Origin of the sequence: Trabulsiella guamensis ATCC 49490, from assembly GCF_000734965.1 — a bacterium.
GTDB lineage: Bacteria > Pseudomonadota > Gammaproteobacteria > Enterobacterales > Enterobacteriaceae > Trabulsiella > Trabulsiella guamensis.
The window spans coordinates 1-57,671 of record NZ_JMTB01000059.1 but is presented as its reverse complement, the minus strand read 5'-3'; the positions used below and the strand labels follow the sequence as shown (position 1 = coordinate 57,671).

Here is a 57,671-nt window from a genome sequence, read left to right as displayed (position 1 = left end):
GCGTCGGTGCCAGCGAGGCCGGAACGCGCGGCTGCGAATGCAATACGCCATCGACCCGCAGACGAATGCGCAGGTGGTCATCGTCCGGTTCAAAGTGAATATCAGAGGCCCGCTGCACCAGTGCCTGTTCCAGCGTTTGATTGATCAGTTCAACGGCATTCCCGGCTTCATCGGTGACCGCCGGAAGCCAGGTTTGCGTGGTCATCTGCAAATGTTTATCCATCTGCTCCTGACTCCAGCATTCAATATCGACCCGTTTTTGCGTGGCAAAGCGCAGGGCGTCGACCAGTTCCGGCGAAGGGTTTTCTACCACGGCGATGCTGAGTATTTGCTCGCTACTGCTCAGCAGCACCGCATCGTGGCGTTTGCACAGTGCGTCAAGTTGTTCCTGTTTCATGGCAACTCCTTTTACTGTGCGTCAAAACGAAAAACATCTTCACAAGCCTGCTGCAGTGCGCCGTCGTTCTGTACCTCGCAGACGCGTTGCCAGCCAGTAATACCGTTGGCGTTATCCCATTGCGGGGTCATCACCACAGTGAGGCCATTAAGACTCTCCTGCCCGTTGAGCGTAACGACGCCCTGGGCAACGCTCATGGCGGAGACATAGCGGCTGGTCGCGGGCGAGGGAATACCGTTTGTACTGCCGTTGCAGGTGGAAATACCGCCGTGATCAAGCGCGCAAAGCTCGATGGCGGTACGGTAGGGAAGAAACACCTGCAGCATGTCAGTTAATGCCGCTTTACGCAGGTAGTTCTGGTAAGCCGGGATACCAATAGCGCTGAGAATGGCAATAATGCCGATCACCACCATCAGTTCAATTAACGTGAATCCGTGTTGTTTGTTCATATGCGGCTCCTGTTTTTGTCGCCGTCACTCTGTCAGCAACAGGCCATCAGTGCGACGGGCAAAAGACAAATCAGGACAGCGGATTCCGCCGTTTTTACATGTGTGCAGGATTGTTGCGGAAAAATTCGAGGGGGATCGAGAAATGGCGCGCGCGTCCCCTCCCGGCTGGTGAGAGGACGCGATGACAGGGCTTATTTAAACCGCATGGAGAGATCGAGTGCGCGGACGTGTTTAGTCAGTGCGCCGACGGAGATGTAATCCACGCCAGTTTCAGCAAATTCACGCAGCGTTTCGAAGGTGACATTGCCGGAGACCTCCAGGCGCGCCTGGCCGTTGGTCATCTTCACGGCGTCACGCATCTGTGCCGTAGTGAAGTTGTCCAGCATGATGATATCCGCGCCTGCTTTCAGTGCATCGCTCAGTTCATCCAGCGTTTCGACTTCCACTTCGACTGGCACATCCGGATGCAGCCAGAACGCTTTCTCGATAGCCTGACGAACAGAGCCAGAGGCGATGATGTGGTTTTCTTTGATCAGGAAGGCATCAGACAGCCCCAGCCGGTGGTTGGCGCCGCCACCGCACAGCACAGCATATTTCAGCGCGGTTCGCAGGCCTGGCAGCGTTTTTCGCGTGTCGAGCAACTGGGTATGGGTGCCTTCAAGCAGGGTGACATAGCGGCGTACCTCGCTGGCAACACCGGAGAGCGTTTGTACGAAATTGAGCGATGTGCGTTCGCCAGTCAGCAGGACGCGTGCCGGACCCTGCAATTCAAACAGCGGCTGGTTGACGGTGATATGATCGCCATCGGCCACGTGCCACGTGATGGAAACCGCATCGCCCGCAAGCTGGAGAAAGACCTCTTCCACCCAGCGCTTGCCACAGAAAATACCCTCTTCACGGGTGATGACTACCGCATGCGCAGGTGTGTTTTCCGGCAATAATTGCGCGGTAATATCGTTACTGGCATCAACCTCCCCCCCTAAATCTTCACGCAGGGCCAGGGCGACAGCGGCGGGAATATCACGATTGATGCGTTCGAGCAGCGCGTCACGTCGTTGCTCGGGGTTATAGCGGCGAGGCGGCATGATAAAACTCCAAAATGGTAACGAATCATAAGATTGAAACATGCTACTCTGAACCGGGTATCAGTACCATATAGACTTCATCCTTCACATCAACAGGACGCATCCTGAATGATGTTGTGTATGAACGAGGAGATTTTTGCATGCAGTTAGAAGAGGGATGGCTGGTGGGTGCGCGACGTGTGCCTTCGCCACACCAGGATTGCCGTCCTGACGATGAAGCCCCGTCGTTGCTGGTGGTGCATAATATCAGCCTGCCGCCTGGCGAGTTTGGCGGTCCGTGGATTGACGCTCTCTTCACCGGAACGATAGATCCTTCCGCTCATCCTTATTTTGCCGAAATCGCTCACTTGCGGGTATCTGCGCACTGCCTGATCCGCCGTGATGGTGAAATTGTGCAGTACGTTCCTTTTGACAAACGCGCCTGGCATGCGGGGGTGTCGAGCTATAAAGGCCGTGAGCGCTGTAATGATTTCTCGATTGGTATCGAACTTGAAGGGACGGATACGCTGGCGTTTACCCCGGCGCAATACCAACAACTGGCGGCAGTCACGCAATTATTAACCCGCGTTTACCCGGCACTTGCCGATAATATGACAGGCCATAGTGATATTGCGCCAGGACGCAAAACCGATCCCGGCCCGGCGTTTGACTGGGCGCGGTTTCGTGCACTGGTCACCCCTTCGTCAGATAAGGAGATGACATGACGCTGTTTACTACGTTGCTGGTGCTGATCGCCGAGCGGTTGTTCAAGCTGGGCGAGCACTGGCAGCTCGATCACCGACTGGAGGTCCTGTTCCGCCGGGTGAAGCATTACTCCCTCTTTCATACGCTGCTGATGACGGTTGTCGCGATGGCGGTGGTATATCTGTTGCAGCGCGCATTGTACGGTCTGTTGTTTAATGTGCCGCTGTTGATCATGTGGATTTTGCTCGGGCTGCTGTGCATTGGCGCGGGGAAAACGCGGATGCATTACCACGCCTATCTGAAAGCTGCGGCGCGCAAAGACAGTCATGCCTGCGATTCGATGGCGAGTGAACTGACGATGATCCATGGCGTGCCGCCGGGTTGCGACGAGCGCGAATATCTTCGTGAACTGCAAAACGCGCTGCTGTGGATTAACTTTCGTTTTTACCTCGCGCCGCTGTTCTGGTTTGTGGTCGGGGGGCCGCTCGGCCCGGTGACACTCACCGGTTACGCCGTCTTGCGCGCCTGGCAAACCTGGCTGGCGCGTTATCAGACGCCGCATCACCGCTTACAGTCGGGAATCGACGGTATTCTGCATGTGCTTGACTGGGTGCCGGTACGACTGGTAGGCGTAGTCTATGCCTTGCTGGGGCACGGTGAGAAAGCGCTGCCCGCATGGTTCGCCTCGCTGGGCGATCGCCACAGCTCGCAGTATCAGGTGCTGACGCAACTGGCGCAGTTCTCACTGGCCCGCGAACCGCACATGGATACCGTTGAGACGCCAAAGGCGGCGGTATCCATGGCGAAAAAGACCTCGCTTGTCGTGGTGGTGATCACCGCACTTCTGACCATCTACGGCACGCTGATTTAAGCGTCCGTATCCGCAGGCGGGATGCCAAAGTCTGGCATCCCGTTTTCCTGCCAGCGAATCAGTTTCAATCGTGTATGACGATTAGGATCGTACAGCGGATCGCCTTCAATCTCCGTATAGTTACGGGCGTGATAGACCAGCACATTCTCTCCCGCCGCCGTCTCTGTAAAGCTGTTGTGCCCTGGTCCGTACTGGCGATGTTCATAACTTGTCATGAACACCGGTTGCGGGGACTTATGCCAGTTGTCGGCCTGCAATGGATCAGCGTTAAGATCGATCCACAGCAGCCCCATACAGTAGTTTTCGTCCGTCGCGCTGGCGGAGTAGCTCACGAACAGCCGGTCGCCATGCACGATCACCGCCGGGCCTTCGTTGACCAGAAAACCCCGGCATTCCCAGTCGAACTCCGGTCTGCTGAGCATCACTGGTTCGCCGCGAAGCGTCCATGGGTTCTCCAGTTCAGCCAGATAAAGGTTGGAGTTACCGGCAATATCGGGTGCTTTCTGCGCCCACAGATACCACTGTTTTCCCTGATGGCGGAAGGTAGTGGCATCCAGCGCGAAAGTATCAAACGGTGTTTTGATCTGACCTTTTTCTTCCCACTGCCCGGTTAGCGGATCGGCGTCGTGACAGATGAGCGCAAACATCCGGTGCTGGAACATGCCGAGCGAATCCAGTGCTTCGGTCTGGGCGGCGGCAAAATAGATTACCCACACGCCATCAATGTTGTGCAACTCCGGCGCCCAGATGAGTTTGCTCATCGGTCCGGTGAATGGTTTGCGCCAGACGACAATAGCCTCTGCGGTACGGAGACCCTCAAGCGTTGCCGCCTGGCGGATCTCCAGACGATCATATTCCGGCACCGAGGCAATAAAGTAATACTGCCCTTCATGACGGAGGATAAACGGGTCGGCGCGTTGCTCGATAAAGGGATTTGGCCATGCTTTCATTATGCTTTCCTTACCTGTTCGATCTGTTCCTGATACTCATTCAGTTCGCGAAAGTTTTGACGGCGTTTTTCCAGGTCGGCCTGGATTTGCTGCATGAAATCACGATCAACTTTCAACAGACGAACCACACCCGCGGTGATGAGATAGCCGACACCCGGAATCACCGTAAACAGCATGACGATCCCGTTGAGGGCAGTGGCGCTTTGCGCTTTTGCCCCGGCGTCATAGCCGTACCAGGAGAGCAGAAAACCGACCATTGCCCCGGCGATGGCCAGACCTACTTTGAGAAAAAAGAGGTTGCCCGAGAAACTGATGCCGGTAATACGCTTGCCGGTTTTCCATTCGCCGTAGTCATCAACGTCAGCCATCAGCGACCAGTGCAGCGGCGAGGGGATTTGATGCAGGATATTCAGCAGGAAGTAGAGTACCAGGATCATCATCGTGGCATGTGGATCAAAGAAGTAAAACGCGCAGGAGAAGATCGCGAGTGCGATGTTTGTCCAGAAAAAGACTTTCAGCTTGCACCAGCGGTCAGTCAGTATCTTCGCCAGCATACTGCCAACCATCATCCCGACCACGCCGAGGCTGATAAACAGGGTGGCGAAATGAGTGCTTTGTTGCATCACCCAGGTGACGTAGTACATGGTTGCCGCCATGCGGATGAACCCCGGGCAGACGTTACACAGCGTCAGCAGCAGGATGCGTACCCACTGATCGTTTTTCCAGACATCTTTGAGATCCTGTTTGAGCTCGTCGTTGGTTTGCACCGCCGGGCGAATACGCTCACGCACGGTGGAGAAGCAGAACAGGAACATGCACATACCGATGAACGCCAGTACGGTCATCGCCAGTTGATAACCTTTGGCTTTATTACCGCCACCGAACCAGTCGACCATCGGTAATAGTGTCAATGACAGCAGCAACGTGGCGATCCCCACCATCACAAAGCGATACGACTGGCAGGCGACGCGCTCCTGAGGGTCATTGGTAATCACGCTGCCCAGCGAACAGTAGGGGATGTTAATCGCCGTATAGGTGATGGAGAGCAGGAAATAGGTCACGAATGCATAGATAACTTTGCTGCTGTAGCTCCAGTCTGGCGTGGTAAACATCAGCACACTGAACAGGGCGTAGGGGAAGGCAATCCATAGAAGCCATGGACGAAATCGCCCCCATTTGCTGCGCGTACGGTCGGCCAGTGCGCCCATAATCGGGTCAGTAACGGCATCAATAACACGAACCGATAACAACAGCACGCCGACCAGCGCTGGTGCCAGACCGAAGATATCGGTATAAAAATAGTTAACAAACAACATAATGGCACCAAAGATGATATTGCATCCTGCATCGCCCATGCCATAGCCGATTTTCTCTTTCACAGACAATTTGTTGTTGCCCATCGACATCACTCCATAATGAGATATGGAGAGAATTATTCGCACGCAAAGTAATATTTGCGTAGCAGGATAGGGGCGGTGATATGGACGAACGAGCTGTTAACGGGAAAGTGTGAGGAAGTTAACAACGCCTCTACGCCTGAAAACAGGCGCAGAGGCGTTAAGCATTAATGTGCTTTAACGGTTTTTTCGTTTTTCTGTTTGCACAGATAACCGATGCCGAGCACCACCAGCCAGACCGGGATCAGCCATACGGAGATCGCCATGCCCGGGGTGATCAGCATGATCACCAGCACGGCGGCCATGAACAGCAGGCAAAGCCAGTTACCCAGCGGGTAGAGCAGGGCAGGGAAGCGCGGGGTGACCCCTTGCTGCTGCTTCGCACGGCGGAACTTAATGTGCGCGAGGCTAATCATCGCCCAGTTGATGACCAGCGCGGAAACCACCAGTGCCATCAGCAGGCCGAATGCCGATTCTGGCGCCAGATAGTTAATCAGCACGCAGAGTGCAGTGAACACGGCGGAAACCAGAATGGTCGTCACCGGCACGCCGCGACGGTCAAGTTTCAACAGCGCTTTCGGCGCGTTACCCTGCTGCGCCAGACCAAACAGCATACGGCTGTTGCAGTACACGCAGCTGTTATAGACCGACAGCGCCGCCGTCAACACCACGATGTTCAGGGCGTTCGCCACGAAAGTATCGCCCAGCTCATGGAAAATCAGCACAAACGGGCTGGTGTCAGGGGTGACGCGCGTCCAGGGTAACAGCGACAGCAGAACCGCCAGCGAGCCCACATAGAAGATCAAGATACGGTAGATAACCTGGTTGGTGGCTTTCGGGATGCTCTTCTCCGGATCGTCAGCTTCCGCCGCGGTGATCCCGACCAGCTCCAGCCCGCCGAAGGAGAACATGATTATCGCCATCATCATGACCAGACCGGTCATGCCGTTAGGTAAGAAGCCCCCTTGCTCCCACAGGTTACGTACGGTCGCCTGCTGGCCGCCGTTGCCGCTGAACAGCAGCCAGCCGCCAAACAGGATCATAGCCACCACGGCGACCACTTTGATAATGGCGAACCAGAATTCCATTTCACCAAAGACTTTCACGTTGGTCAGGTTAATGGCGTTGATGATGACGAAGAACGCCGCCGCAGAAACCCACGTCGGGATTTCCGGCCACCAGAACTGGATATATTTCCCGACGGCGGTGAGTTCCGCCATCGCCACCAGCACGTACAGTACCCAGTAGTTCCAGCCTGAGGCAAAGCCAGCGAAGCTCCCCCAGTATTTATAGGCAAAGTGGCTGAAGGACCCGGCAACCGGCTCTTCCACCACCATTTCCCCCAACTGACGCATGATCAGGAAGGCGATGAAACCGGCTATCGCATATCCCAGAATGATGCCAGGACCGGCAGATTGAATTACAGATGCGCTACCAAGAAACAGGCCTGTACCGATAGCGCCGCCCAGCGCAATGAGCTGAATATGGCGGTTTTTGAGTCCGCGCCTTAGCTGATCGCCGTGCTGTTGACCTTCCATCATGAAAACCTCGTGTGTGGTTGTATTTTTTATACGCTTGTATTGCGTGTGTAATTATGAAATTCCATTTCCTGTACTTATTTTTTTACGTATTAACAACGGGAAAGTTCCTCTCACCTCTTTCGCAAGAGGAAGAATAGTGGTAAGCGCGGCGTAATGCACCTGCTTTATGAAGGGGTAGTGACGGATTGCATAAAAAGAAAGCATGTGTACAGCGTAGCAGGAGTTTATCGCTGCGCACGTCTCTCGTGTAATATTCAAATATTATGCATTTTTATTCATTTAGATTGCGGGTGAATCGGTTCGTAATGCAATAAATTGCGTTTCATGAAGGTTAAATCTGCCTCTTTGTGAGTAAACGCAGCATTTGTGCAAAGTTACATGTTTGAAACGTTATTTCTGTACTGTTGTTAAAATGTGCGTGGTTTCCTGATTTCAATCAAAACCTGTATGGACATTAGGTGAATACTTTGTTACTTTAGCGCTACGAACTTGCAATTGGTAAGACCAATTGACTCCGGGCTAATGGCAGAGACAGGGAATAATGGCCTACAGCAAGATCCGCCAACCAAAACTTTCTGATGTGATTGAGCAGCAGCTGGAGTTTTTGATTCTGGAGGGGACACTGCGCCCCGGCGAAAAACTTCCACCTGAACGCGAACTGGCCAAACAGTTCGACGTTTCCCGCCCCTCGCTGCGTGAGGCGATTCAACGTCTCGAAGCCAAGGGCCTTCTGCTTCGTCGCCAGGGCGGCGGTACTTTTGTACAGAGCAGCCTGTGGCAGAGCTTCAGCGACCCGCTGGTAGAGCTCCTGTCCGACCACCCTGAATCTCAGTTTGATCTGCTGGAAACCCGTCACGCGCTTGAGGGCATTGCGGCTTATTACGCGGCTCTGCGTAGCACCGATGAAGACCGTGAGCGCATTCGCGAACTTCATCAGGCCATTGAACGGGCCCAGCAGTCAGGCGATCTTGACGCCGAATCAAATGCCGTCGTCCAGTACCAGATTGCCGTCACCGAGGCGGCACACAACGTAGTTTTGCTTCATCTGCTACGCTGCATGGAACCCATGCTGGCTCAAAACGTTCGTCAGAATTTTGAATTGTTGTATGCCCGTCGGGAAATGCTTCCGTTGGTCAGCAACCATCGCACCCGAATTTTCGAGGCGATTATGGCCAGAGAGCCGGAGCAGGCGCGCGAAGCGTCGCACCGACATCTGGCTTTCATTGAGGAGATCTTGCTGGACCGCAGCCGTGAGCAATCGCGTCGCGAACGCTCACTTCGCCGCCTACAGCAACGAAAGGATTAAGCGCCAGTTTTTTTAGAGCGCGGCAACTAAACGCAGAACCTGTCTTATTGTGTTTTGCATGCAGAATACAGTAGGACAGGTTCCAGACAAATCAACGAATTAGAGATAAGGAATACCCCCCATGTCAGAACGTTTCCAAAATGACGTGGATCCGATCGAAACTCGCGACTGGCTACAGGCGATCGAATCGGTCATCCGTGAAGAAGGTGTTGAGCGTGCTCAGTATCTGATTGACCAGCTCCTTTCAGAAGCGCGCAAAGGCGGCGTGAAAGTGGCTGCTGGTGCAGGGGCTAGCAACTACGTAAACACGATTGCCGTTGAAGATGAACCGGAATACCCGGGGAACCTGGATCTGGAGCGCCGTATTCGTTCAGCTATCCGCTGGAACGCGATTATGACCGTTCTGCGCGCGTCCAAGAAAGATCTGGAACTGGGCGGCCACATGGCGTCTTTCCAGTCTTCCGCAACCATTTATGAAGTGTGCTTCAACCACTTTTTCCGTGCCCGTAACGAAAAAGATGGCGGCGACCTGGTGTACTTCCAGGGCCACATTTCTCCGGGCATCTATGCACGTGCTTTCCTGGAAGGCCGTCTGACTGAAGAGCAGATGAATAACTTCCGTCAGGAAGTTCACGGTAACGGTCTCTCTTCCTATCCGCATCCGAAACTGATGCCGGAATTCTGGCAGTTCCCGACCGTCTCCATGGGCCTGGGCCCGATCGGCGCTATCTATCAGGCAAAATTCCTGAAATATCTGGAACACCGTGGTCTGAAAGATACTTCTGAACAGACCGTTTACGCCTTCCTGGGCGATGGCGAGATGGACGAGCCGGAATCTAAAGGTGCCATCACTATCGCTACCCGTGAAAAACTGGACAACCTGGTGTTCGTTATCAACTGTAACCTCCAGCGTCTGGACGGCCCGGTCACCGGTAACGGCAAGATCGTTAACGAACTGGAAGGTATCTTCAGCGGTGCTGGCTGGAACGTCATCAAGGTGATGTGGGGCAGCCGTTGGGATGAGCTGCTACGCAAAGACACCAGCGGTAAGCTGATTCAGCTGATGAACGAAACCGTTGATGGCGACTACCAGACCTTCAAATCCAAAGATGGCGCCTATGTGCGTGAGCACTTCTTTGGTAAATATCCGGAAACCGCCGCGCTGGTGGCTGACTGGACTGACGATCAGATCTGGGCACTGAACCGTGGTGGTCACGATCCGAAGAAAGTCTATGCGGCACTGAAAAAAGCGCAGGAAACCAAAGGTAAAGCAACCGTGATCCTGGCCCATACCATCAAAGGTTACGGCATGGGTGATACCGCTGAAGGTAAAAACATCGCTCACCAGGTGAAGAAAATGAACATGGACGGTGTGCGTTATATCCGCGACCGTTTCAATGTGCCTGTTACTGATGAACAGGTTGAAAAACTGTCTTACATTACCTTCCCGGAAGACTCTGAAGAGTACAAGTACCTGCACGAACGTCGTCAGGCGCTGAAAGGCTACCTGCCGTCTCGTCAGCCGAACTTTACCGAAAAACTGGAACTGCCTCAGCTTGCTGACTTCTCTCAGCTGCTGGAAGAGCAGAACAAAGAGATCTCTACCACTATCGCTTTCGTTCGTGCCCTGAACGTGATGCTGAAGAACAAGTCGATCAAAGATCGTCTGGTGCCGATCATCGCCGACGAAGCGCGTACCTTCGGTATGGAAGGTCTGTTCCGTCAGATCGGTATCTACAGCCCGAACGGCCAGCAGTACACACCGCAGGACCGTGAGCAGGTTGCTTACTACAAAGAAGACGAAAAAGGTCAGATCCTGCAGGAAGGTATCAACGAGCTGGGCGCGGGCGCATCCTGGCTGGCAGCGGCGACCTCTTACAGCACCAACAATCTGCCGATGATCCCGTTCTACATTTACTACTCCATGTTCGGGTTCCAGCGTATCGGTGACCTGTGCTGGCAGGCGGGCGACCAGCAGGCGCGCGGCTTCCTGATTGGTGGTACGTCGGGTCGTACGACCCTGAACGGTGAAGGTCTGCAGCACGAAGATGGTCACAGCCACATTCAGTCTCTGACTATCCCGAACTGTATCTCTTACGATCCGGCTTACGCGTACGAAGTTGCGGTGATCATGCACGACGGTCTGGAGCGCATGTACGGTGAGAAACAAGAGAACGTTTACTACTACATCACCACGCTGAACGAAAACTACCACATGCCAGCGATGCCGGAAGGTGCTGAGGAAGGTATCCGTAAAGGTATCTACAAACTCGAAACTCTCGAAGGCAGCAAAGGCAAAGTTCAGCTGATGGGCTCAGGCTCTATCCTGCGTCACGTCCGTGAAGCGGCGCAGATCCTGGCGAAAGACTACGGCGTGGGTTCTGACGTGTTCAGCGTCACCTCCTTCACTGAACTGGCGCGTGATGGTCAGGATTGTGAACGCTGGAACATGCTGCACCCGACCGAGGAACCGCGCGTACCGTACGTTGCGCAGATTCTGAGCGATGCACCGGCAGTGGCATCCACTGACTATATGAAACTGTTCGCTGAGCAGATCCGTAACTTCATCCCGGCAAGCGATTACCGCGTACTGGGTACGGACGGTTTTGGTCGCTCTGACAGCCGCGAAAACCTGCGTCATCACTTCGAAGTAGATGCTTCTTATGTGGTGGTTGCGGCCCTGGGCGAACTGGCTAAACGTGGCGAAATCGACAAGAAAGTGGTGGCGGAAGCAATCACCAAATTCAACATCGATGCAGATAAAGTTAACCCGCGTCTGGCGTAAGAGGTAAAAGAATAATGGCTATCGAAATCAATGTACCGGACATCGGGGCTGATGAAGTTGAAATCACCGAGATCCTGGTTAAAGTGGGCGACAAGGTGGAAGCCGAGCAGTCGCTGATCACCGTAGAAGGCGATAAAGCCTCTATGGAAGTCCCGTCTCCGCAGGCTGGCATCGTGAAAGAGATCAAAGTCTCTGTCGGCGATAAAACCGAGACCGGCAAATTGATCATGATTTTCGATTCCGCTGACGGTGCTGCTGAAGCACCTGCTAAGGCAGAAGAGAAGAAAGAAGCGGCTCCGACGGCGGCACCTGCTGCGGCGGCGGCAAAAGACGTTAACGTCCCGGACATCGGCGGCGACGAAGTTGAAGTTACCGAGATCCTGGTGAAAGTGGGCGACACCGTAACCGCGGAACAGTCGCTGATCACCGTCGAAGGCGACAAAGCGTCTATGGAAGTTCCGGCACCGTTCGCGGGTACGGTTAAAGAGATCAAAGTGAGCACTGGCGACAAAGTCTCCACGGGTTCTCTTATCATGATCTTTGAAGTGGCGGGCGCTGCGCCTGCCGCAGCTCCTGCTAAAGCGGAAGCGGCTCCGGCAGCAGCGGCACCTGCTGCGGCTGGTGGTGCGAAAGACGTTAATGTACCGGATATCGGCGGCGACGAAGTTGAAGTCACCGAAGTGATGGTGAAAGTCGGCGATAAAGTCACCGCAGAGCAGTCGCTCATCACCGTCGAAGGCGACAAAGCCTCCATGGAAGTTCCGGCCCCGTTCGCGGGTACCGTGAAAGAGCTCAAAGTGAACGTTGGCGACAAAGTCTCCACGGGCTCTCTGATCATGGTCTTTGAAGTGGAAGGCGCTGCGCCTGCGGCGGCTCCTGCCAAAGCAGAAGCGGCTGCAGCTCCGGCTCCGGCAGCACAGGCAGCAAAACCTGCTGCGGCACCGGCAGCGAAGGCTGAAGGCAAATCTGAGTTTGCTGAGAACGACGCTTACGTCCACGCGACGCCGCTGATCCGCCGCCTGGCGCGCGAATTCGGCGTGAACCTGGCGAAAGTGAAAGGTACCGGTCGTAAAGGCCGCATCCTGCGCGAAGACGTTCAGGCGTATGTGAAAGACGCGGTCAAACGTGCTGAGTCTGCTCCTGCTGCCACTGGCGGTGGTATCCCTGGCATGCTGCCGTGGCCGAAAGTGGACTTCAGCAAATTTGGTGAAATCGAAGAAGTCGAACTGGGCCGCATCCAGAAAATCTCAGGTGCTAACCTGAGCCGTAACTGGGTGATGATCCCGCATGTTACTCACTTCGACAAAACCGATATCACTGATCTGGAAGCATTCCGTAAACAGCAGAATGCCGAAGCTGAGAAGCGTAAGCTGGATGTGAAATTCACTCCTGTGGTCTTCATCATGAAAGCCGTGGCAGCTGCTCTTGAGCAAATGCCGCGCTTCAACAGCTCGCTGTCCGAAGACGGTCAGAAGCTGACGCTGAAGAAATACATCAACATCGGTGTGGCGGTTGATACGCCAAACGGTCTGGTGGTTCCGGTGTTTAAAGACGTGAACAAGAAGAGCGTGACTGAGCTGTCCCGTGAACTGACCACCATCTCCAAAAAAGCGCGTGATGGTAAACTGACCGCCGGTGAAATGCAGGGCGGTTGCTTCACCATCTCCAGCATCGGCGGCCTGGGTACCACCCACTTCGCCCCGATCGTCAACGCGCCGGAAGTGGCTATCCTCGGTGTGTCCAAGTCTGCGATGGAGCCGGTGTGGAATGGGAAAGAGTTTGTGCCGCGTCTGATGATGCCAATCTCTCTGTCCTTCGACCACCGCGTGATTGACGGTGCTGATGGTGCACGCTTCATTACCATCATCAACAACATGCTGAGCGACATTCGCCGCCTGGTGATGTAAGCGAAAAGCCGGCCTGACGGCCGGCTTTTTTCTGGTAATCTCATGGCGTACTGTGGGGTTATTAGTGCCAAAAGATAAATCGTTGCCGTTTTGTTGTATCAAAATTGTTAACAATTTTGTAAAATACGGGCGGACAGAACGACCCGGTGGACGATGGGCGAGAAGACCAGGGATCGCCGGATATCAATTAAGAGGTCATGATGAGTACTGAAATCAAAACTCAGGTCGTGGTACTTGGGGCAGGCCCGGCAGGCTACTCTGCTGCCTTCCGTTGCGCTGATTTAGGTCTGGAAACCGTAATCGTAGAACGCTACAGCACCCTCGGTGGTGTTTGTCTGAACGTCGGCTGTATCCCTTCTAAAGCGCTGCTGCACGTTGCGAAAGTTATCGAAGAAGCCAAAGCGCTGGCTGAACACGGTATCGTCTTCGGTGAGCCGAAAACCGATATCGACAAGATTCGTACCTGGAAAGAAAAAGTTATCACTCAGCTGACTGGCGGTCTGGCTGGCATGGCGAAAGGTCGTAAAGTGAAAGTGGTAACTGGTCTGGGTAAATTTACCGGGGCGAACACCCTGGAAGTGGAAGGCGAGAACGGTAAAACCGTGATCAACTTCGACAATGCGATCATCGCGGCGGGTTCCCGTCCGATTCAACTGCCGTTCATTCCGCATGACGACCCGCGTGTCTGGGATTCCACCGACGCCCTGGAGCTGAAATCCGTACCGAAGCGTATGCTGGTTATGGGTGGTGGTATCATCGGTCTGGAAATGGGTACCGTGTATCATGCGCTGGGTTCAGAGATTGACGTGGTTGAAATGTTCGATCAGGTGATCCCGGCGGCAGACAAAGACATCGTTAAAGTCTTTACCAAACGCATCAGCAAGAAATTCAACCTGATGCTGGAAACCAAAGTGACAGCCGTTGAAGCGAAGAAAGACGGTATTTACGTTTCCATGGAAGGTAAAAAAGCGCCGGCAGAACCGCAGCGTTATGACGCGGTGCTGGTAGCCATCGGCCGTGTGCCGAACGGTAAAAACCTCGACGCAGGTAAAGCCGGTGTTGAAGTTGATGATCGCGGTTTCATCCGCGTTGACAAGCAGCTGCGCACCAACGTACCGCACATCTTTGCTATCGGCGATATCGTCGGTCAGCCGATGCTGGCGCACAAAGGCGTTCACGAAGGTCATGTTGCCGCTGAAGTTATCGCCGGCCAGAAACATTACTTCGATCCGAAAGTGATCCCGTCTATCGCTTACACCGAGCCAGAAGTGGCATGGGTAGGTCTGACCGAGAAAGAAGCGAAAGAGAAAGGCATCAGCTACGAAACCGCCACCTTCCCGTGGGCTGCTTCTGGCCGTGCTATCGCTTCCGATTGCGCAGACGGTATGACCAAACTGATTTTCGACAAAGAGACTCACCGTGTGATCGGTGGCGCCATTGTCGGTACCAACGGCGGCGAGCTGCTGGGTGAAATCGGTCTGGCGATCGAAATGGGTTGCGATGCCGAAGATATCGCGCTGACCATTCACGCACACCCGACCCTGCATGAATCTGTAGGTCTGGCCGCTGAAGTGTTTGAAGGCAGCATTACCGACCTGCCGAACGCGAAAGCGAAGAAGAAATAATTCTTCTGTCCTGATGACAAAAAGCGGCTGATTCAGCCGCTTTTTCTTTTTCCGTCCGGCGGCGAAAGTTTGAAAAACTATTTCTCCGGTAATACCTCAGTACAACCTGAAGCGCTTTTTTAAATAATTGCGATGTAAACTTTTAGTGTGCTAATTAATTTAGAGGTGCACTATGAAAACGTTACTGGCTACAGCAGCATTAACCGCGACGTTGGTTTCTGGCCTGGCATTCGCCGCGGATCCCGTCATTCCATGGGCTGACAACAGCGGCGGCACCGAAAGTACCCACATCGCTGCCATGGGTGAAGATTTGAACGCGCAGCATCAGGCGATAACTAAAACGCACGAAGGCGTCTGGGCGGCAAATTCGGGTAGCATTAGCGCCGACGAAGCCGCGCTCTCCAGCAACAAACCGGCAGTGGTGGGTCACCCCGGATTGATGCCGCATCAGGGATAATGTTCTCAGACACAAAAAACCGCTTCATTGCGGTTTTTTTGTGTCTGAGAAACCTCGTTTGGCCTGCAATATATTCATCGCAACGATTCAGCAAATTATTTAATGTTGCTTTTTTGTAAACGGATTAACACACTGCCAAAATCCTGCTATGCTGCCCGACGCGGTATCCGGCATTTACCCTACAAACTGCTGTCTCACAGGAGCGTGAAGAGAATCGCCTGCCGCACATGACAATGAGAGCGAGGAGAACCGTCGTGCTAAAAGAATACCGTGAGCACGTAGCTGAGCGTGCCGCCGAAGGGATTGTTGCTAAACCCTTAGATGCAACCCAAATGGCCGCGCTGGTGGAACTGCTGAAAACTCCGCCTGCTGGCGAAGAAGAATTCCTGTTAGACCTGTTGACCAACCGTGTCCCGCCTGGCGTTGATGAAGCCGCCTACGTTAAAGCTGGATTCCTTGCCGCTGTCGCTAAAGGCGAAGCGCACTCCCCGCTGGTAACCCCTGAAAAAGCGATTGAACTGCTTGGTACCATGCAGGGCGGGTATAACATTCATCCGCTGATTGACGCGCTGGATAACGAAAAACTGGCACCGATTGCTGCCAAAGCGCTGTCGCAAACCCTGCTGATGTTTGACAACTTCTACGACGTAGAAGAGAAAGCCAAAGCCGGTAACGTTTACGCGAAACAGGTGATGCAATCCTGGGCTGACGCAGAATGGTTCCTGAACCGTCCTCAGCTCGCAGAAAAAATCACCGTCACCGTCTTTAAAGTCACTGGCGAAACGAATACTGATGACCTGTCTCCGGCACCAGATGCCTGGTCACGTCCGGATATCCCGCTACATGCGCTGGCGATGCTGAAAAACGCCCGCGAAGGGATTGAGCCGGATCAGCCGGGCGTCGTCGGCCCCATCAAACAAATCGAAGCACTGCAGAAAAAAGGCTTCCCGCTGGCCTACGTCGGTGACGTGGTCGGTACCGGCTCTTCCCGTAAATCTGCCACTAACTCGGTGCTGTGGTTTATGGGTGATGACATTCCGCATGTGCCGAACAAGCGCGGCGGCGGTCTGGTGCTTGGCGGGAAAATCGCGCCAATCTTCTTCAACACCATGGAAGATGCCGGTGCGCTGCCAATCGAAGTGGATGTCAGCAACCTGAACATGGGCGACGTGATTGACGTTTACCCGTTCAAAGGCGAAGTCCGTAACCACGAAACTGGCGAACTACTGGCGAGCTTTGAACTGAAAACTGACGTGCTGATCGACGAAGTACGTGCCGGTGGCCGTATTCCGCTGATCATCGGTCGGGGACTGACCACCAAAGCGCGTGAAGCGCTGGGTCTGCCACACAGCGACGTATTCCGCAAAGCGAAAGATGTAGCCGAGAGCAGTCGTGGCTTCTCGCTGGCACAGAAAATGGTAGGTCGCGCTTGCGGCGTCGCCGGTGTTCGTCCGGGCGCGTATTGTGAGCCGAAGATGACCTCCGTCGGCTCTCAGGATACCACCGGTCCGATGACCCGTGATGAACTGAAAGACCTGGCGTGCCTGGGCTTCTCGTCTGACCTGGTGATGCAGTCTTTCTGTCACACCGCGGCCTATCCGAAGCCGGTCGACGTGACCACGCACCACACGCTGCCGGACTTTATCATGAACCGTGGTGGCGTCTCGCTGCGTCCTGGCGACGGCGTTATCCACTCATGGCTGAACCGCATGCTGCTCCCGGACACTGTGGGTACGGGCGGTGACTCGCACACCCGTTTCCCGATCGGCATCTCTTTCCCGGCTGGTTCTGGTCTGGTGGCGTTTGCTGCCGCGACGGGCGTGATGCCGCTGGATATGCCGGAATCCGTTCTGGTGCGCTTCAAAGGCAAAATGCAGCCGGGCATCACCCTGCGTGATCTGGTGCATGCGATCCCGCTGTACGCCATCAAACAGGGCCTGCTGACCGTTGAGAAGAAAGGTAAGAAGAACATCTTCTCTGGTCGCATTCTGGAAATTGAAGGTCTGCCGGATCTGAAAGTCGAGCAGGCGTTTGAACTGACGGATGCCTCGGCAGAGCGTTCTGCCGCCGGTTGCACCATCAAGCTCAACAAAGAGCCGATCATTGAGTATCTGAACTCAAACATCGTGCTGCTGAAGTGGATGATCGCGGAAGGCTACGGTGACCGTCGTACGCTGGAGCGTCGCGTCCATGGCATGGAAAAATGGCTGGCGGATCCGCAGTTGCTCGAAGCTGATGCCGATGCGGAATATGCGGCGGTGATCGAGATCGATCTGGCTGATATCAAAGAGCCGATCCTGTGTGCGCCGAATGACCCGGACGATGCGCGTCTGCTGTCTGACGTGCAGGGCGACAAGATCGACGAAGTGTTTATCGGCTCCTGCATGACCAACATCGGTCACTTCCGTGCAGCAGGTAAACTGCTCGATACCCATAAAGGCCAGCTGCCGACCCGTCTGTGGGTGGCACCGCCAACCCGTATGGATGCGGCACAACTGACCGAAGAGGGCTACTACAGTGTGTTCGGTAAGAGCGGTGCGCGTATTGAAATCCCGGGCTGCTCGCTGTGCATGGGTAACCAGGCGCGCGTGGCAGATGGTGCGACGGTGGTTTCCACCTCAACCCGTAACTTCCCGAACCGTTTAGGTACAGGTGCGAACGTTTACCTGGCGTCTGCAGAGCTGGCGGCAGTTGCGGCGCTGATCGGCAAACTGCCGACGCCAGAAGAGTACCAGACCTTCGTGGCGCAGGTAGATAAAACTGCCGTGGATACTTACCGCTATCTGAACTTCGACCAGCTTAATCAGTACACCGAGAAAGCGGACGGCGTGATTTTCCAGACAGCAGTGTAAGTACTCGCTTACCCGATCGAAAACCCTTCTCCCTGGAGAAGGGTTTTTTATTTTCAAACCTTCCCCACGTACCGCTTTTTTTCTTCTGCTCTGCTGCGATAATTACTGCAGAGGTTTTGCAGAGGAACACATTATGGATTACGAATTTCTGCGCGATGTTACCGGAGTAGTAAAAGTGCGCATGTCCATGGGTCACGAAGTGGTCGGGCACTGGTTTAATGAAGAAGTGAAAGAAAACCTCGCCCTGCTGGATGAAGTGGAACAAGCGGCGCACGCGGTGAAAGGCAGCGAACGTTCCTGGCAACGGGTGGGGCATGAGTATACGCTCTGGATGGATGGCGAAGAGGCGATGATCCGTGCCAACCAGCTGGAGTTTACCGGTGACGAAATGGAAGAAGGGATGAATTACTACGATGAAGAGAGTTTGTCGCTGTGCGGCGTGGAAGATTTTCTTCAGGTGGTGAAAGCATACCGGGAATTTCTTCAGCAATCCTGATCGATTTCCATCATCAAAGCAGCCGGACGTTTTCGTCCGGTTTTTTTTTGCTAAAAAATGATTGTTTGATTTTTATTAATCATTTGCAAACTGTGATCTGGCGCGTTTGTGAACTAAATTTGATTAAATATAATCTTTATGATTTTATTTAATCACAACACAACAACAGGCGGGAAGACCATGAACATCAAAAAGGCAATAGAACGCGTACCCGGCGGCATGATGGTCGTGCCATTAGTTATCGGTGCCATTATCAATACTTTTGCCCCGCAGGCACTGGAAATAGGCGGGTTTACCACCGCGCTGTTTAAAAATGGCGCGGCCCCGCTGATTGGCGCATTTCTGCTGTGTATGGGCGCAGGGATCAGCGTGAAGGCCGCGCCTCAGGCATTGTTGCAGGGGGGTACAATCACCCTGACAAAACTGTTGATCGCCATTGCGATCGGTCTTGGCGTTGAGCAACTATTTGGTACGGAAGGGATCTTTGGCTTAAGCGGCCTGGCGATTATTGCGGCAATGAGCAATTCGAATGGCGGGCTGTATGCGGCGCTGGTGGGCGAGTTCGGCAACGAACGTGATGTCGGTGCGATCTCCGTTCTGTCTCTTAATGACGGTCCGTTCTTTACAATGATCGCCCTGGGCGCGGCGGGAATGGCAAATATTCCGATCATGGCGTTGGTGGCGGTGCTGGTCCCGCTGGTGGTGGGGATGATCCTCGGTAACCTCGATCATAACATGCGCGACTTCCTGACCAAAGGTGGTCCGTTGCTGATTCCCTTCTTTGCCTTTGCACTGGGCGCTGGCATTAACCTGGAGATGCTGTTGCAAGGCGGTCTGGCGGGCATCCTGCTTGGCGTGCTGACCACTTTCGTTGGCGGTTTCTTCAATATCCGCGCAGACCGGCTGGTTGGTGGCAGTGGCATTGCCGGCGCCGCCGCGTCCAGTACGGCGGGTAATGCCGTCGCGACGCCACTGGCAATTGCGCAGGCAGACCCTTCACTGGCGCAAGTCGCCGCCGCCGCTGCGCCGCTGGTTGCCGCATCGGTGATCACCACTGCGATCCTGACACCCATTCTCACCTCGTGGGTGGCAAAACGGCAGGCGCGGCAGGTGGCTCAGGAGAATAAAGCATGAAAATGATCGTTATCGCCGATGACTTTACGGGCTCTAACGATACCGGCGTGCAGTTAGCGAAGAAAGGCGCGCGCACGGAGGTGATGCTCACCCCGGCGCAGAAGCCTTCGCGCCGTGCCGATGTGCTGGTCATCAATACCGAAAGTCGGGCAATCTCTGCGGCGAAAGCCGAACAGGCCGTACAACAGGCATTAGCGCCGTGGTGCGAAGGGAGCAGCCTGCCGCTGGTGTATAAAAAAATCGACTCGACCTTTCGCGGCAACGTGGGGGCCGAAGTCAGCGCGGCGATGCGGGCGACTCATCGGCCACTGGCGGTCATTGCCGCGGCGATCCCCGCCGCCGGACGCACCACCCGTGATGGGCTGTGTCTGGTCAACGGAACCCCTTTACTGGAGACAGAATTTGCCAGCGATCCCAAAACGCCGATTGTCTCTTCGCGCATTGCGGAACTGGTCGCGTTGCAGAGTGACATTCCGGTGCGCGAAGTCTCGCTTGAAGATGTCCGTCGTGGCCGCCTGAGCGCGCTGTTGAGCTCTTTCGCTGAAGAAGGTGAATGCATGGTTGTGGTGGACGCGATGGAAGATCGCGATCTGTCGCTGATTGCGCAGGCTATTTGTGAACAAAAACAGCTGCCGCTGCTGGTCGGCGCGGCCGGATTCGCCAATGCCCTGCCGGTCAGAATGTTTATGCAGGAGAAACAAGAGCTGCCAGTATTGGTGGTCGCGGGCTCGATGAGCGAAGCCACGCGACGTCAGGTCGACAAAGCGCTATGCCAGGAGAGGGCGAAGGTCGTTGATATTGATGCCTCACGGCTGGTCTCAGCGCATTTCGAACAAGAGATCGCCTCGATTGTGGAACAGACCTGTACGCTGTTGAGCCAGCGGCATCATACGATTTTACGCACCAGTCGGCGTGCGGAAGATCGGGAGATGATCGACACGTTGTGTCGTTCTGTGGGGATGAGTCGCCAGCAACTCGGCGAACTGTTGAGTCAGCGGCTTGGGGCTATCACGTTACGCATTATTGAGCAGGCGCGCATCGGCGGCCTGTTCCTCACCGGAGGGGATATCGCCACCGCAGTAGCCAGCGCGCTGGGTGCGGAAGGGTATCGCATTCAAAGCGAAGTCGCCCCCTGCATTCCGTGCGGCACCTTTGTGAACAGCGAGATTGACGATCTGCCGGTTATCACCAAAGCAGGAGGATTCGGCTCAGACAGCACTCTTTGTGATGCGCTTTATTTTATTGAGGAGATGTACAGTGGTAACTAAAACAATCGCGATTACGATGGGAGACCCTGCGGGGATTGGTCCGGAAATTATTGTTAAAGCGCTCAGCCAGGATGAACTGACCGGCGCACCGCTGGTGGTAGTGGGATGCCTGCAAACCCTGACGCGGTTGCAGTCCAGAGGGCTGGCTGAGGGCGTAACGTTCCGCGCGATAACCCAGGTCGCGGATGCCCGCTTCGCGCCGGGCCTGATTCATGTGATCGATGAACCGCTGGCACAGCCGGAGGCGCTGGAGCCGGGTAAAGTGCAGGCGCAGGCGGGCGATCTGGCTTTTCGCTGCGTAAAACGCGCGACAGAGCTGGCGATGAAAGGCGACGTCCATGCCATCGCCACGGCCCCGTTGAACAAAGAAGCGCTGCATCTGGCCGGACACAACTTCCCGGGCCATACAGAACTGCTGGCGACGTTAACCGAAAGCCGCGACTACGCGATGGTGCTTTACACCGATAAACTAAAAGTGATTCATGTTTCTACCCACATCGCTCTGCGTAAGTTCCTTGATACCCTGAATGCGCAGCGCGTGGAAACAGTGATTGGCATCGCTGATACCTTCCTGAAACGCGTGGGATTTGCGAATCCGCGAATTGCGGTGGCTGGCGTGAACCCCCATGCCGGTGAAAACGGGCTGTTTGGTGATGAAGAGATGCGAATTGTCGGGCCTGCGATTGAGAAGATGAAGGCGAAGGGGAGCGATGTTTACGGCCCGTGCCCACCGGACACGGTGTTTTTACAGGCGTATGAAGGTCACTATGACATGGTGGTGGCGATGTACCACGACCAGGGACATATCCCGCTGAAGCTGCTCGGTTTTTATGATGGCGTCAACATAACTGCCGGTCTGCCATTTATCCGCACCTCTGCCGATCACGGGACGGCATTTGATATCGCCTGGACGGGAAAAGCAAAATCTGAGAGCATGGCCATATCGATTAAACTGGCAATGCAACTGGCGTAATTTCCTGTTATGAAAGGACAACACCGTCTGGATAAGATTGTGGCGTATTTGAAAAATCATACGCTGGTGACCGTGGAACAACTGGTAGACGCGGTTGACGCCTCCCCGGCGACGATCCGACGCGATCTGATCAAACTGGATGAACAGGGAGTGATCAGCCGCAGCCACGGCGGTGTTGCGTTACGTCGCTTTGAACCTGCTCAACCGACGACTAACGAGAAACAACTGCGATCCCCCGCTGAAAAACGGGCGATCGCGCGTTATGCCGCCTCCATGGTGCATGCTGGTGATGCCGTCGTGCTTGATGCCGGTACCACGATGCTGGAGCTGGCAAAGTGTCTGACTCATCTGCCGTTACGCGTTATTACCGTTGATCTGCACATCGCTCTGTTTTTATCGGAGTTTCGCCAGATAGAGGTGACCATTGTCGGCGGGCGGATTGACGACAGCAGCCAGTCGTGCATCGGTGAATATGGCCGCAAGATGCTGCGCAGTGTCTATCCCGATATCGCCTTTATGAGCTGTAACACCTGGAGTCTTGAGAAAGGGGTGACCACGCCGACGGAAGACAAAGCGGGGCTGAAACAAGAAATTATCGCTAACGCCCAGCGGAAGGTGTTGCTGGCCGACAGCAGCAAATATGGTGCCCATTCTCTGTTTAATGTCGCCGCTCTCAGCCGCTTTACCGACGTCATCACCGATGTTAATTTACCGCAGGCCGTGCAGGCCGAACTGAAAGCACAATCCGTCGCCCTGACGCTGGTTCAACCTTAATAACCGGATAGCAGACGTTGGGATAAACCTGGAGATGAGTGATGGGTAATGAAATACCACTGAAATTTTATGACATCGTGGATGAGTATTCGACGGAGTCCTCAGCGCCTGTTAATGCCACGGAGCGTGACGCTCTGGCACGCTATTTCCAGCTCCTGCTCACCCGTTTAAGCAATAATGAAGAGATTAGCGAAGAGGCGCAGCAAGAGATGGCCAGTGAAGCCGACATTGACGCGCAACGCATCGATGATATCGCTGAATTCCTGAATCGATGGGGAAATGAATAACCCCTGATTTCGCTCAGGAACTCCGCAGAGCTCCTGAGGCTTGTTCTTACACGCTCGGAATATTGCGCCCGTAGTAGATTTCGCGCATTTCTTTCCACAGCAGGTCGGTAATGATCTTGCGCTCGTCAGCGGATAACTCTTCCGGTCTGGTGTGAAACATGTAGTGCTTAAGGTCAAACTCTTTAAGCAACATCTTGGTATGGAAGATGTTTTCCTGGTAAACGTTCACATCCACCATGTCGTACAGCGCTTTCATGTCATCGGACATAAAATTCTGAATCGAATTAATCTCGTGATCGATAAAATGTTTCATACCGTTGATGTCGCGGGTAAAACCACGCACACGGTAATCAATGGTCACGATGTCAGATTCCAGTTGATGGATCAGGTAATTCAGCGCCTTCAGAGGTGAAATCACTCCACAGGTGGACACTTCAATATCCGCACGGAAAGTGCACAGACCACCTTCAGGATGGCTTTCCGGGTAGGTATGCACGCAGATATGGCTTTTATCGAGATGAGCAACCACCGCTTCTGGCAACGGACCCGGGTGCTCTGTCTTGTCGATAAGCGTGGGGTCGACGGGTTCTTCACTCACCAGAATGGTGACGCTCGCACCCTGAGGTTCATAATCCTGGCGCGCAATGTTGAGAATATTGGCACCGATAATTGAGCAGGTCTCTGACAGGATTTCGGTCAGACGGTTGGCGTTATAGAGTTCGTCGATATAGGCGATATAACCATCGCGCTCTTCCGCTGTTTTGGCGTAACAGATATCGTAAATACAAAAACTCAGGCTTTTGGTCAGGTTGTTAAAGCCATGCAGTTTAAGCTTTTTCAATTTTTATCATCTCCTTAGAAGCAGAGCGCGTCTTGCAGGTATTGCGGCAGGGCAAAGGCGGCCGTATGCACGCCGGGATTGTAATAGCGGCATTTCAGACCGGAACTGTGAAAGCGCGCCTGAATGATTTCGGTGGAAAGATGGCGCAGCGCACCGTTGTCCGTCGCCCAGGCAAAGGTCATGATGCCGCCGAAATAGGTCGGGATCGCCGCCTGGTAAAAACTCACGTCACGAAAGTAGTGGCTCAGTTTGCGATGACTGCCGATGACTTCATCCTGTTGCAGAAAACTCACGCCGTTCTGGGCGACAAGAATTCCGCCGGGGTTCAGGCAGCGTTTGCAGCCTTCGTAAAAATCAGACGTAAACAGGCTCTCGCCAGGACCGATGGGGTCGGTACAGTCAGAGATAATCACATCGAACGTCTGGCGGGTCTGGTTGACGAAATTGACGCCATCATCAATCACCAGCCTGAAACGCGGATCGTCATAGCTACCGGCGTTATGGTTCGGCAGATACTGGCGGCAGAACGAGACCACGCCGGCATCAATCTCCACCATAGTGATGGTTTCAATGGTTTTGTGACGGGAAACCTCGCGCAGCATTGCGCCGTCGCCACCGCCGATGATCAACACGTGTTTCGCCTGCCCGTGAGCCAATAGCGGAACGTGGGTCATCATTTCGTGATAGATGAATTCGTCGCGTTCGGTGGTCTGCACCACGCCATCCAGCGCCATCACCCGGCCAAACGCCGCGTTTTCGAAAATGATCAGATCCTGGTGATCCGTCTTCTCGTGATACAAGACGTTATCAACGGCAAAGTATTGACCAAACTGGTCGTGCAGGGTTTCGTGCCACACGTTTTTATCGGTCATCGACAGATACCTCCTTTGTTAACACCCCTTCAAAATGGGCGCAACATGATAGCCAACAATAACCGTGGATGCACGGTCATTATTTCATCAGAGGATTATTTTACGTAGGCGAGCAGGCTTAATGAATCCCGCGCCAGCGCTTTACATTTTTTGGCGGTAGGAATGCTGATGCCGCTCAGATCGCGATAACTGTCTTCACCGAGGGCTTTCATATTGTAGGTATCGTAATTACTCAAATCCCACTGGTTCTGCTGAGCGAAAAAGACCAGCGCACGGCGGATCTGACCATTCGGTAAGTTCTGGTAGCCACAATCATTTTTCAGGAACACAAAAACGGCGGTCAGGTCAGCCATATCTTCCGCTTCGGATTCGCTTAACGCGTAACTGTTGCAGGAAAGGGCAAGCAGACTGCCAAGCGCCAGTGTTCTGAAAAACATCTTCATGAGTTTTACCTTAATTCGTGGAAGTTCAACGTTAGCACACTTCCCGGGGACTCGCCGCTGTTTATTGTTATCTTTCTGCTTGACCTTGCCGCAAGGGAAAAGTGTAAGCTTAATTATTCGCCATAAAAATAAAAGGACGTTAAAAAAATGCATCGCCGGGATTTTATAAAACTCACCGCCGCTGTGGGCGTCGCCAGCACATTACCCGTATGGCGCCGGTTTGCCTTCGCCGCTGAGCGCCCCGTCCTCCCCATTCCCGAACTGCTGACCGCTGACGCTACGAACCGCATCGCCATTAATGTGCAGGCCGGGAAAACGACGTTTGGCCCACACGTAGCAACCACCTGGGGCTACAACGGGAATCTGCTGGGGCCGGCGCTGCAATTGCGCCAGGGGAAAACGGTGACAGTAGATATTCATAATCAGCTCAGCGAAGAGACCACATTACACTGGCATGGGCTGGAAGTGCCGGGCGAGGTGGATGGCGGCCCGCAGGGAATGATTAAACCTGGCGAAACGCGGACGGTTACCTTTACGCCGACGCAGCGTGCGGCAACCTGTTGGTTCCATCCACATCAGCATGGCAAAACCGGACGTCAGGTCGCAATGGGGCTCGCGGGTCTGGTACTGATAGAAGACAACACACAGCGCATGCTGTTGCTGCCGAAACAATGGGGCATTGATGATGTGCCGGTGATCGTGCAGGACAAGAAATTCACCGCCGACGGGCAAATTGATTATCAGCTCGACATCATGAGCGCCGCCGTCGGCTGGTCTGGCGACACATTGCTGGCCAACGGCGCTATCTATCCGCAACATTCCGCGCCCAAAGGCTGGCTGCGTCTGCGACTGCTTAACGGCTGCAATGCGCGGATGCTCAATTTTGCCGCCAGCGATAACCGGCCGCTGTATGTGATCGCCAGTGACGGGGGGTTACTGCCGGAACCAGTGAAAGTGACCGAACTGCCGGTACTGCCGGGGGAGCGTTTTGAAGTGCTGGTGGATATCAGCGACAGCAAAGCGTTTGATCTGGTCACGCTGCCGGTCAAGCAGATGGGCATGGCAACAGCGCCGTTTGATAACGCACACCCGGTAATGCGCATCCAGCCGCTGGTGATCCCGGCGTCAGGCACTCTGCCGGATACGTTAACCACTATGCCTGCGCTGCCCTCGCTGGACGAGCTGACGCAACGTACGCTGCAACTGTCTATGGATCCGATGCTCGATATGATGGGTCACAGGGGATCGATTGATCACGGCAGTAACGGTTTTGATTTCCATAACGCCAATAAGATTAACGGCGTGGCTTTTGAGATGGATAAACCGATGTTTGCTGCGGCGAAAGGGCAGTATGAGCGTTGGGTGATCTCCGGCAAAGGCGACATGATGCTGCACCCGTTCCATATCCACGGCACGCAGTTCCGCATTCTTTCTGAGAATGGTAAAGCGCCTGCGGCACATCGATCAGGCTGGAAGGATATCGTGCATGTCGAAGGGGATGTCAGCGAAGTGCTGGTGAAATTTGACCATGATGCACCGAAGGAATTTGCCTATATGGCGCACTGTCATCTGCTGGAGCATGAAGATACCGGCATGATGCTGGGGTTCACGGTATAAAAAAAGCCCGGTAAGCAGCCACGCTTACCGGGCATCACATTACTTCACGTCATCCGGCAATGCATATGCGACGATATAGTCGCCCATCTTCGTCCCGAACGAACCATGACCGCCTGCTGAGATGACAACATACTGCTTGCCATTCACTTCATAGGTCATCGGCGTAGCCTGACCGCCCGCTGGCAGGCGCGCCTGCCACAGTTTTTCCCCGTTGGTCATATTGTACGCACGGAGATAGTTGTCGGCGGTGGCGGCGATAAACAGCACATTACCGGCGGTGGAAATCGGACCGCCCAGCATCGGCATCCCCATGTTGAACGGGACCGGAACCGGCATCGGGAACGGCATGCTGTCCTGCGGGGTACCAATGCGTTTTTTCCATGCCACCTGGTTGGTTTTCAGATCCAGGGCGGAAATGTAACCCCACGCCGGTTGTTTACACGGCAGACCAAACGGCGACAGGAACGGGTTCAGCGTGACGCCGTACGGTACGCCATACTGCGGCTGAATACCAGATTCAGAACCGGTGCCCTGCGCATCTTTTGGCTGTTCCATTGGATTACCCGGGCCGCGCGGGATCAGTTTCGACACAAACGGCAGCGCCATCGGGTTAGCAATCGCCACCTGGCGGTTTGGATCGACAGAAATTCCGCCCCACTCAAACATGCCGAGGTTACCCGGGAAGACCAGCGTGCCCTGTTCAGACGGTGGCGTGAAGATGCCTTCATAGCGCATCTGGTGGAAAATCACGCGGCACACCAGTTGATCGAACATGGTGGCGCCCCACATGTCCTTATCGGTCAGATCTTTTTTCGGACGGAAGCTCAGCTCAGAGAACGGCTGTGTTTTGGTGACGTAGTCGCCTTTTGCGGCACCCTGCGGAACCGGTTTTTCCGGCGCTGGCACTACCAGCTCACCATTACGACGGTCGAGAACAAAGATATTCCCGGTTTTCGCTGGCGCATAAATCACCGGCACGGTTTTGCCGTTAACAGTGATATCCGCCAGCGTCGGCTGGGACGGCATATCCATATCCCACAGATCGTGGTGTACGGTCTGGTAGCTCCAGGCGAGCTTACCGGTGGTTGCATTCAGCGCCACAATGGAACTGGCGAAACGCTCCTGTTCCGGTGTACGGTTACCGCCCCAGATATCCGGCGTGGTCACACCCATCGGCAGGTAAACGAGGTCCAGCTTCGCATCGTAGGCGGCAGGCGCCCAGGAGTTCGGTGAGTTCAGCGAGAAGTGATGCTCATCAGCCGGAATGGCGTTGGGATCTTTCGCGCCCGGGTCGAAGGCCCACAGCAGGTCGCCAGTGTTAATGTCGAAGCCGCGGATCACGCCCGAGGGTTCACGTGTCGAGAAGTTATCCGTTACCGCACCGGCGATGACGATAGTTTTATCGGTCACGATCGGCGGAGAGGTGGGTTCATACATGCCAGGCGTAGTGATCGGCATGTTGGTCTGCAGGTTGAGGATCCCTTTATTGGCAAAGGATTCGCACAGCTTGCCGGTTTCGGCGTTAATGGCAAACAGGCGGCCATCATTCACCGGCAGAATGATCCGGCGCGGGCAGTTAGCGACCACATCCGCCGGTGCGTTCTCTGGCGTGGCTTCGTGATAAGAAACACCACGGCAGGTCACATGCTGGAATGTGGGATTCGTATTTAACTGAGGATCAAAGTGCCACTTCTCTTTCCCGGTCGCGGCATCCAGCGCAAAAAGACGCTGGTGGGCGGTACAGAGAAACAGCGTGTCGCCGACTTTAATCGGTGTGACTTCGTTGGTGATTTCACCGGGATCGTTTGGCTGTTTCAGATCGCCAGTGCGGAAAACCCAGGCCTCTTTCAGTTGCTTAACGTTGTTGGCGTTAATTTGTTTCAGCGGCGAATAGCGCTGTCCTTCCTGATTACGTCCGTACGCGGGCCAGTCCTGATCGGCAACCTGCGAAATCGGTGCGGCAGGGGTCACATCGGTGCTTAGCGTACCGTTAATTTCCTGCGGATCGTGAAAGCCCGCCCAGGTCAGGATCCCGCCGCTTATCAGCAGGGCGACGACCAGCACCGCCACGGCACCAGCGGAAGGGACAATCAGCCGACGCCAGACAAACGGCAGGATCAGCCAGATGCCGAAGAAAACCAGTATATCGCTGCGTGGCGTCAGCGCCCAGAAGTCAAACCCGACCTCCCATACTCCCCAAATCATGGTCGCGAGTAATAATGCGGCATACAGCCACAGCGCGACGCGCTGACGGCGCCACAGCATTACCGTCACACCGAGCATCACCAGCCCGGCAACCGGGTAGTACCACGAGCCGCCAATTGCGGCTAACCATATCCCCCCGATAAGGAGATACAGACCGCAAAAGGCTGCAAAGAGCGCCGTCAGCCTCACGAGAAGCCGTGATTGTTGATATTTTGTTTCTGCCATAGAAAGACACCTGCTAAATCGTTAATTTTTTAGTAGCAACTAATTATAGGAGTTAACAAGTGTGATCGGAATCACAAAACGAGCTTTGTGATCGCATACACCGTATAAATCGATTTGCTGGTATACTGCGTGGCTTGCTGATCAATGTCGGTGCTTAACGTAGCGGTGTTGAGTGATTTATTATCAAAATCAGATGGTTAGTTTTATGAAACATACTGTTGAAGTGATGATCCCGGAAGCGGAGATCAAAGCGCGTATTGCCAAACTGGGTCGTCAGATCACCGAGCGTTATAAAAATAGCGGCAGCGACATGGTGCTGGTGGGGTTGTTACGCGGTTCATTTATGTTCATGGCTGATCTGTGCCGCGAAGTGCAGGTATCACATGAAGTCGATTTTATGACAGCGTCGAGCTACGGCAGCGGCATGTCGTCTACCCGCGACGTGAAAATCCTGAAAGATCTGGATGAAGACATCCGTGGCAAAGACGTGCTGATCGTCGAAGATATTATCGACTCCGGCAATACTTTGTCGAAAGTGCGTGAGATCCTGAGCCTGCGTGAACCGAAATCGCTGGCAATCTGCACGTTGCTCGACAAACCCTCGCGCCGTGAAGTGGAGGTACCGGTGGAATTTATCGGCTTCTCGATCCCGGATGAGTTTGTGGTTGGTTACGGTATTGACTACGCGCAGCGTTATCGCCATCTGCCCTACGTCGGCAAAGTGGTGCTACTGGACGAATAAAACAAAGGCCCCGAGGGGCCTTTTGTTATTTGTGGTTGTGGTGTTTCTGCTGGAGGTTTGAAATCCCGTGGCGGTAACGCTGCTCAAGGGTTTCACGGTTGGTGGCCGTGACGTCCAGATCGCGCAGCAGACCATCGTGAATGCCGTAGGCCCAGCCGTGAATCGTGACCTTCTGACCGCGTTTCCAGGCGGACTGCATAATGGTGGAGTGACCCAGGTTGTAAACCTGCTCCATCACATTCAGTTCACACAGGGTATCCAGACGGCGCTCTGGCGGCATTTCGCCCAGCAGCGAGCTGTGTTTAAACCAGATATCGCGAATGTGCAGCAGCCAGTTATTGATAAGCCCCAGTTCTGGGTTTTCTACCGCGGCCTGTACACCGCCGCAGCCGTAGTGACCACAAATGATGATATGCTCGACTTCCAGCACATCCACCGCGTACTGGACGACGGAGAGGCAGTTAAGGTCGGTGTGGATAACAAGGTTGGCAACGTTGCGATGAACAAACAGTTCACCAGGCTCAAGCCCTGTCAGGCGTTCAGCGGGAACGCGACTATCGGAACATCCAATCCATAGAAAGCGCGGTTTCTGCGCTTGCGCCAGTTTCTCAAAAAAACCGGGATCCTCTTCCACCAGCATTTTTGACCATAGTGCATTATTGCTGATGAGTGTATCTATATCTTTCATGGAGGTTAACGACCTGTAACCGAGTTAGTGCGTTGCGCTAATATAGGTCAACTCCTGACTTTTTAAAACCATGCATCGAGTGTCACAACTCGATAAGAGATATTTAATGACCATTGCACTGGAACTTAAGCAGCTTAAGAAGACCTATCCGGGCGGCGTCCAGGCGCTGCGGGGAATCGATCTTACCGTCGAAGCCGGCGACTTCTACGCGCTCCTTGGACCGAATGGCGCGGGGAAATCCACTACCATCGGTATCATCAGTTCGTTGGTGAACAAGAGCGCCGGTGAAGTAAGCGTCTTTGGCTACGATCTCGACAAAGACGTTGTCAATGCGAAACGCCAGCTGGGGCTGGTGCCGCAGGAATTTAACTTCAACCCGTTCGAAACCGTTCAGCAGATTGTGGTCAACCAGGCGGGTTACTATGGCGTTGAACGTAAAGAAGCGGTTATCCGTAGCGAAAAATACCTGAAACAGCTTGATCTATGGGAAAAACGCAACGAACGTGCGCGGATGTTATCCGGTGGCATGAAACGTCGTCTGATGATCGCCCGCGCGCTGATGCATGAGCCAAAATTATTGATTCTCGACGAGCCAACTGCCGGGGTTGATATCGAGCTGCGCCGCTCAATGTGGGGCTTTCTGAAAGATCTCAACGATAAAGGCACGACGATCATTTTGACGACGCACTATCTGGAAGAGGCTGAAATGCTGTGCCGCAACATTGGCATCATTCAGCACGGCGCGCTGGTGGAAAACACCTCCATGAAAGCGCTGCTGGCAAAACTGAAATCAGAAACGTTTATTCTCGATCTGGCGCCGAAAAGCCCGCTTCCGGTGCTGGAAGGGTATCAGTACCGGCTGGTGGATACTTCCACGCTGGAAGTGGAAGTGCTGCGTGAGCAGGGCGTTAACAGCGTGTTCAGCCAGCTGAGCGCGCAGGGGATTCAGGTATTAAGTATGCGTAACAAAGCGAACCGTCTGGAAGAGCTGTTTGTCTCGCTGGTGAATGAAAAACAGGGAGAACAGGTATGATGCAGCTTTATTGGGTCGCGCTGAAGAGCATCTGGACGAAAGAAATTCAGCGCTTCATGCGTATCTGGGTGCAGACGCTGGTGCCGCCGGTGATCACCATGACGCTGTATTTCATCATCTTTGGTAATCTGATTGGTTCCCGGATTGGCGAGATGCACGGCTTCACATACATGCAGTTCATTGTGCCGGGGTTGATCATGATGGCGGTGATCACCAACGCTTACGCCAACGTGGCCTCGTCGTTCTTCAGCGCCAAGTTCCAGCGCAACATTGAAGAGCTGCTGGTAGCCCCGGTGCCCACTCACGTTATTATCGCCGGGTATGTCGGTGGCGGTGTGGCGCGCGGTTTGTGTGTGGGGATCCTGGTCACGGCGGTATCGTTGTTCTTCGTGCCGTTCCAGGTGCATTCATGGGTGTTTGTCGCGCTGACGCTGCTGTTAACGGCGATCCTCTTTTCGCTGGCGGGGCTGCTGAATGCGGTGTTTGCCAAAACTTTTGACGACATCAGCCTGATCCCGACTTTTGTGCTGACACCGCTGACCTATCTTGGTGGGGTATTTTACTCGCTGACGCTGCTGCCGCCGTTCTGGCAGGCGCTGTCACACCTGAATCCAATCGTCTATATGATCAGCGGTTTCCGCTTTGGTTTCCTCGGCATTACCGACGTGCCACTGTTTACCACGGTCGGTGTACTGGTGATCTTTATCGTGGCATTCTACCTGCTGTGCTGGTATCTGATTCAGCGCGGTCGCGGGTTGCGCAGTTGATCCTACGCCCGGTGGTGCTGATGCCCGCCGGGCGCCTTGTTAAAGGGGAAAATAATGTTAGGTTGGGTCATTGCCTGCCATGACGATCAGGCAGAGGATATGCGTGAGCGGCTGGAAAAGAAGTTTGGCCCGCTGGTGCAGTGCCAGGCCGTTAGCTACTGGCGGGGACTGAGCGACAATATGCTCAGCCGGATGATGTGCGATGCGCTGCATCATACCGATTCCGGCGACGGTGTCATTTTTCTCACGGATATTCCCGGTGCTGCGCCTTATCGTGTCGCTGCGTTAATGAGCCACAAACACAGCCACTGTGAAGTTATCTCCGGTGTCAGTTATTCATTGCTGGAGCGAATGTATCCGCTGCGCAAAACGCTGAGCAGCGAAGCCTTCCGGGAAGCCATTGTGAGCAGTGGCGGTGCGGAAGTCAGTAGTCTCTGGCATCAGCAGCAAAAAAATCCGCCTTTCGTTTTACTGCATGACCTGTATGACAATTAACCGTTGGTATTGACGGGTCTTTTGTTACAATAACAACAGTTTCTCTGCTCCGGTTGTCATGCATGTTCACTCGCGTTTTCTTCGTCTTGCTGCTGTTCATTACCAGCAGTGCCTCTGCCAGCCTCATTAATCAACAACGGCTGCCCGCCCGATATATGCAAACCACGGAAGACGCCACCATCTGGGCGCAGATCGGCAATAACGTGGTGACGGTCGGTAACGTACGCGCCGGCCAAATTCTCGCGGTGGTGCCGGGTGCCGCCGACTATTACGAATTCAGTTTTGGCTTTGGCACCGGGTTTATCGATAAAGCGCATCTGGAGCCGGTCCAGGGGCACCAGCGTGTGGAAGATACCCTGGGCGACCTGAACAAGCGGCTCAGTAATCAGAACCTGCTCACCTGGCGGGATACGCCAGTTTATAACGCGCCAGATACCGGCAGCGCTCCGTTCGGCGTGCTGGCGGATAATCTGCGCTACCCCATTATCAGCAAACTCAAAGACCGCCTGAATCAGACCTGGTATCAGATCCGCATTGGTAACCGGCTGGCGTGGATCAGCAGCCTGGATGCGCAGGAAGATAACGGGATTCCGGTGCTCACGTACCACCATATATTGCGTGATGAAGAAAACACGCGCTTTCGTCACACCTCGACCACTACTTCGGTGCGTGCGTTCAGCAACCAGATGACCTGGCTGCGTGATCAGGGCTACACCACGCTGACGATGTATCAGCTGGAAGGTTATGTTCGCAACAAGATGAACCTGCCGGCGCGTTCGGTGGTGATCACTTTCGACGATGGACTGAAATCGGTCAGCCGTTATGCTTACCCGGTGCTCAAACCGTACGGTTTTAAAGCCACAGCGTTTATTATCTCGTCGCGCATCAAGCGCCATCCGCAGAAATGGGATCCGAAATCGCTGCAGTTTATGAGCGTTTCAGAGCTACGAAGTATTGAGGATGTTTTTGATGTGCAGTCGCACACTCATTTCCTGCATCGTGTTGATGGCAATCGTCATCCGATTTTGTTGAGCCGCAGCTATCACAATATCCTGTTCGATTATGCCCGTTCACGTCGCTCACTGGCGCAATTTAACCCGCACGTGCTGTACCTTTCGTACCCCTTTGGCGGCTATGACAACAAGGCAATCAAAGCAGCAAACGACGCTGGTTTTCATATGGCGGTGACAACGGTGAAAGGGAAGGTGAAACCGGGGGATAATCCGTTCTTACTGAAGCGATTGTATATTTTAAGAACGGATTCGCTGGAAACTATGGCGCGGCTGATCAGTAATCAGCCGCAAGGGTAGTGGACAGCTATCAGGCGACCTGAACCGGAATCGCTTTCGCGGTGCGCTTCATTTCGTTGCCCGCATCGAAGTAGGCCACTTTCGGCTGCCAGCGGCGGGCTTCTTCGTCGGACATCATGACGAAGCTGGCGATAATCACAATATCGCCCACGTCAGCGCAGTGCGCTGCGGCACCGTTGACTGAGATAATTTTGGAACCGCGCTCAGCCGCGATTGCATAGGTGGAGAAACGTTTGCCGTTGTTTACGTTCCAGATATCAATCGCTTCGTTTTCAAGAATACCTGCCGCATCGAGAAAGTCCTGGTCAATGGCGCAGGAACCTTCATAGTGCAGATCGGCCTGGGTCACTGTCACACGGTGAAGCTTACCTTGCAGCATTTTGCGAATCATTACGTCTACCTTTAATCATCATGCATTACCCTCTCCCGAAAGAGAGGGCAGGGTGAAGGGAATTATTCCCGGTGCCTGTATGCGCGCAGTATTGCCCGATTTTTAGTCGGTGTCTACTGTGCCAGCTCAACCACTTTGTTATCAATAAGACGCGCCTGTCCAAGCCAGGCGGCAACCAGAATCACCGCCCGTTTACTGGTTTCAGTCAGTTCAAGCAGGGTATCTGCATCGCGGATTTGTACCTCGTCGCTACGGAACCCTTTTTCGTTCAGTTCCTGCTCGCCAAGGGCGATCATCTCGTCGAAATCACGCTCACCAGCCTGCAGTTTTTTGGCAATACTGTTCATCACCTGGCTCAGCCCCGGCGCGATTTTACGCTCGGAGGCGGTGAGATAACCGTTGCGGGAACTCAGCGCCAGACCATCTTTGGCACGAACGATCGGTACACCGATAATCTCAATGTCGTAGCCCATATCAGCCACCATTTTGCGGATCAGCGCTAATTGCTGAAAATCTTTCTCGCCAAAGCAGGCCACGTCCGGTTGAACCAGGTTAAAGAGCTTGCTGACAATCGTGGAAACGCCACGGAAATGGCCCGGGCGGCTTGCGCCTTCCAGCATGGTGGAAAGGCCGGGCACATCGACATAGGTTTGTGTGTCAGTACCCTGTGGGTAGATATCGGCAGGGGCCGGGGCGAAAATCAAATCGACTTTACGCTTGTTCAGCTTTTCGCTGTCCTCCTGCAACGTACGCGGGTAGCGCACCAGGTCTTCTGGTCGGTCAAACTGCATCGGGTTAACAAAGATACTGACGACGACCACGTCCGCACGCGCTTTCGCTTCATCCACCAGTTTCATATGACCATCGTGCAGGTTACCCATTGTCGGAACCAGCGCAATACGCTTGCCTTCCAGGCGTAGTCTGCGGATATGCTGACGCAGCAGAGGGAGGGTTTCGATTATCACCACAACAAAACTCCTTAATGGAAACTGTGTTCTTCGCCCGGATACACCCCGGACTCAACGTCAGCAATATACTGCCGTACCGCGGCGCGCATGTCGCCCGCTTCAGAAAGGAAATTTTTGGCAAATTTCGGGATGTGGCCGCCGGTAATGCCAAATGCGTCGTGCATCACCAGAATTTGCCCGTCAGTGACGTTACCTGCACCGATACCGATCACCGGGATCTGTAACGCCTCAGTGATGCGTTTCGCCAGTTCTACCGGTACGCACTCCAGTACCAGCAATTGTGCGCCGGCGGCTTCCAGTGCCAGCGCGTCGTCGAACAACACTTGTGCCGCATCGCCGCGGCCCTGTACTTTATACCCGCCGAAGATATTGACCGACTGCGGCGTCAGACCGAGGTGTCCGCACACCGGTACGGCACGCTCAGTGAGCATTTTTACCGTCTCCACCAGCCAGGCGCCGCCTTCAATTTTGACCATGTTCGCACCGGCGCGCATCACCGTCGCGGCGTTTTCAAACGCCTGTTGCGGTGTGGCGTAGGCCATAAATGGCAGGTCAGTGAGCAGCAGGCAGTGAGGCGCGCCACGGCGCACCGCGCGGGTGTGATACGCCACATCTTCAACCGTCACCGGCAACGTGGAGTCATGCCCCTGGACCGTCATTCCCAGCGAGTCACCGACCAGCATGACGTTAATGCCCTCGTCGGCAAACAGTTTCGCGAAACTGTAGTCATACGCGGTGATGGTCGCGAAGCGTTTCTTGTCCTGCTTGCATTTCTGCAACAGGGAAATGGTGGTTGGTTTCATTGCGTTTCCTGATAGCAAAAGCCGATTCTTGCGGCATTGTAACAGCAACCATCAGGGGGACAAGTTTACCAGTGGGCAGGTTGTGCGCTATTGAGTGATTTCAGCGCAACGGCAAGCGGGGTGCCATCAGGAAAAGTGAGATCAGGGGCGATTTCGAATAGCGGCCATAGCATAAAACCGCGATTTTTCATGTCGTAATGGGGAACGGTGAGGCGCCCGGTCTGAATGATACGATCGCCGAACAGCATTATATCGAGGTCGAGCGTGCGTGGCCCCCAGCGCTCTTCTTTACGCACGCGGCCTTGCTGCAGTTCAATACGTTGGGTGTGATCGAGCAGCGTTTCCGGCGCCAATGCGGTTTCCAGCCCGATGGCAGCGTTCAAATAATCGGGCTGATCCTGTGGGCCGAGTGGCGGCGTGCGGTAGAAAGAGGAGAGGGCGACGATGCGGCTGTCGGGGATCTCTCCGAGTGCAGCGATCGCCGCGTTAACCTGATCCAGCGGCGATGCCAGATTACTGCCAATGGCGATCCAGACGGTGGTCACGCGGGGCTACCCGGGCGCGGCGTGCGCTTGCGAGGCCGGCGATGACGACGGCGAGCGGGTTCATCGCCTAAATCGGTCAACATGTCTTTCTGCTCAGGCGGCGCGGCCACCTGGAATTCGCCCCACCACTGCGTCAGGCGTTGTAGTTCGGCGTTGTGTTCCGCTTCCGCACGCAGCGACAGAAGGTCGTACGCGGCGCGGAATTTCGGATGTTCCATCAGCTTCCAGGCGCGTTTCCCCTGACGACGTGACATGCGCAGCTGCAACTGCCAGATATCACGTACCAGCGTGGTAATGCGCTTCGGAATGGCGATAGAGCGACAGGCTTCGTCCAGCACGTCGTTAGTCGCCAGCGCAAAAGCGTCGTAGTAGGCCAGACCGCTTTCCTGAGCAATTTTCTGTGCCATTTCCAGTAGCGGATACCAGAACATCGCCGCGAACAGGAAAGCCGGATTCACGCGCATCTCGTTATGGATGCGGGTATCGGTATTTTTCAGCACCTGGGCGATGATGCGTTCCATCGGGCTATCACCGTTCTCCGTAAAATAACGGGTGATGGTCGGGAACAGCGGCTGGAACAAACTGTATTCGCGCAGTAAATTCCAGGTTTCGAAACCATAGCCTGCCTGCAGGAGCTTCAGTGACTCTTCAAACAGGCGCGCGGGCGGCACATCGTTAATCAACGTGGCAAGACGTGGGATCGGCTCGGCAGTTTCCGGGCTGATACGCATGCCCAGCTTCGCCGCAAAACGTACGGCGCGCAGCATACGCACCGGATCTTCGCGATATCGGGTTTCCGGGTTGCCAATCAGACGGATCACGCCATCTTTGAGATCCTGCATGCCGCCGACGTAATCACGCACCGTGAAATCCGCCACGCTGTAATACAGGCTGTTGATGGTGAAATCGCGGCGCTGGGCATCTTCTTCAATGGAACCGAAAATGTTGTCCCGCAACAGCATGCCGTTCTGGCCACGTTGTGACGTGGTGCGATCAATAGAACTGCCTTCGTGGTGACCACGGAAAGTGGCGACTTCAATGATTTCAGGACCAAACATCACATGAGCCAGGCGGAAACGGCGGCCTACGAGGCGACAGTTACGGAACAGCTTGCGCACCTGGTCGGGCGTCGCACTGGTCGTGACGTCGAAATCTTTGGGCTTTTTGCCCAGCAGCAAATCACGCACGCCGCCGCCGACCAGATAGGCTTCATAGCCCGCTTTGTTCAGTCGATAAAGAACTTTGAGGGCATTTTCACTGATATCTTTGCGGGAAATAGCATGCTGCTCACGCGGGATAACCGTCATTTTAGGTCTGGCGACGACGATTTCTGCCTCGCTCTCCTCACGGCTTAGCACCTTACGGCAAAAATTAGCGACTCGGGTAAAAATATTGCACCTCGGTTGTGTAGTATCGAAAAATCAGATTCTGGACAAAAAATAGCGGCTAATCATAGCTCAGCCAAAGGCGTTTGAGAATGCTGGATTTCCTGTACTGTCGAAAGCTTCCAGTTAGCCACTGCATTTTTCAGCAGTTCCTCAACGCTCAAATCCTGCCATTCTTTTACTATATCCTGATTAAGAAACTGTAAAGCGTTGATTAACACAGGACGTGGATCACCTTTCGGCAGCGCGGGCGCATGGTTCTGTTTGGACAACTTATTGCCATCGCTATTCAGTGCCAGCGGCAGATGAATATAATCCGGCGCCTGCCAGCCAAAATGGCGGTAAAGCGAGATCTGCCGCACGGTAGGTTCAATCAGATCCGCCCCGCGCACGATTTCCGTGACCCCCTGGAAATGGTCATCCACGACGACTGCCAGGTTATAGGCGAACAACCCATCACGACGGTGAATGATAAAGTCTTCCCGCGCCAGCGCGTCGTCAGCGACGATCTCACCCCGAAGTTTATCGTAAAACTGCAGTACGGGTTGTTGCTGGCGTAGACGCAGGGCGGCGTTGCGTGGGCCGAGACCCAGATCACGACAGTGGCCGTTGTAGATCCCGCCCATGCTGTGGATTTGGGCGCGAGTGCAGGTGCAGTAATAGCTCAACCCTTGCTTTGCGAGCCAGTCCAGCGCAGCGTGGTAGGTATCGTGTCGCTGAGACTGCCACAGCACCTCGCCATCCCAGTACAGACCGTAATGTTCCAGCTGGCGCAGAATAGTATCAGCGGCACCGGGAACTTCACGAGGGGGATCGATATCTTCTATTCGCACCAGCCAGGTGCCCTGTTGCGCGCGAGCCTGTAGATAGCTTCCGAGCGCAGCGATCAGCGAACCGAAATGCAGTTCACCTGAGGGGGAGGGCGCAAAGCGTCCTGTATAATTTGATTCTGACATCTTCAGCGTAGAAAAGAACAAGGCGGGAGAAGACTCCCGCCAGAGATTATCAGCAACGTCGCGAAGGCGACATCAGCCCGCCATCTGTTTTTCGCGAATTTCAGCCAGCGTTTTGCAATCGATGCACAGATCGGCCGTCGGGCGCGCTTCCAGACGACGAATACCGATTTCAACACCGCAGGATTCGCAGTAGCCAAAATCTTCGTCTTCGACTTTTTTCAGCGTTTTTTCGATCTTTTTGATCAGCTTGCGTTCGCGGTCACGGTTACGCAGTTCGAGACTGAACTCTTCTTCCTGCGCGGCGCGATCGACCGGATCCGGGAAGTTGGCAGCTTCATCCTGCATATGTGTAACAGTACGATCGACTTCATCCCTGAGTTGATTACGCCATGCTTCAAGGATGCGCTTGAAGTGCGCCAGCTGGGCTTCGTTCATATACTCTTCGCCCGGTTTCTCTTGATACGGCTCCACCCCAGCGATGGCGAGAATACTCAGGGACGATGTTTTACGGTTTTGCCCTTCTTGCATGTTGCTTCTCCTTAACACGCACTATCGATCCCCATGTTGGGGGAAAAATCAGGCCGCTATAAATAGCAGATGCTTTTCCGGATAGCAATTATCTAAACGTTACACTTGACAACCCTGTGAGGAAAAGCGTATTTGCGCACGCGACCAGCACACTTATTGTTCAGCTGTTTACCACGCTATAACACGACGGGTATCGGCTCACTCAGAGTCATAATATCGGCAGAAAGTTCCGCTTTATAAGCCAGAATTTCCACCCCTTTGCTTTGTGCCTCATTCAATAGTTGCGCGTATTTAGCATCGATGTGGCGCGCGGGTGAAAAACAGGTGATGGCTGAGTGAAGTACCGCAAAAAAAATGACGGCACGATCGCCTTCTGACACCACGCTCATCAGCTCCCGGAGATGCTTTTGACCCCTTTCCGTCACAGCATCCGGGAAAAAACCGTTCTCATTTTCCGCCAACGTAACCGATTTCACTTCAATATAGCAGTTTCGTCTATTGTCTGCTTGTAACATAAAATCAATTCGACTGCGCTCTGCGCCATATTTCACTTCGCTTTTCAATGCAGTATATCCGCAGAGCGCAGGAATAATTTCGGATTGAATCGCTTCTTTGACCAACGCATTGGCCCGTAGTGTATTGACGCAAATAAATGCGCCCTGCTGAGTTTGTGTTAATTCCCAGGTCTGGGCGTATTTACGTTTTATATTATCCGAGGTGGAATACCAGACGGTATCCCCCGGCGTTGCACATCCGGTCATTGCCCCGGTATTTGGGCAGTGGAGCGTGATGACGGTTCCGTCAGCGGTAACCACATCCGCCAGAAAGCGTTTATAGCGTTTTATCAACGTGGCGGATTGTAATTTAGGAATGAACTGCATCTTTGTTTCCTGATTATTCTGTTAACGGCCAACGCTCCAGCGCAGTATAACGTGTTCGTCCCTGCGAAAATGTCGACTCATACAGCACAAATTCGCTCACCGGTACCGGCCAGTGGAACCCTGGCGGCGGGATTTTTACCGCATGGCTGGCGTCACGCAGCAACGTAATGTGCGGGTGAAAGGGCTGTGGACTTTGATAACAGCCGCTACGGGCCGCCTGTGAGCGCAGCAGGCTGGCCAACTGCAACAGGCCCCTCGGCGGCTGACGAGTACCGAGCCAGACCACCCGTGATCGCAGCCACTGTCCGGCGTCGTTCAGATGCAGGATGAACCCAGGCTGGCGAATGCGTCCGGCCATTGTCGTCAGCGCGCGCTGTTTTTCCGCGCTGATGTCGCCGAGGAATGCCAGCGTCAGGTGCAGGTTTGCCGCCGCGATCGGTCGCCCGGCTTCCGGCGGGAACTGCGCTGCGCGCCAGTGAATGATCTGTTGCTGTATATCACCCGGTATTTCAAGGGCAAAAAACAGCCTTTTCGGCTCAGACATGATGGGGACTCGGTAATGATTTATCGCGATGCTACAATGCATGACCCTGAATGTTAACCCTTCGGAGCTTTTGTGTCCTTATTGCCGGTTGCCGCTGTCCTTCCCGAACTTCTTCAGGCGCTGAACCATGCGCCGCAGGTCTTACTCAATGCGCCGACTGGTGCAGGGAAATCCACCTGGCTGCCGCTGCAACTACTGGAACAGGGTGGGATTACGGGCAAAATCCTCCTGCTGGAGCCGCGCCGACTGGCGGCACGCAACGTGGCGCAGCGGCTCGCGGAACAACGGGGTGAACAGCCTGGCGGAACGATTGGCTACCGGATGCGCGCCGAAAACTGCATCGGGCCAACGACGCGGCTGGAAGTGGTCACCGAAGGGATCCTCACGCGCATGATTCAGCATGATCCCGAGCTAAGCGGCGTCGGCCTGGTGATCCTCGACGAATTCCACGAGCGTAGCCTGCAGGCGGATCTGGCGCTGGCATTGCTGCTGGATGTCCAGCAGGGGCTGCGCGAAGACCTCAAATTATTGATTATGTCCGCGACGCTGGATAACGCGCGGCTGCAACAACTGCTGCCTGACGCACCGGTGATCATCTCCGAAGGGCGCGCATACCCGGTTGAACGGCGCTATCAGGCGCTGGCGGCGCATCAGCGTTTTGATGAAGCGGTCGCTATCGCCACCGCTGAATTGCTGCGCGCAGAATCTGGCTCGCTGCTGCTGTTTCTGCCAGGCGTGGGTGAAATCCAGCGCGTTCAGGAGCAACTTGCCTCGCGCGTCGCCGCAGATACACTGCTGTGCCCGCTGTATGGCGCACTGCCGCTGAGCGAGCAGCGAAAAGCGATTCTTCCTGCCCCGGCAGGCATGCGCAAAGTGGTACTGGCGACGAACATTGCTGAAACCAGTCTGACCATCGAAGGGATCCGCCTGGTGGTCGACGGTGCGCAGGAGCGGGTTGCGCGGTTTGATGCCCGAACGGGCTTAACGCGGTTGATCACGCAGCGCGTTAGCCAGGCCTCCATGACCCAGCGCGCCGGACGCGCCGGGCGTCTGGAACCGGGCGTCTGCCTGCATCTGCTCGGCAAGGAACAGGCGGAACGCGCGGCGGCACAAAGTGAACCGGAGATCCTGCAAAGCGATCTTTCCGCCCTGCTGCTGGATCTCCTGCTGTGGGGCTGTGCCGATCCAGCAGAACTTCGCTGGCTCGATCTTCCGCCTGCCAGCAACCTGGCTGCCGCGCGGCGGTTGCTCACTCAGTTGCAGGCACTGGAGGGCGAACGGTTAACGCCGCGCGGGCAACGCATGGCCGCGCTGGGGAATGATCCCCGGCTGGCGGCGATGCTGGTGGCGGCAGACGGGCGTGATGAAGTGGCGACAGCAGCAAAAGCCGTGGCGATGCTGGAAGAGCCGCCGCGCAACAGCGGCAGCGATCTCAGTCATGCGTTTTCACGTCAGCAGCCCAACTGGCAACAGCGCGCCCGGCAGCTCAGCCAGCGGCTGGGGACGACAGGGGGTGATGCTGACATTGACGCGCTGGCACCGCTCCTGGCACGCGCTTTTGCTGACAGAATTGCCCGCCGACGCGGCCAGGAAGGACGATACCAGCTGGCGAACGGGATGGGTGCGATGCTGGACGCCGATGACGCGCTGAGCCGTCATGAGTGGCTGATTGCACCGTTGCTGTTGCAGGGCAGCCAGTCGCCGGATGCGCGTATTCTGCTGGCGCTGCCGCTGGATATCGACCGGCTGATCGCCCGCTGTCCGTGGCTGTTACAGCAGTCGGACACCATCGAGTGGGATGAGGCCCTGGGCACGCTGAAAGCCTGGCGTCGTCAGTGCATCGGCGAGCTGGTGGTCAAAGTCCAGCCGCTGGCGAAGCCGTCTGAAGAAGAACTGCATCAGGCCATGCTGAACGGCATTCGCGATAAAGGCCTGGCCGTCCTGAACTGGACTCCGGAAGCGGAACAGCTTCGGTTGCGGCTGCACTGTGCGGCAAAATGGCTGCCGGAACAGCCGTGGCCGGCGGTCGATGACGTGTCATTGCTGGCGTCGCTGGAAAGCTGGCTGCTGCCGCAGATGCAAGGTGTACATTCGCTGCGGGCGCTGAAAGCCCTCAATCTTCACACAGCCTTACAAAACCTGTTGCCGTGGTCATTACGTCAACAACTGGATAGTGAGCTGCCGGCGCATTACACTGTGCCGACCGGAAGCCGGATTGCCATCCGCTATCATGACGAAAATCCCCCGGCGCTGGCGGTACGAATGCAGGAGATGTTCGGCGAAGCGACAACGCCGACGATTGCCCAGGGGCGCGTCGCGCTGGTGCTGGAACTCCTGTCACCAGCGCAACGACCCTTGCAGATCACCCGCGATCTCAGCGCGTTCTGGCAGGGGGCGTATCGTGATGTGCAAAAAGAGATGAAAGGGCGCTATCCAAAGCACGTATGGCCAGACGATCCTGCGAATGCAGTGCCCACCCGGCGAACGAAGAAATATTCACAGACATAAAATTGAGAGATTTCTTCTTTCACCTGCGGGTGAAAGACAAGAGAATCAGGCCATTACGCCTGAAAAATGCGGAGAGAAAGCATGGCGGGGAATGACCGCGAGCCGATAGGACGAAAGGGGAGACCCGCGCGTCCGGCAAAAGAAAAAATAAGTCGTCGTCGACTCCGGGAAGAGGAGTATGACGACGAATACGATGACTACGACGATGAGGATGAAGAGCCGATGCCGCGTAAGGGGAGAGGCAGAGGGCGTAAGCCTCGTGGTAAACGCGGCTGGTTCTGGCTGCTGGTCAAGATTTGCATCGTCCTTGCGGTGCTGATCGCCATTTATGGCGTCTACCTTGATCAAAAAATTCGTAGCCGTATCGACGGAAAAGTCTGGCAGTTACCGGCGGCGGTCTATGGCCGCATGGTCAACCTTGAGCCTGACATGCCGGTCAGTAAAAACGAGATGGTGCGGTTGCTGACGGCCACGCAATACCGTCAGGTGACGGCAATGACGCGCCCTGGCGAGTTTACCGTACAGGCGAACAGCATCGAGATGATCCGCCGTCCGTTTGACTTTCCGGACAGCAAAGAGGGGCAGGTGCGCGCGCGTCTGACTTTCGATGGCGATCACCTCTCGACGATCACCAACATTGATAACAACCGTCAGTTCGGGTTCTTCCGTCTTGATCCGCGACTTATCACCATGCTCTCTTCGCCCAACGGCGAACAGCGCCTGTTTGTGCCGCGTAACGGCTTCCCGGATCTGCTGGTTGATACGCTGCTGGCCACCGAAGACCGCCACTTCTATGAGCATGACGGCATTAGCCTCTACTCCATTGGTCGTGCAGTGCTGGCTAACCTGACAGCAGGGCGGACGGTGCAGGGCGCCAGTACGCTGACGCAACAGCTGGTGAAAAACCTGTTCCTCTCCAGCGAGCGCTCTTACTGGCGTAAGGCGAACGAAGCCTATATGGCGCTGATCATGGACGCGCGTTACAGCAAGGATCGTATCCTTGAGCTGTACATGAACGAAGTTTATCTCGGTCAGAGTGGCGACAATGAAATCCGCGGCTTCCCGCTGGCGAGCCTGTACTATTTCGGTCGTCCAGTAGAGGAGCTGAGTCTTGATCAGCAGGCGTTGCTGGTGGGGATGGTGAAAGGGGCGTCAATTTACAACCCGTGGCGTAACCCGAAACTGGCGCTGGAGCGTCGTAACCTGGTGCTGCGCCTTCTGCAACAGCAGAACGTGATCGACCAGGAGCTGTACGACATGTTGAGCGCCCGTCCGCTGGGTGTTCAGCCGCGCGGTGGCGTAATTTCGCCACAACCTGCGTTTATGCAGATGGTGCGTCAGGAATTGCAGGCGAAGCTCGGCGATAAAGTTAAAGATCTCTCCGGCGTGAAGATTTTCACCACCTTTGACCCGGTGGCACAGGACGCGGCTGAAAAAGCGGCGACGGATGGGATCCCGGAATTGAAGAAACAGCGTAAGCTGAGCGATCTGGAAACCGCGATGGTGGTGGTCGACCGCTTCAGCGGCGAAGTCCGGGCGATGGTTGGCGGGGCAGAGCCGCAGTTTGCGGGTTACAACCGCGCGATGCAGGCACGCCGTTCAATTGGTTCCCTGGCGAAACCGGCAACCTATCTGACGGCGCTGAGCCAGCCGAATCTCTATCGTCTGAACACCTGGATTGCCGATGCGCCAGTCTCTATTCGTCTGTCGAACGGTCAGACCTGGTCGCCGCAGAACGACGACCATCGCTATAGCGGTCAGGTGATGCTGGTGGATGCGCTGACCCGTTCCATGAACGTGCCGACGGTAAACCTCGGGATGGCGCTGGGCCTGCCTGCGGTGACGGATACCTGGCTGAAACTGGGCGCGCCGAAAGCGCAACTGAACGCCGTACCAGCGATGCTGCTGGGCGCGCTGAACCTGACGCCAGTCGAAGTGGCGCAGGCGTTCCAGACTATCGCCAGCGGCGGTAACCGCGCCAGCCTCTCGGCGTTGCGTTCGGTGATTGCCGAAGACGGCACGGTGCTCTATCAGAGCTATCCGCAGGCAGAACGCGCCGTACCGGCGCAGGCGGCGTACATGACGTTGTGGACCATGCAGCAGGTAGTGCAGCGCGGGACGGGCCGTCAGCTGGGCGCGAAATATCCGGGTCTGCATCTGGCGGGGAAAACCGGGACCACCAACAATAATGTTGATACCTGGTTTGCCGGTATCGACGGACGTGAAGTGGTGATCACCTGGGTTGGTCGCGACAATAACCAGCCGACGAAACTGTACGGTGCAAGCGGCGCGATGTCGATTTACCAGCGCTATCTGGCAAATCAGTCGCCGATCCCGCTGAACCTGACGCCGCCGGAAGATATCGTCGATATGGGCGTAGATGATAACGGCTATTTTGTCTGCGGTGGCGGTGGAATGCGTACGTTACCGGTCTGGACGACGAACCCGGATGCGCTGTGCCAGCAGAGCCAGGCGCAGCAAGAACAACAGCCGGGTAACCCGTTTAATCAGTCGCAGCAACAGCCTCAACAGCAGCCGCAACAACAGCAGCAACAGCGGCAGCAGGAAAAAAGCGACGGCGTCGCAGGCTGGATCAAAGACATGTTTGGCGGTGACTAACACTGGCGCACAGGCCCTCTCTCTACGTGGAGAGGGTCTTTCAAGATCCCCGATTTAACCTCATTCTAACTCCCTAACAACACTCCGGTTATTTTTTATTCCCTTAATACCTTCAGGGTCGCATTCTCCTTGCTATGGTTGCGTCGTTTCGCCTATTATGCTGCCGTCATAATAATAATTCTCGTTTACGTTATCATTCACTATTTCATCAGAGAACCGAAATGGCGCGTCCAAAAACTGCTCAGCCAAAGCCTGCCACATTGCGTAAAATCGCAGTGGTAGTAGCCACAGCGGTTAGCGGCATGTCTGTATACGCACAGGCGGCTGAACAACCGAAAGAAGAAACCATCACCGTTACCGCCGCACCTGACACCCAGGAAAACGCCTGGGGTCCGGCACCAACAATCGCCGCGAAACGTACCGCGACGGCAACGAAGACCGATACCCCGATCGAAAAAACACCGCAGTCGATTTCCGTGGTGACACGCGAAGAGATGGAAATGCATCAGTTCCAGTCCGTCAAGGAAGCGTTGGGTTACACGCCAGGCGTGACGGTCAGCAGCCGTGGTGCTTCGAATACCTATGATTTTGTCATTATCCGCGGTTTTTCTTCTGTCGGCCTGAGCCAGAATAACTATCTGGATGGCATGAAGTTGCAGGGTGATTTCTATAACGATGCGGTTATCGATCCCTACATGCTGGAGCGAGTTGAGCTGATGCGCGGCCCGGTATCGGTGCTGTATGGTAAAAGCAACCCTGGTGGTATCATCTCTATGGTCAGCAAGCGCCCGACCACTGAGCCGCTGCATGAAATTCAGTTCAAAATGGGAACAGATAATCTGTTCCAGACCGGTTTTGACTTCAGTGATGCACTGGATGACAACGGTGAATTCTCCTACCGCCTGACCGGTGTGGCGCGTTCCAGTAATGAGCAGCAGGAAAATGCGGAGCAGCAACGCTATGCGATTGCGCCGTCTTTCTCCTGGCGCCCGGATGACAAAACCAATTTCACCTTCCTGTCATACTTCCAGAATGAACCGGAAACTGGCTACTACGGCTGGTTACCGAAAGAAGGGACTGTTCAACCGTTGCCAAATGGTGGTCATCTGCCGACCAGTTTCAACGAAGGAGCCAGTAACAACACCTATTCCCGTAATCAGAAAATGGTGGGTTACAGCTTCGAACACGGTTTCAACGACACGTTTACCGTGCGCCAGAATTTGCGTTTCTCTGAAATGAAGGTTGCCCAAAAGAGTGCTTACGGTACCGGTCTGTGTAACAACAGCATGAATGCCTTCAACGTTTACTGTCAGGCATTGACGCCAGAGCAACAGGCACATTATCTGGGGCGTGGCACTGTCGTGGACAATGAGCGTTTGCAGAATTTTAGCGTTGATACTCAACTGCAAAGCAAATTTGCGACCGGCAGTATCGATCATACGCTGCTGACCGGTGTTGATTACATGCGTATGCGCAATGATATCAATGCCCTGTTTGGTAACGCCCCGGCGCTGGATCTCAACAACCTGCCGTCAATGAATGATGTTGATTTTGGTGATGCTGTCCCTTACCAGATGAACGAAAGCAAGCAAACGGGCATTTACGTTCAGGATCAGGCCGAATGGGACAAATGGGTGGTGACGCTGGGCGGTCGCTATGACTGGTCGAAGCAGGCAACCACCGTTCGCAGCGATAACGGCTACATCGATCGCAACGATCACAAATTTACCTGGCGTGGTGGCGTTAACTATCTGTTCGATAATGGTATTTCACCATACGTTAGCTATAGCCAGTCTTTCGAACCGAACGCCTTCAGTCTTTACAGCACTCCTCGCGTCGCTTATGCACCTTCTAAAGGTGAACAGTATGAGGCGGGTGTGAAGTATGTGCCGAAAGATATGCCGATCGTGGTGACTGGTGCGCTCTATCAGTTGACCAAATCGGATACTCTCATGGCGGACCCGAACAACGCCCTGAATCAGGTGCCCGCGGGTGAGATCCGTTCTCGCGGTGCAGAGCTTGAAGCCAAAGCAGCGGTAAATGCCAATATCAACGTGACTGCGTCTTATACCTACACAGATGCGCAATACACGAAAGATACTGATCTGAAAGGCAATACCGTGGTACAGGTGCCTAAACATATGGCTTCACTGTGGGGCGATTACACCTTCAATGAAGGCGCTCTATCAGGCCTGACGCTGGGTACCGGTGGACGCTTTATTGGTTCCAGCTATGGCGATCCGGCAAATACCTTCAAGGTCGGCAGTGCGGCTGTCATGGATGCAGTTGTGAAATACGATCTGGCACGTTTCGGTATGGCAGGCTCCAGTCTGGCAGTGAACGTGAATAACGTATTTGACCGGGAATACGTATCCAGCTGCTTCGAAACCTATGGTTGTTTCTGGGGCGCAGAGCGTCAGGTGGTTGCTACCGCAACGTTCCGTTTCTAAATCCTTTTCAGGCGCGGTTTGCCGCGCCTTTTTCACACGTTGGTCGCTATGCAGGAAAAAACTTCTCTTTCCGAAACCACCTTTTCGCTTAGCAACGTCTCTTTCCGCGTGCCTGGCCGTACGCTGCTGCATCCTCTCTCTTTGACGTTCCCGGTGGGTAAAGTGACCGGACTGATCGGTCATAACGGTTCGGGCAAATCAACGCTGCTGAAAATGCTTGGTCGCCATCAGCCGCCGACGGAAGGGGAGATCCTGCTCGACGGTCAACCGCTGGAGAGCTGGAACAGTAAGTCGTTCGCCCGTAAGGTTGCCTATCTGCCGCAACAACTGCCGCAGGCGGAGGGGATGACGGTGCGCGAACTGGTGGCGATTGGTCGTTACCCGTGGCATGGCGCGTTAGGGCGCTTTGGCGTGGCGGACAGAGAAAAAGTGGAAGAGGCGATAAGTCTGGTCGGCTTAAAACCGCTGGCACACCGTCTGGTGGACAGCCTTTCCGGCGGCGAACGTCAACGGGCGTGGATCGCCATGCTGGTGGCGCAGGACAGCCGTTGCCTGCTGCTCGACGAACCGACGTCCGCGCTGGATATCGCGCATCAGGTGGATGTACTGGCGCTGGTGCATCGCCTGAGCCAGCAGCGCGGGCTGACAGTGATCGCCGTGCTGCATGACATCAATATGGCGGCGCGGTACTGCGATTTTCTGGTGGCGCTGCGTGGCGGTGAAATGATTGCTCAGGGGACGCCGGAAACATTGATGTGCGGTGAAACGCTGGAACAGATCTACGGTATTCCGATGGGCATTCTGCCGCATCCGGCGGGCGCTGCACCGGTAAGTTTTGTCTATTGATGAACAGTTCAATGTTAATTAGCCGCCGACGTTTGCTGACCGCCATAGCGCTGTCGCCGCTGCTGCTGAAGATGAAGAGTGCCCGCGCGGCGACAGTCGATCCGCATCGCATCGTGGCGCTGGAATGGCTGCCGGTTGAGCTGCTGCTGGCGCTTGGCGTTACCCCTTATGGTGTTGCTGACATCCCCAACTACAAGTTGTGGGTGAACGAGCCAGCGCTGCCGGATTCGGTGATTGACATTGGATTACGCACTGAGCCCAATCTTGAACTGCTGACTGAAATGAAACCCTCGTATATGGTCTGGTCAGCAGGCTATGGCCCGTCGCCGGAGACGCTGGCAAAAATCGCCCCTGGCCGCGGTTTTAATTTTAGCGACGGCAAAAATCCCCTGGCGATGGCGCGTAAATCGCTGGGGGAAATGTCGCAACTGCTCGGGCTGGAAACGGCGGCCCGCCAGCATCTTGACCACTTCGACCAGTTTGTCGCGCAGTACAAACCACGCTTTGCACAGCGAGGCCAGCGCCCGTTGCTGATGCTCACTTTGCTCGACGCCCGCCATATGCTCGCCTTTGGTCCTAACTGCCTGTTCCAGCCCATTCTTGATGCATACGGTATTGTCAATGCCTGGCAGGGTAAACCCAACTTCTGGGGCAGCGAAGTGGTGGGTATCGACCGGCTTGGCGAATTTAAGGATGCGGACGTGCTGTGCTTTGACCACGGCAACGAAACCGAAATGCAAAAACTGATGGCGACGCCATTGTGGCAGGCGATGCCGTTTGTCCGCCAGCAGCGTTTCCGGCGCGTGCCCGCCGTCTGGTTTTACGGCGCCACACTGTCGACAATGAATTTTGTCCGTGTGCTGGATAACGCGCTGGGAGGGAAAGCATGAGATCGCGAATCATGCTGTTCCCGGCAGCGCTGTTACTCGTGCTGTTTATTGCTGCCGCCGCACTGAGTTGGGTGAACTTTAACATCGCGTTGCCGCGCGCACAGTGGCGCGAGGCATTCTGGCAGCCGAATATCGACAGCATCGCGCAGATGTTGTTCCACTACAGTTTGCTGCCGCGGGTGGTCGTTTCACTGCTGGTGGGCGCCGGGCTGGGCTTAGTGGGCATACTGTTCCAGCAGGTGCTGCGTAACCCGCTGGCGGAACCGACGACGCTCGGCGTCGCGACCGGCGCGCAACTGGGGATTACCGTCACTGCGCTGTGGGCCTTACCCGGCGCGTTGACGGCGCAGTTCGCGGCGCTGGCGGGCGCCTGTATTGTCGGCGCGCTGGTGTTCGGTGTCTCCTGGGGCAAACGCTTGTCGCCGGTGACGCTGATCCTCGCCGGTCTGGTGGTCAGCATGTACTGTGGCGCAATCAATCAGCTGCTGGCGATTTTCCATCATGATCAGTTGCAGAGCGTGTTCCTGTGGGGCACCGGGACGCTGACGCAAACCGACTGGAGCGTGGTGAAACAACTGTGGCCGCAACTGCTTGGCGGCGTGATGCTGACCCTGCTGCTATTGCGTCCATTGACGCTGATGGGGCTGGATGACGGCGTGGCGCGCAATCTCGGGCTGGCGTTGTCACTGGCGCGTCTGGCCGCGCTGGTGCTGGCGATTGTCATCAGCGCGCTGCTGGTGAATGCGGTGGGGATCATTGGCTTTATCGGCCTGTTTGCCCCGCTGCTGGCGAAAATGCTTGGCGCCCGTCGCCTGCTTTCCCGCCTGATGCTGGCACCGCTGATTGGTGCGCTGATCCTCTGGCTGTCCGATCAGATCATTCTCTGGCTTTCCCGCGTCTGGATGGAAGTCTCAACCGGTTCCGTGACCGCACTGATTGGCGCACCGCTGCTACTCTGGCTGTTGCCGCGACTGCGCAGCATCAGCGCCCCGGCGATGGATGCCGGGGATCGCGTCGCCGCAGAGCGCCAGCGAGTGCTGGCCTGGTCACTGGCAGGGCTGGCGGTGTTGCTGCTGGTGATGCTGGTCTCACTCTCGTTTGGCCGCGATTCTCAGGGCTGGCAGTGGGCGGGCAATGAACTGCTGAATCAACTGATGGAATGGCGAGCGCCGCGCATTCTGGCAGCGCTGATCGCCGGGATGATGCTGGCGGTAGCCGGCTGTATTATTCAGCGCCTGACCGGTAACCCGATGGCCAGCCCGGAAGTGCTGGGGATTTCCTCCGGCGCGGCGTTTGGTGTGGTGGTGATGTTATTTTTCGTGCCGGGCGATGCCTTCGGCTGGCTGATGCCTGCCGGTAGCCTCGGTGCGGCAGCGACGCTGATGGTTATCCTGATCGCCGCCGGGCGTGGCGGTTTTTCACCGCACCGTATGTTGCTGGCGGGGATGGCGCTCAGTACAGCGTTTACCATGCTGCTGATGATGTTGCAGGCCAGTGGCGACCCGCGCATGGCACAGATCCTGACGTGGATCTCCGGTTCTACCTACAACGCGTCATACCCGCAGGTGGTTCGCACCGGGATAATGATGATTGTACTGCTGGCGGTGGTGCCGTTTTGCCGTCGTTGGCTGACCATTTTACCGCTGGGCGGCGAGACGGCCCGCGCGGTCGGGATGGCGCTGACACCGTCACGCATAGGATTACTGTTGCTGGCAGCATGTCTGACGGCCACCGCCACGATGACCATCGGGCCACTCAGTTTTATTGGTCTGATGGCACCGCATATGGCGCGCATGATGGGGTTCCGCCGGACGATGCCGCACATCGTGCTGTCGGCGCTCATTGGCGGATTACTGCTGGTATTTGCTGACTGGTGTGGCCGGATGGTGCTGTTCCCTTACCAGATCCCGGCGGGGCTGCTGTCGACGTTTATCGGTGCACCGTACTTTATCTATCTGCTGAGGAAGCAGAGCCGATAAATCCAGGCCGGGAAGCGCTCATGCGTACCCGGCCTGCAAAACTTACAGCTGCGCAAACACTCTGCGGGCTGCGTCGATCGTGTTATCGATATCTTCTTCGCTGTGGGCAACAGACATAAAGCCCGCTTCAAATGCTGATGGCGCCAGGTAGACGCCTTCCTCCAGCATCAGATGGAAGAAGCGTTTAAAACGTTCCACATCGCATTTCACCACATCCTGATAGCAGGTTACGGTCTCTGCATCAGTAAAGAAAATCCCGAACATGCCGCCAACGTGGTTCACCACCAGTGGGATCCCCGCCTCTTTTGCCGCCGCCAGCAAGCCATTCGCCAGTTGTGTGGTCAGCGCGGTCAGTGTGGAATGCACGCCCGGCTGTGAGACTTCCGTCAGACAGGCAAAACCGGCAGCCATGGCAATCGGGTTACCGGACAGCGTGCCCGCCTGATAGACCGGGCCGGTCGGCGCCAGCGCGTCCATCACGTCACGACGTCCGCCGAACGCACCAACAGGCATGCCGCCGCCGATGATTTTGCCAAGGCAGGTCAGATCCGGCACCACATCGTAATACGACTGCGCGCCTGCCAGCGCTACGCGGAAACCCGTCATGACTTCGTCGATGATCAGCAGCGCGCCAAATTCGTCGCACAGCGCACGCAGGCCTGGCAGGAAATCCGACTGCGGCGGAATGCAGTTCATGTTGCCCGCCACCGGCTCAACGATGATACAGGCGATATCCTGCGGATACTGTTCGAATGCGGCGCGTACTGATGGCAGATCGTTATACGTGCAGGTCAGGGTATGTTTCGCGAAGTCCGCCGGGACGCCGGGTGAGTTCGGCTGGCCGAGGGTCAGCGCGCCAGAACCAGCTTTCACCAGCAGGCAGTCGGCGTGGCCGTGATAGCAGCCTTCGAATTTGATGATTTTGTCGCGACCGGTAAAGCCGCGCGCCAGACGGATCGCGCTCATGGTCGCTTCGGTGCCGGAGTTCACCATGCGTACCATATCCATCGTCGGCACCAGCTCGGTGACCAGCGCGGCCATTTTCACTTCCATTTCGGTGGGCGCACCGAAGCTCAGACCACGTTCCGCCGCTTCAATCACCGCATTGCGAATGGCAGGATGGTTATGCCCCAGCACCATCGGCCCCCACGAGCCAACGTAATCGACATACGCTTTGCCGTCTACGTCATACAGGTAAGCGCCATCGGCACGTTCGATAAACAGCGGTGTACCGCCCACGCCAGTGAAGGCACGTACCGGTGAGTTAACACCGCCGGGAATAAGTTCGCGCGCGGCGCTGAAGAGGTTTTCTGATTTGCTCATAGCCTGTTCCTGGTTCGTAGAAAGCGAAATGAGGACTATTCTAAGGTATTCCGCGAGCAAGAGCAGGGAATTTTCAGGCGACAGGGTGGCGGCAGGATGAGTACAATACGCCGCGCAATTTGTATGACTAATTAATGATAACGGCATGAAAGCAGAAACGTCTTCTTTTGAATCACAGCAACTTCTTCGTTTACGCCGCCGCCATGTGATGCGTCGCCTGCTTAACCGTGACAAAACGCCGCTGGCGATTTTGTTGATGGCCGCCGTGGTGGGCACGATTACCGGGCTGGCGGGCGTCGCATTTGAAAAGGCCGTCACCTGGGTACAGAACGGGCGTATTGAAACGCTGACACAGGTGGCCGATCACGGTTTTCTGCTCTGGCCGCTGGCGTTTATTCTCTCGGCGCTGCTGGCGATGGTGGGTTATTTTCTGGTGCGTCGTTTTGCACCGGAGGCTGGTGGTTCGGGGATCCCGGAAATCGAAGGGGCGCTGGAAGAACTGCGTCCGGTGCGCTGGTGGCGAGTGTTGCCGGTGAAATTCATCGGCGGGATGGGCACACTAGGCGCGGGCATGGTGCTCGGCCGTGAAGGGCCGACGGTGCAGATTGGCGGCAACATTGGCCGCATGGTACTGGATCTGTTTCGCATGCGCAGCCCTGAAGCTCGCCATACGCTGCTGGCAACCGGGGCCGCGGCGGGGTTATCGGCAGCATTTAATGCGCCGCTGGCCGGGATCCTGTTTATCATCGAAGAGATGCGTCCGCAGTTTCGCTATAACCTCATCTCCATTAAAGCGGTGTTTACTGGCGTTATCATGTCGAGCATCGTATTCCGTATCTTCAACGGCGAAGTGGCGATTATCGATGTAGGCCATCTGTCAAACGCGCCGGTGAATACGTTATGGCTGTACCTGATTTTAGGGATGATTTTCGGCTGCGTTGGACCGTTGTTTAACGCGCTGGTATTGCGTACGCAGGATATGTTTCAGCAGCTGCACGGCGGAGAGATCAAAAAGTGGGTGTTGATCGGCGGCGTCATTGGCGGGTCGTGCGGCGTGCTGGGGTTGATCCAACCGGCTGCTGCTGGCGGCGGTTTTTACCTCATTCCCATTGCGGCGGCGGGCAATTACACCATCGGCGTGCTGCTGTTTATCTTTGTTGCCCGCGTGGTGACGACGCTGCTCTGTTTCTCTTCCGGCGCGCCGGGCGGAATTTTTGCGCCGATGCTGGCGTTGGGAACCCTGTTCGGCACCGCGTTCGGCATGGCGGCGGCGGTCAGTTTTCCGGCGTATCAACTGGACGCAGGCACCTTTGCGATTGCCGGAATGGGGGCACTGCTGGCCGCATCGCTGCGTGCGCCGCTCACCGGGATTGTGCTGGTTCTGGAAATGACTGACAACTATCAGCTCATTTTGCCAATGATTATTACCTGTCTTGGCGCAACACTACTGGCACAATTTCTGGGCGGTAAACCGCTATACTCCTCTATCCTCGCGCGTACACTGGCAAAACAGCAGGCAGAACAAGAGCGCAATACACAGCAGGTTAGTGGGGAGAATACTTGAACGAAATACTCGGGTATTAGATAATGGCTCAAAAGCTCAGGTTATAATTTAACCTGACTGCAGTATAACCGGGAGTAAGAAATGAGTGATGACGTAGCAGCACTGCCGCTGCAGTTTACTGATGCCGCAGCGAAAAAGGTAAAAAGCCTGATCGCGGATGAAGATAACCCGAACCTGAAACTCCGCGTGTACATCACTGGCGGTGGTTGCAGCGGGTTCCAGTACGGTTTTACCTTTGATGATCAAATCAACGAAGGCGATATGACCATTGAGAAGCAGGGTGTTGGTCTGGTTGTGGACCCAATGAGTCTGCAATACCTGGTCGGCGGTTCTGTGGATTACACAGAAGGCCTGGAAGGGTCTCGCTTCATTGTCTCCAACCCGAACGCCACCAGCACCTGTGGGTGTGGTTCCTCGTTCAGTATCTGATGCCGTTGGCCCGGCACTGACCGGGCCGACTCACCGCATTACCGTCCGTTTTCATCCAGCGCAAACGTCGGCAGTTTCAGATGCCAGCGTATCGCCGCCAGGCGAATCACCAGCGTCACTAACATTCCCAGCATCGCCGAATTTTCAAGTGACATTGCGAACGTGTAATGCGCTGTCGCATGAACGATGCCGCCGACAATACAGGCAGTGGCGTAGATTTCGGTGCGTAAAATCATTGGGATTTCGCGCGCCAGCACGTCACGGATGATCCCGCCGCCGACACCGGTGACCACGCCCATGCAGATGGCGACTAACGGGCCGCTGTCGGCCAGAAACGCCTTGTTAACACCAATCCCGACGAATACCGCCAGCCCGACGGCATCCAGCACCGGTAAAATCCATTTCGGCAACCGGCGTGGCTGACGCACCAGCAAAATCGTCAGCATACTGGTGACCATCGCGACGACCAGATCCGTGGGATCTTTCACCCAGAATACCGGGCCATTGGCCAACGCCATATCACGAATGGTGCCGCCGCCGACAGCGGTGACGACGCCGAGCACTAGCACGCCAAATGGATCCATGCGAAGTTTTCCGGCGAGCAGAACGCCGGAGACAGCAAAAACGGCTGTACCTACAATATCCAGCCAATACACGAGCATCGTTATTTTCCTGCCTGATTCACCTGCGCAAGCGCAGAACAGAGTTGTTTTGCGGCGAGGATAATACGCGGGCTCGCGCGTTCAAACCAGTCACTATTAAGAGCAATAACTGGAATTTTGAGCTGGGTATGCCAGTAAGCTTCAATTTTCGGAACTTCTCTCTCTTTTCCCCCGAAGACAATGGCCTGTGGATCGCGGGACAGCACCTGCTCACGACTGACCTGCGGCCAGGGAACCCGGCTGGCGGCAAAAATGTTTTCTCCACCACACAGTTCAAGGATCTCGTTTTGAATAGAGTGCTTTCCGCTGGTAAAGAGGGGATTTGCGCCGAACTGTAAAAAAACACGCGTTTTATGGACACTGGCATAGCGGGATTTCAGCGTCGCATAGTCCTGCTGTAACGCACGGGCGGCCTGTGTCGCTTTTTCAGGCTGCGGGCTCCACGCTGCCAGCTGTTGTAATGCGTCAATGATGCTGGCGACAGAATCGGTTTCAATCCACAGCACGTGGATGCCCAGTGCGCTCAACTGGTTGATCTGGCGTTCAGCATTTCCCTCTTTCCACGCCAGCACCAGGTCTGGTTTGAGCGCCACAATGCGTTCAAAATTGATGCCCTGCCAGCTCGCGACCTGTTCAATGGCGGCGGCTTGCGGCGGATAATCAGAAAATGCGCTTACGCCGACAGGCGTGATCCCGGCGGCGAAAGCCAGTTCGGTATTGGATGGAGACAGTGAAACAACCCGCGGCGCGGCAAACAGCCACGCCGGGGTGAGCAGAAGCAGGGCGATGACAGCCCTGAAGCCAGCGTTAGCCACGCGCCAGCTTCTGTACCAGGGTTTCTACCATCAGGGTAGACTGCTTCGCGGCCACGGCGAGGAATTCGTCAAAGCTGAGGTGCGACTGCTGATCAGCCACGTCGGAGAT

51 protein-coding genes and 1 pseudogene (1 of these 52 running past the window's edge) are annotated in these 57,671 nt (G+C 55.3%); 28 read left to right on the top strand and 24 right to left on the bottom strand.

Features of this window, described 5'->3' with window-relative positions:
* The 3 genes from gspE to nadC form a co-directional block, all read right to left on the bottom strand.
* Positions 1 to 397, bottom strand: partial view of a type II secretion system protein GspE gene (gene gspE, locus GTGU_RS08030; protein ID WP_038155614.1) — the 5' portion only. It extends 989 nt beyond the left edge of the window; the window shows 397 of its 1,386 coding nt (coding positions 1-397); the start codon lies at positions 395 to 397; its stop codon lies beyond the left edge, outside the window.
* Positions 398 to 408: 11 nt separating this feature from the next.
* On the bottom strand, positions 409 to 846 hold the full coding sequence (gene ppdD, locus GTGU_RS08025; RefSeq protein ID WP_038155613.1) for a prepilin peptidase-dependent pilin: 438 nt from the start codon (positions 844 to 846) through the stop codon (positions 409 to 411).
* A 191-nt stretch (positions 847 to 1,037) separates the two neighbouring features.
* Positions 1,038 to 1,931 carry a carboxylating nicotinate-nucleotide diphosphorylase gene (gene nadC / locus GTGU_RS08020; RefSeq protein WP_038155612.1) on the bottom strand — a complete coding sequence of 298 codons (894 nt, stop codon included), beginning with the start codon at positions 1,929 to 1,931 and terminating at the stop codon, positions 1,038 to 1,040.
* A gap of 140 nt (positions 1,932 to 2,071) precedes the next feature.
* On the opposite strand from nadC, the gene ampD reads away from it, so the two are divergent.
* On the top strand, positions 2,072 to 2,635 hold the full coding sequence (gene ampD, locus GTGU_RS08015) for a 1,6-anhydro-N-acetylmuramyl-L-alanine amidase AmpD (RefSeq protein ID WP_038155611.1): 564 nt from the start codon (positions 2,072 to 2,074) through the stop codon (positions 2,633 to 2,635).
* On the top strand, positions 2,632 to 3,486 hold the full coding sequence (gene ampE, locus GTGU_RS08010) for a beta-lactamase regulator AmpE (RefSeq protein ID WP_038155610.1): 855 nt from the start codon (positions 2,632 to 2,634) through the stop codon (positions 3,484 to 3,486). Before ampD ends, ampE begins: the two co-directional genes overlap by 4 nt.
* On the opposite strand, the gene GTGU_RS08005 is transcribed toward ampE, so the two are convergent.
* The 3 genes from GTGU_RS08005 to aroP all read right to left on the bottom strand — a co-directional run bounded on the left by GTGU_RS08005 (position 3,483) and on the right by aroP (position 7,374).
* Positions 3,483 to 4,436: a glycoside hydrolase family 43 protein gene (locus GTGU_RS08005; protein WP_038155609.1), complete on the bottom strand. Its 954-nt coding sequence runs from the start codon at positions 4,434 to 4,436 to the stop codon at positions 3,483 to 3,485. The two genes, ampE and GTGU_RS08005, sit on opposite strands and share 4 nt — an antisense overlap.
* The gene (locus tag GTGU_RS08000) at positions 4,436 to 5,836 is read right to left on the bottom strand and encodes a glycoside-pentoside-hexuronide (GPH):cation symporter (RefSeq protein WP_038155608.1); all 1,401 of its coding nucleotides are present in this window, start codon (positions 5,834 to 5,836) and stop codon (positions 4,436 to 4,438) included. The genes GTGU_RS08005 and GTGU_RS08000 overlap by 1 nt, the downstream gene beginning before the upstream one ends.
* 164 nt (positions 5,837 to 6,000) lie before the next feature.
* A complete protein-coding gene (gene aroP / locus GTGU_RS07995) occupies positions 6,001 to 7,374 on the bottom strand; it encodes an aromatic amino acid transporter AroP (protein ID WP_156964096.1) in 1,374 nt (457 codons plus the stop codon).
* Positions 7,375 to 7,915: 541 nt separating this feature from the next.
* Between aroP and pdhR the strand changes: the two genes are divergently transcribed.
* From pdhR to GTGU_RS07935, 12 genes are all read left to right on the top strand, one after another.
* On the top strand, positions 7,916 to 8,680 hold the full coding sequence (gene pdhR, locus GTGU_RS07990; RefSeq protein WP_038155607.1) for a pyruvate dehydrogenase complex transcriptional repressor PdhR: 765 nt from the start codon (positions 7,916 to 7,918) through the stop codon (positions 8,678 to 8,680).
* Between the two features lie 121 nt (positions 8,681 to 8,801).
* Entirely contained in the window at positions 8,802 to 11,465 is a 2,664-nt protein-coding gene (gene aceE / locus GTGU_RS07985) for a pyruvate dehydrogenase (acetyl-transferring), homodimeric type (protein ID WP_038155606.1), read from the top strand.
* 14 nt (positions 11,466 to 11,479) lie between these two features.
* Positions 11,480 to 13,372, top strand: coding sequence for a pyruvate dehydrogenase complex dihydrolipoyllysine-residue acetyltransferase (aceF, locus tag GTGU_RS07980; RefSeq protein ID WP_038155605.1), 1,893 nt, complete (start codon positions 11,480 to 11,482; stop codon positions 13,370 to 13,372).
* Positions 13,373 to 13,572: 200 nt separating this feature from the next.
* Positions 13,573 to 14,997, top strand: a complete 1,425-nt coding sequence (lpdA, locus tag GTGU_RS07975; protein ID WP_038155795.1) for a dihydrolipoyl dehydrogenase — start codon at positions 13,573 to 13,575, stop codon at positions 14,995 to 14,997.
* A gap of 172 nt (positions 14,998 to 15,169) precedes the next feature.
* Positions 15,170 to 15,454: a hypothetical protein gene (locus GTGU_RS07970; protein ID WP_038155604.1), complete on the top strand. Its 285-nt coding sequence runs from the start codon at positions 15,170 to 15,172 to the stop codon at positions 15,452 to 15,454.
* A gap of 254 nt (positions 15,455 to 15,708) precedes the next feature.
* Positions 15,709 to 18,306, top strand: coding sequence for a bifunctional aconitate hydratase 2/2-methylisocitrate dehydratase (acnB, locus tag GTGU_RS07965; RefSeq protein WP_156964095.1), 2,598 nt, complete (start codon positions 15,709 to 15,711; stop codon positions 18,304 to 18,306).
* A gap of 133 nt (positions 18,307 to 18,439) precedes the next feature.
* Complete coding sequence (gene yacL / locus GTGU_RS07960) at positions 18,440 to 18,802, top strand: protein YacL (protein WP_038155602.1); 363 nt, start codon at positions 18,440 to 18,442, stop codon at positions 18,800 to 18,802.
* A gap of 180 nt (positions 18,803 to 18,982) precedes the next feature.
* The gene (locus GTGU_RS07955; protein WP_038155601.1) at positions 18,983 to 19,936 is read left to right on the top strand and encodes a 2-keto-3-deoxygluconate permease 1; all 954 of its coding nucleotides are present in this window, start codon (positions 18,983 to 18,985) and stop codon (positions 19,934 to 19,936) included.
* Positions 19,933 to 21,204 carry a D-threonate kinase gene (gene dtnK, locus GTGU_RS07950; protein WP_038155600.1) on the top strand — a complete coding sequence of 424 codons (1,272 nt, stop codon included), beginning with the start codon at positions 19,933 to 19,935 and terminating at the stop codon, positions 21,202 to 21,204. Before GTGU_RS07955 ends, dtnK begins: the two co-directional genes overlap by 4 nt.
* Positions 21,194 to 22,177: a D-threonate 4-phosphate dehydrogenase gene (locus GTGU_RS07945; RefSeq protein ID WP_084222762.1), complete on the top strand. Its 984-nt coding sequence runs from the start codon at positions 21,194 to 21,196 to the stop codon at positions 22,175 to 22,177. The genes dtnK and GTGU_RS07945 overlap by 11 nt, the downstream gene beginning before the upstream one ends.
* Before the next feature lie 9 nt (positions 22,178 to 22,186).
* Complete coding sequence (locus tag GTGU_RS07940) at positions 22,187 to 22,951, top strand: DeoR/GlpR family DNA-binding transcription regulator (protein ID WP_038155598.1); 765 nt, start codon at positions 22,187 to 22,189, stop codon at positions 22,949 to 22,951.
* 41 nt (positions 22,952 to 22,992) lie between these two features.
* Positions 22,993 to 23,238, top strand: coding sequence for a DUF2543 family protein (locus GTGU_RS07935; RefSeq protein WP_038155597.1), 246 nt, complete (start codon positions 22,993 to 22,995; stop codon positions 23,236 to 23,238).
* A gap of 46 nt (positions 23,239 to 23,284) precedes the next feature.
* Here GTGU_RS07935 and speD read toward each other — a convergent pair whose 3' ends face one another.
* The 3 genes from speD to GTGU_RS07920 form a co-directional block, all read right to left on the bottom strand.
* Positions 23,285 to 24,079, bottom strand: coding sequence for an adenosylmethionine decarboxylase (gene speD / locus GTGU_RS07930; RefSeq protein ID WP_038155596.1), 795 nt, complete (start codon positions 24,077 to 24,079; stop codon positions 23,285 to 23,287).
* Positions 24,080 to 24,093: 14 nt separating this feature from the next.
* On the bottom strand, positions 24,094 to 24,951 hold the full coding sequence (speE, locus tag GTGU_RS07925) for a polyamine aminopropyltransferase (protein ID WP_038155595.1): 858 nt from the start codon (positions 24,949 to 24,951) through the stop codon (positions 24,094 to 24,096).
* Positions 24,952 to 25,046: 95 nt separating this feature from the next.
* A complete protein-coding gene (locus GTGU_RS07920; RefSeq protein WP_038155594.1) occupies positions 25,047 to 25,394 on the bottom strand; it encodes a YacC family pilotin-like protein in 348 nt (115 codons plus the stop codon).
* Positions 25,395 to 25,541: 147 nt separating this feature from the next.
* Here GTGU_RS07920 and cueO point away from each other — a divergent pair, with 147 nt between their 5' ends.
* Positions 25,542 to 27,011: a multicopper oxidase CueO gene (gene cueO, locus GTGU_RS07915; protein WP_038155593.1), complete on the top strand. Its 1,470-nt coding sequence runs from the start codon at positions 25,542 to 25,544 to the stop codon at positions 27,009 to 27,011.
* 39 nt (positions 27,012 to 27,050) lie between these two features.
* Here the strand turns inward: cueO and GTGU_RS07910 are convergent, their stop codons facing one another.
* Entirely contained in the window at positions 27,051 to 29,441 is a 2,391-nt protein-coding gene (locus GTGU_RS07910; protein WP_038155592.1) for a glucose/quinate/shikimate family membrane-bound PQQ-dependent dehydrogenase, read from the bottom strand.
* 205 nt (positions 29,442 to 29,646) lie between these two features.
* Here GTGU_RS07910 and hpt point away from each other — a divergent pair, with 205 nt between their 5' ends.
* The gene (hpt, locus tag GTGU_RS07905) at positions 29,647 to 30,183 is read left to right on the top strand and encodes a hypoxanthine phosphoribosyltransferase (RefSeq protein ID WP_051857315.1); all 537 of its coding nucleotides are present in this window, start codon (positions 29,647 to 29,649) and stop codon (positions 30,181 to 30,183) included.
* 25 nt (positions 30,184 to 30,208) lie between these two features.
* Here the strand turns inward: hpt and can are convergent, their stop codons facing one another.
* Positions 30,209 to 30,871 carry a carbonate dehydratase gene (gene can / locus GTGU_RS07900; protein WP_038155591.1) on the bottom strand — a complete coding sequence of 221 codons (663 nt, stop codon included), beginning with the start codon at positions 30,869 to 30,871 and terminating at the stop codon, positions 30,209 to 30,211.
* A 106-nt stretch (positions 30,872 to 30,977) separates the two neighbouring features.
* Here can and GTGU_RS07895 point away from each other — a divergent pair, with 106 nt between their 5' ends.
* From GTGU_RS07895 to GTGU_RS07880, 4 genes are all read left to right on the top strand, one after another.
* Positions 30,978 to 31,904, top strand: a complete 927-nt coding sequence (locus tag GTGU_RS07895) for an ABC transporter ATP-binding protein (RefSeq protein WP_038155590.1) — start codon at positions 30,978 to 30,980, stop codon at positions 31,902 to 31,904.
* Positions 31,901 to 32,671 (top strand): ABC transporter permease, encoded by a 771-nt coding sequence (locus GTGU_RS07890; protein WP_038155589.1) that lies wholly within the window; start codon positions 31,901 to 31,903, stop codon positions 32,669 to 32,671. Before GTGU_RS07895 ends, GTGU_RS07890 begins: the two co-directional genes overlap by 4 nt.
* A 54-nt stretch (positions 32,672 to 32,725) precedes the next feature.
* Positions 32,726 to 33,166, top strand: coding sequence for a PTS sugar transporter subunit IIA (locus tag GTGU_RS07885; RefSeq protein ID WP_038155588.1), 441 nt, complete (start codon positions 32,726 to 32,728; stop codon positions 33,164 to 33,166).
* A gap of 62 nt (positions 33,167 to 33,228) precedes the next feature.
* Entirely contained in the window at positions 33,229 to 34,476 is a 1,248-nt protein-coding gene (locus tag GTGU_RS07880) for a polysaccharide deacetylase family protein (RefSeq protein ID WP_038155587.1), read from the top strand.
* A gap of 10 nt (positions 34,477 to 34,486) precedes the next feature.
* Here GTGU_RS07880 and panD read toward each other — a convergent pair whose 3' ends face one another.
* From panD to thpR, 9 genes are all read right to left on the bottom strand, one after another.
* Complete coding sequence (gene panD, locus GTGU_RS07875; RefSeq protein ID WP_038155586.1) at positions 34,487 to 34,867, bottom strand: aspartate 1-decarboxylase; 381 nt, start codon at positions 34,865 to 34,867, stop codon at positions 34,487 to 34,489.
* A gap of 113 nt (positions 34,868 to 34,980) precedes the next feature.
* Positions 34,981 to 35,835, bottom strand: a complete 855-nt coding sequence (gene panC, locus GTGU_RS07870; RefSeq protein WP_038155585.1) for a pantoate--beta-alanine ligase — start codon at positions 35,833 to 35,835, stop codon at positions 34,981 to 34,983.
* Between the two features lie 11 nt (positions 35,836 to 35,846).
* Positions 35,847 to 36,638 carry a 3-methyl-2-oxobutanoate hydroxymethyltransferase gene (panB, locus tag GTGU_RS07865; protein WP_038155584.1) on the bottom strand — a complete coding sequence of 264 codons (792 nt, stop codon included), beginning with the start codon at positions 36,636 to 36,638 and terminating at the stop codon, positions 35,847 to 35,849.
* 65 nt (positions 36,639 to 36,703) lie between these two features.
* Positions 36,704 to 37,183, bottom strand: coding sequence for a 2-amino-4-hydroxy-6-hydroxymethyldihydropteridine diphosphokinase (gene folK / locus GTGU_RS07860; RefSeq protein ID WP_038155583.1), 480 nt, complete (start codon positions 37,181 to 37,183; stop codon positions 36,704 to 36,706).
* A complete protein-coding gene (gene pcnB / locus GTGU_RS07855; protein ID WP_072011929.1) occupies positions 37,180 to 38,574 on the bottom strand; it encodes a polynucleotide adenylyltransferase PcnB in 1,395 nt (464 codons plus the stop codon). Before pcnB ends, folK begins: the two co-directional genes overlap by 4 nt.
* A 59-nt stretch (positions 38,575 to 38,633) precedes the next feature.
* The gene (gluQRS, locus tag GTGU_RS07850; protein ID WP_038155581.1) at positions 38,634 to 39,524 is read right to left on the bottom strand and encodes a tRNA glutamyl-Q(34) synthetase GluQRS; all 891 of its coding nucleotides are present in this window, start codon (positions 39,522 to 39,524) and stop codon (positions 38,634 to 38,636) included.
* Between the two features lie 72 nt (positions 39,525 to 39,596).
* A complete protein-coding gene (gene dksA, locus GTGU_RS07845) occupies positions 39,597 to 40,052 on the bottom strand; it encodes an RNA polymerase-binding protein DksA (RefSeq protein WP_007749299.1) in 456 nt (151 codons plus the stop codon).
* A gap of 176 nt (positions 40,053 to 40,228) precedes the next feature.
* Positions 40,229 to 40,933 (bottom strand): DNA/RNA nuclease SfsA, encoded by a 705-nt coding sequence (sfsA, locus tag GTGU_RS07840; RefSeq protein ID WP_038155580.1) that lies wholly within the window; start codon positions 40,931 to 40,933, stop codon positions 40,229 to 40,231.
* Between the two features lie 13 nt (positions 40,934 to 40,946).
* Positions 40,947 to 41,477: an RNA 2',3'-cyclic phosphodiesterase gene (gene thpR, locus GTGU_RS07835; RefSeq protein ID WP_038155579.1), complete on the bottom strand. Its 531-nt coding sequence runs from the start codon at positions 41,475 to 41,477 to the stop codon at positions 40,947 to 40,949.
* A gap of 72 nt (positions 41,478 to 41,549) precedes the next feature.
* Here thpR and hrpB point away from each other — a divergent pair, with 72 nt between their 5' ends.
* The 6 genes from hrpB to fhuB all read left to right on the top strand — a co-directional run bounded on the left by hrpB (position 41,550) and on the right by fhuB (position 52,769).
* Positions 41,550 to 43,985, top strand: coding sequence for an ATP-dependent helicase HrpB (hrpB, locus tag GTGU_RS07830; protein WP_038155578.1), 2,436 nt, complete (start codon positions 41,550 to 41,552; stop codon positions 43,983 to 43,985).
* 81 nt (positions 43,986 to 44,066) lie between these two features.
* The gene (mrcB, locus tag GTGU_RS07825) at positions 44,067 to 46,604 is read left to right on the top strand and encodes a bifunctional glycosyl transferase/transpeptidase (RefSeq protein ID WP_038155577.1); all 2,538 of its coding nucleotides are present in this window, start codon (positions 44,067 to 44,069) and stop codon (positions 46,602 to 46,604) included.
* 221 nt (positions 46,605 to 46,825) lie between these two features.
* Positions 46,826 to 49,054 (top strand): ferrichrome porin FhuA, encoded by a 2,229-nt coding sequence (gene fhuA, locus GTGU_RS07820; protein WP_038155576.1) that lies wholly within the window; start codon positions 46,826 to 46,828, stop codon positions 49,052 to 49,054.
* Between the two features lie 48 nt (positions 49,055 to 49,102).
* Positions 49,103 to 49,900: a Fe3+-hydroxamate ABC transporter ATP-binding protein FhuC gene (gene fhuC / locus GTGU_RS07815; RefSeq protein ID WP_038155575.1), complete on the top strand. Its 798-nt coding sequence runs from the start codon at positions 49,103 to 49,105 to the stop codon at positions 49,898 to 49,900.
* Positions 49,900 to 50,790, top strand: coding sequence for a Fe(3+)-hydroxamate ABC transporter substrate-binding protein FhuD (gene fhuD, locus GTGU_RS07810; protein WP_038155574.1), 891 nt, complete (start codon positions 49,900 to 49,902; stop codon positions 50,788 to 50,790). The genes fhuC and fhuD overlap by 1 nt, the downstream gene beginning before the upstream one ends.
* Entirely contained in the window at positions 50,787 to 52,769 is a 1,983-nt protein-coding gene (fhuB, locus tag GTGU_RS07805) for a Fe(3+)-hydroxamate ABC transporter permease FhuB (protein WP_038155573.1), read from the top strand. Before fhuD ends, fhuB begins: the two co-directional genes overlap by 4 nt.
* A 42-nt stretch (positions 52,770 to 52,811) precedes the next feature.
* Here the strand turns inward: fhuB and hemL are convergent, their stop codons facing one another.
* Positions 52,812 to 54,092 carry a glutamate-1-semialdehyde 2,1-aminomutase gene (gene hemL / locus GTGU_RS07800; RefSeq protein WP_038155572.1) on the bottom strand — a complete coding sequence of 427 codons (1,281 nt, stop codon included), beginning with the start codon at positions 54,090 to 54,092 and terminating at the stop codon, positions 52,812 to 52,814.
* A 145-nt stretch (positions 54,093 to 54,237) separates the two neighbouring features.
* Here hemL and clcA point away from each other — a divergent pair, with 145 nt between their 5' ends.
* Together clcA and erpA are read left to right on the top strand one after the other, a co-directional pair.
* Positions 54,238 to 55,656, top strand: coding sequence for a H(+)/Cl(-) exchange transporter ClcA (gene clcA / locus GTGU_RS07795; protein ID WP_038155571.1), 1,419 nt, complete (start codon positions 54,238 to 54,240; stop codon positions 55,654 to 55,656).
* 81 nt (positions 55,657 to 55,737) lie between these two features.
* The gene (erpA, locus tag GTGU_RS07790) at positions 55,738 to 56,085 is read left to right on the top strand and encodes an iron-sulfur cluster insertion protein ErpA (protein WP_038155568.1); all 348 of its coding nucleotides are present in this window, start codon (positions 55,738 to 55,740) and stop codon (positions 56,083 to 56,085) included.
* Positions 56,086 to 56,123: 38 nt separating this feature from the next.
* Here the strand turns inward: erpA and GTGU_RS07785 are convergent, their stop codons facing one another.
* From GTGU_RS07785 to GTGU_RS25325, 3 genes and pseudogenes are all read right to left on the bottom strand, one after another.
* On the bottom strand, positions 56,124 to 56,747 hold the full coding sequence (locus GTGU_RS07785) for a TRIC cation channel family protein (RefSeq protein ID WP_038155566.1): 624 nt from the start codon (positions 56,745 to 56,747) through the stop codon (positions 56,124 to 56,126).
* Positions 56,748 to 56,749: 2 nt separating this feature from the next.
* Complete coding sequence (gene btuF / locus GTGU_RS07780; protein WP_038155564.1) at positions 56,750 to 57,562, bottom strand: vitamin B12 ABC transporter substrate-binding protein BtuF; 813 nt, start codon at positions 57,560 to 57,562, stop codon at positions 56,750 to 56,752.
* Positions 57,555 to 57,671 (bottom strand): annotated as a pseudogene (locus GTGU_RS25325) (5'-methylthioadenosine/S-adenosylhomocysteine nucleosidase); the annotation flags it as partial. The pseudogene GTGU_RS25325 and the gene btuF, both read right to left, overlap by 8 nt.

What these genes read in the sequence shown, in the direction of transcription:
- ppdD (WP_038155613.1), bottom strand. Translation starts at nt 846, where the DNA reads ATGAACAAACAACACGGATTCACGTTAATTGAACTGATGGTGGTGATC.
- nadC (WP_038155612.1), bottom strand. Translation starts at nt 1,931, where the DNA reads ATGCCGCCTCGCCGCTATAACCCCGAGCAACGACGTGACGCGCTGCTC.
- ampD (WP_038155611.1), top strand. Translation starts at nt 2,072, where the DNA reads ATGCAGTTAGAAGAGGGATGGCTGGTGGGTGCGCGACGTGTGCCTTCG.
- ampE (WP_038155610.1), top strand. Translation starts at nt 2,632, where the DNA reads ATGACGCTGTTTACTACGTTGCTGGTGCTGATCGCCGAGCGGTTGTTC.
- GTGU_RS08005 (WP_038155609.1), bottom strand. Translation starts at nt 4,436, where the DNA reads ATGAAAGCATGGCCAAATCCCTTTATCGAGCAACGCGCCGACCCGTTT.
- GTGU_RS08000 (WP_038155608.1), bottom strand. Translation starts at nt 5,836, where the DNA reads ATGGGCAACAACAAATTGTCTGTGAAAGAGAAAATCGGCTATGGCATG.
- aroP (WP_156964096.1), bottom strand. Translation starts at nt 7,374, where the DNA reads ATGATGGAAGGTCAACAGCACGGCGATCAGCTAAGGCGCGGACTCAAA.
- pdhR (WP_038155607.1), top strand. Translation starts at nt 7,916, where the DNA reads ATGGCCTACAGCAAGATCCGCCAACCAAAACTTTCTGATGTGATTGAG.
- aceE (WP_038155606.1), top strand. Translation starts at nt 8,802, where the DNA reads ATGTCAGAACGTTTCCAAAATGACGTGGATCCGATCGAAACTCGCGAC.
- aceF (WP_038155605.1), top strand. Translation starts at nt 11,480, where the DNA reads ATGGCTATCGAAATCAATGTACCGGACATCGGGGCTGATGAAGTTGAA.
- lpdA (WP_038155795.1), top strand. Translation starts at nt 13,573, where the DNA reads ATGAGTACTGAAATCAAAACTCAGGTCGTGGTACTTGGGGCAGGCCCG.
- GTGU_RS07970 (WP_038155604.1), top strand. Translation starts at nt 15,170, where the DNA reads ATGAAAACGTTACTGGCTACAGCAGCATTAACCGCGACGTTGGTTTCT.
- yacL (WP_038155602.1), top strand. Translation starts at nt 18,440, where the DNA reads ATGGATTACGAATTTCTGCGCGATGTTACCGGAGTAGTAAAAGTGCGC.
- GTGU_RS07955 (WP_038155601.1), top strand. Translation starts at nt 18,983, where the DNA reads ATGAACATCAAAAAGGCAATAGAACGCGTACCCGGCGGCATGATGGTC.
- dtnK (WP_038155600.1), top strand. Translation starts at nt 19,933, where the DNA reads ATGAAAATGATCGTTATCGCCGATGACTTTACGGGCTCTAACGATACC.
- GTGU_RS07940 (WP_038155598.1), top strand. Translation starts at nt 22,187, where the DNA reads ATGAAAGGACAACACCGTCTGGATAAGATTGTGGCGTATTTGAAAAAT.
- GTGU_RS07935 (WP_038155597.1), top strand. Translation starts at nt 22,993, where the DNA reads ATGGGTAATGAAATACCACTGAAATTTTATGACATCGTGGATGAGTAT.
- speE (WP_038155595.1), bottom strand. Translation starts at nt 24,951, where the DNA reads ATGACCGATAAAAACGTGTGGCACGAAACCCTGCACGACCAGTTTGGT.
- GTGU_RS07920 (WP_038155594.1), bottom strand. Translation starts at nt 25,394, where the DNA reads ATGAAGATGTTTTTCAGAACACTGGCGCTTGGCAGTCTGCTTGCCCTT.
- cueO (WP_038155593.1), top strand. Translation starts at nt 25,542, where the DNA reads ATGCATCGCCGGGATTTTATAAAACTCACCGCCGCTGTGGGCGTCGCC.
- GTGU_RS07910 (WP_038155592.1), bottom strand. Translation starts at nt 29,441, where the DNA reads ATGGCAGAAACAAAATATCAACAATCACGGCTTCTCGTGAGGCTGACG.
- hpt (WP_051857315.1), top strand. Translation starts at nt 29,647, where the DNA reads ATGAAACATACTGTTGAAGTGATGATCCCGGAAGCGGAGATCAAAGCG.
- can (WP_038155591.1), bottom strand. Translation starts at nt 30,871, where the DNA reads ATGAAAGATATAGATACACTCATCAGCAATAATGCACTATGGTCAAAA.
- GTGU_RS07895 (WP_038155590.1), top strand. Translation starts at nt 30,978, where the DNA reads ATGACCATTGCACTGGAACTTAAGCAGCTTAAGAAGACCTATCCGGGC.
- GTGU_RS07890 (WP_038155589.1), top strand. Translation starts at nt 31,901, where the DNA reads ATGATGCAGCTTTATTGGGTCGCGCTGAAGAGCATCTGGACGAAAGAA.
- GTGU_RS07885 (WP_038155588.1), top strand. Translation starts at nt 32,726, where the DNA reads ATGTTAGGTTGGGTCATTGCCTGCCATGACGATCAGGCAGAGGATATG.
- GTGU_RS07880 (WP_038155587.1), top strand. Translation starts at nt 33,229, where the DNA reads ATGTTCACTCGCGTTTTCTTCGTCTTGCTGCTGTTCATTACCAGCAGT.
- panD (WP_038155586.1), bottom strand. Translation starts at nt 34,867, where the DNA reads ATGATTCGCAAAATGCTGCAAGGTAAGCTTCACCGTGTGACAGTGACC.
- panB (WP_038155584.1), bottom strand. Translation starts at nt 36,638, where the DNA reads ATGAAACCAACCACCATTTCCCTGTTGCAGAAATGCAAGCAGGACAAG.
- gluQRS (WP_038155581.1), bottom strand. Translation starts at nt 39,524, where the DNA reads ATGTCAGAATCAAATTATACAGGACGCTTTGCGCCCTCCCCCTCAGGT.
- dksA (WP_007749299.1), bottom strand. Translation starts at nt 40,052, where the DNA reads ATGCAAGAAGGGCAAAACCGTAAAACATCGTCCCTGAGTATTCTCGCC.
- sfsA (WP_038155580.1), bottom strand. Translation starts at nt 40,933, where the DNA reads ATGCAGTTCATTCCTAAATTACAATCCGCCACGTTGATAAAACGCTAT.
- thpR (WP_038155579.1), bottom strand. Translation starts at nt 41,477, where the DNA reads ATGTCTGAGCCGAAAAGGCTGTTTTTTGCCCTTGAAATACCGGGTGAT.
- mrcB (WP_038155577.1), top strand. Translation starts at nt 44,067, where the DNA reads ATGGCGGGGAATGACCGCGAGCCGATAGGACGAAAGGGGAGACCCGCG.
- fhuA (WP_038155576.1), top strand. Translation starts at nt 46,826, where the DNA reads ATGGCGCGTCCAAAAACTGCTCAGCCAAAGCCTGCCACATTGCGTAAA.
- fhuC (WP_038155575.1), top strand. Translation starts at nt 49,103, where the DNA reads ATGCAGGAAAAAACTTCTCTTTCCGAAACCACCTTTTCGCTTAGCAAC.
- fhuD (WP_038155574.1), top strand. Translation starts at nt 49,900, where the DNA reads ATGAACAGTTCAATGTTAATTAGCCGCCGACGTTTGCTGACCGCCATA.
- fhuB (WP_038155573.1), top strand. Translation starts at nt 50,787, where the DNA reads ATGAGATCGCGAATCATGCTGTTCCCGGCAGCGCTGTTACTCGTGCTG.
- hemL (WP_038155572.1), bottom strand. Translation starts at nt 54,092, where the DNA reads ATGAGCAAATCAGAAAACCTCTTCAGCGCCGCGCGCGAACTTATTCCC.
- clcA (WP_038155571.1), top strand. Translation starts at nt 54,238, where the DNA reads ATGAAAGCAGAAACGTCTTCTTTTGAATCACAGCAACTTCTTCGTTTA.
- erpA (WP_038155568.1), top strand. Translation starts at nt 55,738, where the DNA reads ATGAGTGATGACGTAGCAGCACTGCCGCTGCAGTTTACTGATGCCGCA.
- GTGU_RS07785 (WP_038155566.1), bottom strand. Translation starts at nt 56,747, where the DNA reads ATGCTCGTGTATTGGCTGGATATTGTAGGTACAGCCGTTTTTGCTGTC.